The following is a 55,643-nucleotide window of genomic DNA, read 5'->3' as shown; positions in this document are numbered from 1 at the left end:
ACCGTCGAGCCTGACGAACGGTCACCTGGCTGGTCCTGTCCGGGCGAGCTTCCGTGCCAAGGGTCACCGGATTCATCGTGCCGTCGCCGGAGTCGCGGCGCCGCAACTCCACGGATTGGTTGCAACCCTCTGCAACATCGGCGACAGTCCCCCGACCGTACAAGAGTGGCGCAAACATGAGACGCCAGCCGCCGTGGTCCGACAGCGCCCACCCGCAGAGATAGGCGATGAGCTGTCTGGCGGCGGCCATGAGCCGTAACAGAACCATGAGCCGGCCCCGGATCCGGGCTGGTGCGACCTCGGCAATGTGGACCGGCACCATGTTGGACGCACCGCCCACCGCCAGCCCGAGCACGAATCTGGCCGTGATGAGGATGCCCACCCCCGGTGCCGCGGCCGCGGCTGCCGCACCCACCGCGAAGACCGCCGCAACCGCGATGACCACCTTGCGGCGGCCGTGGACCACGGCGAGGCGCCCTGACACCAGGGCTCCTGCCATCGCACCGAGCAGGATGACGCTGACGACGATCTCCTGCTCGTGAGCACTGAGACCCAAGTCGTCACGCAGATGCGGCAAGGCGCCGGAGATGACGCCCGTGTCGTACCCGAAGAGCAGACCGCCCAAGGCGGCCAAGGCCGAAACGGCGTAGACCGCGGCCGGAATCCTCGGCGGACCAGTCGTGCCTACTCTGTCTGCCGTACTCGGGTGGTCACTTTAGGCGTCGCCCATGACCAGGCCCTCGATGGTGTGCTTTTGCGTCACCGGCTCCAACACGTCGACGACCGCGCAGTCGAGGTGGCGCCGGACGCGCTCCGGAAGTGCTTCCCAGTAGGCGCGGGTCACGGCGGTGTCGTGTCGGTCGCCGTTGGCGGCTTCGGGGCCGTCGACTCCCAGGACGAGCACGGGGCGGGACTTCGAGGAGTTGTTCTTGGTGCCGCGGTGGATGGTGAGCGCGGTGCGGGCGGAAATGTCCCCCCGGCGAGGAAACTTGCGCACGGCCCGCTTCTCGTAGCGCGCGTAGTGGGAGCGGGGCGGGAACATGCCGTGCCCGAACTCCGGGCTGTCGTCCCACTGGGTGCCCGGCGCGATCTCGAAGGGCCCCATGTCCTCCTCCGTGTCCACTGCGGTCACGTTGAAGGCGAGCGAGGTCAGCCGTCCCTCGGCGCGGGTCTCCTCCGGCATGGGGAAGTCCCGGTGCCAGGGCTGGTTGACGGCGCCTTCGAGCGGCACGTCGAAGCCCAGCTCGACGATGCGGTAATCGGGGCCGAGGGCGGCGGTACAGACCGACCGCACCCACGGGTGGTCGACAAGGTCGACGAAGCCGCGGAGCTGCTCGGGGTGGATTTCCACGTAGTAGCGGTGCGGGCCCCGGCCGACTGCACCTCCAGGTCGGGCGAAGGCCTCCTGGAAGGCCGCCTCTATGTCCTCGCGGAGCCGGTCTGCCCACTCCGGGAGGAAGGCGCCCTTATGGGCTGTGATGCCGTCCGAGTAGAGAGCCGTGACGTCGGACGACACATCGACGTCGAGGTCGGTCAGCGTGACGCCGGGGTACGGGTGCGGGCTCATGCGTCCTCCTTGCAGTGGGGTCACCCGCTATGTTGCATCGTTGATTTCAACGTTGCAATAGTTTCTCGCGAGATTCATCCGAGCCTGGCGAGGCGTGTCACGATGGGCGGATGAGCAGCAGCTTGAAGGACGTGGCGGCGCGTGCCGGTGTCTCGGCGCGGACCGTGTCGAACGTGGTCAACGGATCTGCCCGGGTCGCGGCGCAGACGCGCCAGCGGGTGCAGGAGGCGATCGACGAGCTGGGGTATCGCCCCAACCTGGCGGCTCGCAGCCTGCGGGCCGGCCGCACCGGAATCATCGGGCTGGCCATCCCGGAGTTCCACTCGCCCTACTTCGGAGAGCTTGCCGGGCTGCTGGTCGACGAAGCACGTCTCCGTTCGTGGACGGTGATCATCGAGCAGACGCGGGGCAACGCCGAGTTCGAACGACGACTGCTGACCGGCGACAGCGGCCGGGTGATGGACGGACTGATCATCAGTCCGTGGGCTCTGAGCGCAGATGAATTGACTGCCACCGCAAACACCCTGCCCATCGTGATGCTCGGCGAACGCAATGCCCAGGGCAAGGCGGACCATGTGGCGGTGGACAATGTGGCTGCTGCTGACGAGGCGACCACTCATCTGCTGAGCTTGGGGCGTCGACGAGTTGCGGCGATCGGGCTGCAGCCGCACCTGCGAAACGGGACTGCACAACAGCGCGCTGAGGGCTATCGCAGGGCGCTGGAGCGGGCCGGCATCCCGCCCAGGCCGGAATGGGAGCGGAGCGTGACCTCACTGCACCGGGAGGACGGCGCCCGGGCCATGACAGAACTGCTCGACGGCGGCACCGTCCCCGACGCCGTGTTCGCGTTCAGCGACGAACTGGCGCTGGGCGCCATGCACGTGGCGCACCTCAAGGGCATACGCATGCCGGAACAGTTGGCCGTCGTCGGATTCGATGACGTCGAGGACGGTCGTTTCAGCCACCCGGCCCTGACTACCGTCTCACCCGACAAGCAGCAGATCGCCCAGCGCGCCCTGCAATGCCTCGCGGACCGCGTCTACAGCCCGCACAACGACGTCCCAGCGGCCACTCTGACGATTCCGCACCGGCTGCTCGTACGGGGAAGCACCGTGCCGGAAACAGAATCCTCCGGGTGACTCCCCGGTGGCCCTGCTCCGGTGCGCTCCCGCCGTCTCCTGCAGGAGGTGCTGACTGCTGGTCAGAATCTCGACCACGGCCCGGGCTTGGCCGCCTGGGCGGTCGGCCTGGTGCTGGGTGTACGCAACCTGTCCCAGCAGGGAATGTTCTGGCTCACGACGAGGTCGCCGCGCCGCGGCAGCCGATGCCCTGATCGCCGGTCTCGGTCCGCAGCGCAGTCGGCTGCTCCTGGCGAGCGCCGGCGGGGAGCTTGCGGGCTGGCTGAACATACGGCGTGACCCGCATCCACTGGTCGCCCACTGGGGCACCCTCCACCACGTCCAGACCGGCCTCGCCTTCCGGGGCACGGGCACCGGGGCCGCGCTGATGCGCCAGGCCCGGGACATGGCGCGCGAGGACATGGGCCTGGAACAACTACGGCTGGCCGTGCGGGCGGGCATGGGCCTGGAGGACTTCTACGGTCACCTTGGCTGGAAGGAGATCGGCCGGTGGACAGGCGCTCTGCGACTGGCACCGGGTGATGACCGTGACGAGATCCTGATGGCGCTCACGCTGTGAGCGGCCGGTGCAAGGTCGCCGAGCTCGTGATCGGCGACAGCGAGTGCTTCGTCGACCAGGCGCCTCAGATGTCCGTGGCGCAGCCCGTAGATGTAGTGCTAGCTCGGACGCCAGGGAGCTGTCGCGGTCGACGCCGTGGCGGAGGAGCGCGTCGATCTGATGATCAGGGTTCTGGTCGGCCGTCGAGGTGCGGCAGTAGCCAAGAAGCATTGTCGGAAACGACGCGAGTTGCCGACTGTGCCCACCTGCGGGTTCGCGATCACGGGACCGAGTGTCGGTAGACGGTTGGGCCTTGCAGGCGGTTCGCCGCCGCACGCGTGAAGGTCAGGTTGTGGCCCGGGTCCCGCGGTCTTCCGGCAGTAGGGCCAGGAGCTGCTGCGTGTGGCCGGGCAGCTCGACTTCTGCCAGGCCGGTGATGAGGTCCCTCAGGGGCACGGGCTGGTCGACCAGGACTTTGCCGTTGGACAGGAGCAGGGCGGGCACCAGGGTGTCGAGTTCGGTCTCGCTGAGCATCGGTCCGCCGAGTGCGCACAGGGCGTCTGCCTGGAGACGGATGCGGTCGCGGAGCCCTGCGTTGCCGCCGGAGAGCGCGATGACGCGGCCGAGTGTCCAGGTGTCCTGCGCTGTGCGGTTGTCGTACGTCGTGGTTGCTCCCGTGGCGGCGGAGGAGACGGCGGTGATGGTGGCGGCGTTGACGAGGGCGACGTGCGCCAGGATCTGGTCGGCGTTCCACTCGCCGGCCGGCGGGGCGGGGCTCGTATCACCGGATTCGGCCACGGTGGCGGCAGTGTTCAGCAGTGCTCGGTAGGCGTCCCGGAGCGGGGTGGTGTCCATCATGGTCTTCTTCTTTCTGCGGGGGTGTGCGGAGTGGATACGGAACGGGTATGGCGGATGGCGGTTCAGGCGGGCGCACGGTAGATCTTCCTTGGCGCCTGCGGGAGGCTCGTGTCACCTGCTGTGCCCGGTCGCATTGCGGACGGCCAGAGTGTCCTGCGGACGAGGCCGGAAGGGTTACTGCGCATCCCTCTCGGCCGCCTCCGCGATGCGCTTGATCTTCGCCAGTCGGCGATCCCAGTCGGATGAGAGCGCCGCCATCCAGCGGGCCGTGGCATCCAGCGCCTCGGAGCGCACCGCGTACCGCACCTCGCGTCCGGCCTTCACGCTGCCCACCAGTCCGGCCGCATCGAGTACGGCGAGGTGCTTTACCACCGCCTGACGCGAGATCGGAAGCCTGCCGGCGAGCGTGGTGGCGGTGGCCTGGCCGTGTGCGGAGAGCAGGTCCAACATCTGACGGCGGGTCGGGTCGGCCAGGGCGGCCAGGACGCTGTCGACGACCTCGCCGTCCGCGGGAGGTTGATCCACCACGGTGGGGTCACTCAGCCCGGGCGGTGAGAGCGGCGAGGCACTGTTCCCAGCCGGCGGTGTGGTCGTTGATCACGTTGAGACGGTTGTCCTCGGACGTCGGAAGAGCGGCGAACCCGCTCTCCATGACGTGCAGCCGGGTGCCGTCGCCCTCGGGCGTCAGGGTGAACTCCACGAGCGTGGAGTTGTCCTCGCGCAGCTCTTCGCCGGGGAACGCACTCACCCACCGATACGCCAGATACTTCGGCGGATCGGCCTTCTCCACGCGCATCGGGAAGTCGCCGTGTTCCGAGTGCCGGGCCACCAGGGACTGGCCTTCCGCGGCCTGCGTGCCACGAATGCTCTCGTCGTCGGTTGCCCAGAACCCGGGCTCGGCCACCAGCGGCCAGACCTTCTCCGGGGCTGCCGCGATCACGATCTCACGCTCGATGCGGTCACCAGTCATGGCGTACTCCTTCAGTTCTACAGCTCCAACAATGTGCAACTTCAGAGTTGCACAGCGGTTCGACGTTGCGCAACCCGAAAGTTGCACAGTCCCGTACGGGTTGATGTTCGACCAGAACAGCGCGGTCAGGCCGCGACGGTCCTCATCCGAGAGCTACTTGGCCCAGGTCGGTTCGGCGAGGACCTGCTGGAGCGGCAGGGTGCTGATGTGGACGAGGCTCGATTGGAGCAGGTGCAGGGCGAGCATCGACGTCTCGGCGCGCTCCTTGTCCGGGCCGGTCAGGGCGCCGTCTTTGCCGTAGTGCAGGACGGTGTTCGCGCTGTTCCAGTTCTCCACGACCCGGAGCCCGCCGTGGATCTCGCGGCGCAGGTCGGGGCTGGCCAGGTAGTCGTACGCGGGGCGCCGACGGCGACCGTGGTGTGTGCCTGAGAGGCCATCATCCTTGACCCGTTCCACGGTGCTGTCCGGGCGTGTGCCGGATTGCGTCGAACAGTTGAAGGGAGAGGTCAGCCCGTGACCATCCACGGAGTTGATCTCTGTTTGAGCGGCGGTGTGTGCCGCTGTGCGTTGCCCTGGTTCAGATGGATGGAGTCGAGATGCGTCGCGTGTTGGTGGGAGCAATGGTGGTGGGTGCGGATCCTCTGGAGTGACGGTCGGGATCAAGCAGTGAGGCAGTAGTTCTGCTGGTCAGGGCTGGGGTAGAGGCGCTGGTGTTCGCGGGCCGCGTGGAAGTTCCAGTAGTTCGTGAAGTCGCCGTTCGTGATCAGCGCGCGGAGTTGAAGGACTGCTTCGGCCCCGTCGAGTCCCCAGCGTGCGCCGGTGATGTCGAGACGGTCGGCGATCAGATGGCGGCAGGTTCCTTCGACTGCACCGGTGGCGATCGGCCAGCCGTTCTTCAAGGCGATGTCGTAGCGGAGCTGATCGAGGTGGCCGGTTAGGTAGCGGTGGCAGGTGGCGACCTGCTCACGGCGAAGAGACCACCATCTACAACTACCGGATCACTCTGCATAGATGTCGAGGAAAGCTCGGAAACATCAAGCTCCAAGAGCTGACCGAGGAAGACGTGGAAGCGTGGATGCTCTGGTCTCTGAAGGCCGGTCGCGCTCGTGGGTCAAAAGCCGGATCGGGTCTCGGAGTAACCAGTGTGGACATGAGTCTTGCTCGGCTCAAGGACGTTCTGAATCGCGCCGTGACTAAGCGGCTCGTGACAACGAACGTGGCATCGGAACTGAGCATCCCGCGTAAGGCCCGAAAGGTTGAGCGGAAGACCAAGGCTCAACCGGTCCCGTGGAACGTCACGGAAGTCCACACGTTCGTAGGTCACGTGAAGAGCGACAGGCTTTACGCTCCGCTCCTCCTGTCACTCATGGGTCTCCGTCCGGCGGAAGTCGTTGGACTCCGTTGGTCGGATATCGACCTGACCACTGACGCGCTCACCGTGGCCAACACCCGGACCATGATGGGGAACAAGAAAGTGGTGGAGAAGGACACCAAGTCCATGGCAGGGGAACGCGCACTCCCGCTGCCTCTCCCGGTAAAAGAAGCCTTGAAGAGGTTCAAGGCTCTCCAGGCGGCTGAGAAATTGACTCTGGGGGAGGACTGCTTGGACTCCGGCTACATCTGCGTGAATGAGGCCGGAGAGGTCCGCACAACCAAGCAACTCCGCACCCGTGCGTACAAGCTCATGGAAGAGGCGGAATTGCGTCGTGCGCGCCTTTACGACGCTCGTGCGTCGTGCGTCACCTACCTGGCCAACGATGGGGTGCCGGATCACTTGCTGGCACGATGGGCGGGGCACACCAACGTCAAGACCACCAAGCGTTGGTACGTGAAGCCGGACGTAGAGGATCTTCGTGGAGCCGCTACGACATGGGGCGGTCTTCACAGTGCTCAGGAGGGGGGTGTGTGAGACGGCTGTGAGACGTGGGAGCGTAGGACTGTGAGCCAGACAGACAACAAAACGTTGAAATACCAGGTAGATGGGCCAGAGGATGCACCCGTGCTGGTGCTCGGACCAAGCCTCGGTACCACATGGCACATGTGGGACCGGCAGATACCCGAGCTCACCCAGCACTGGAGAGTGTTCCGCTACGACCTCCCGGGGCACGGCGGTGCGCCCGCCCACCCCGCCACCGCGGTCGCCGAGCTCGCCGACCGGGTCGTGGCCACCCTCGACAGCCTCGGCGTCCAGCGCTTCGGGTACGCGGGCTGTTCCATCGGTGGTGCGATCGGCGCGGATCTCGCGCTGCGGCACCCGCACCGGGTCGCCACGCTGGCCCTGGTGGCCTCCTCGCCCCGGTTCGGGAGTGCCGACGAGTTCCGGCAGCGCGGGGTGATCGTCCGGACGAACGGGCTGGAGCCGATGGCCCGCACCGCGCCGGAGCGCTGGTTCACCCCGGGTTTCGCCGCCGCGCAGCCGGCCATCGTCGAGTGGGCCGTCCAGATGGTCCGCACCACCGACCCCGGCTGCTACATCGCGGCCTGCGAGGCCCTCGCCGCCTTCGACATCCGCGCCGAACTCGGGCGGATCGGCGTTCCCACGCTCGTCCTCGTCGGTGCCGAGGACCAGGTCACCGGCCCCGGTGACGCCCGGACCCTGGTGGCGGGCATACCCGACGCCCGGCTCGCCCTCGTGCCCGGCGCCTCCCACCTCGCCCCGGTCGAGCAGCCGGGTGCGGTCACGGACCTGCTGCTCACCCATTTCTCCACGGCCTGGCAGGACACCATGGCCGCCATCCCCGTGCTCCCGTCCGCTCCCCGGCTCTCCGCCCCGGTGCTGCCCGTCGCGGAGCTCACCGCCGCCACCGCACAGCCCGAGGCGGCCGCCGGCGGGCGGCCCGATCCGTACGGGCCGGGCATGAAGATCCGCCGCGAGGTCCTCGGTGACGCCCACGTCGACGGCGTCATGGCCGCCGCCGACGACTTCACCAGTGGCTTCGAGGAGTTCGTCACCCGCTACGCCTGGGGTGAGGTGTGGGGGCGGGAAGGGCTGGACCGGCGGATGCGCAGCAGCGTCACGCTCACCGCGCTGGTCGCCTCGGGACGTATGGAGGGACTGGCCGCGCACGTCACGGCCGCCCTGCGCAACGGGCTCACCCCGGCCGAGATCAGGGAGGTATTGCTGCAGACCGCCGTGTACTGCGGGATTCCGGCCGCGAGCGCCGCCTTCACGATCGCGCAGTCGGTGATTCAGGCGGAAACGACACCTCCCGCGTAGCAGGATGGTCCGCATGAACGCCCAGACTCCCGAGCCGCTCCCGCTCACACTGACCAAACAGTCCCACTCATGTGTCCGTCTGGAGAAGGGCGGGCGCACGCTCGTCATCGACCCGGGAGGGTTCTCGGAGCGGGACGCCGCGATCGGCGCCGAGGCGATCCTGGTGACGCACGAGCATCCCGACCACTTCGACGAGGAGCGGCTGCGGGCCGGTCTTGAGGCCGACCCGGCCGCCGAGATCTGGACGCTGCGCAGCGTGGCCGACAAGCTCGCGGCGGCGTTCCCGGGGCGCGTCCACACCGTCGGACACGGCGACACCTTCTCGGCCGCCGGGTTCGACGTCCAGGTGCACGGCGAACTCCACGCCGTGATCCACCCGGACCTTCCGCGCGTCACGAACGTGGGCTTCCTGGTCGACGGCTCCCTCTTCCACCCGGGGGACGCCCTCACCGTGCCCGACCACCCGGTCGACACGCTGATGCTTCCGGTGATGGCCCCCTGGAGCAAGATCTCCGAGGTCATCGACTACGTGCGCGAGGTCGGACCGCGCCGGGCCATCGACGTCCACGACGCGCTGCTCACCGATCTCGCCCGCCCCGTCTACGACGCCCACATCGGCAACCTGGGCCGCGCGGACCACGAGCGGCTGGCCCCGGGGGAATCGAGGAGCCTCTGACGGGCGCCGCCCCGGCCACTGTCAGTGGGAGCCGCTAGGTTTACGTACATGCGCATCGCGACCTGGAACGTCAATTCGATCACCGCCCGACTGCCGAGGCTGCTGGCCTGGCTGGAGAGCACCGGCACGGACGTGCTGTGCATCCAGGAGACCAAGTGCACGGCCGAGCAGTTCCCGGCCGAGGCGCTCCGTGAGCTGGGCTACGAGTCCGCGGTCAACGCCACGGGCCGGTGGAACGGGGTGGCGCTGGTCTCCCGCGTGGGGCTGGCCGACGTCGTGACGGGGCTGCCCGGCGGTCCGGAGTACGACGGAGTGCAGGAGCCCCGGGCGATCAGCGCGACCTGCGGGCCGGTCCGCCTCTGGTCGGTGTACGTGCCCAACGGCCGCGAGGTCGAGCACGAGCACTACGCGTACAAGCTGCGCTGGTTCGAGGCGCTGCAGAAGGCGGTGGCCGGGGACGCCGCGGGGGCGCAGCCGTTCGCCGTGCTCGGTGACTTCAACGTGGCCCCGACCGACGAGGACGTCTGGGACCCGGCGCTGTTCGAGGGCGCCACCCATGTCACGCCGGCCGAGCGGGCCGCCCTCGCCACCCTGCGCGAGGAGGGCCTCGCCGACGTCATGCCCCGCCCCCTGAAGTACGACCGGCCGTACACCTTCTGGGACTACCGCGAGCTGCGCTTCCCGAAGAACAAGGGCATGCGCATCGACCTCGTCTACGGCAACGCCCCCTTCACCGCCGCCGTCAAGGACAGTTACGTGGACCGCGAGGAGCGCAAGGGGAAGGGCGCGTCCGACCACGCCCCCGTCGTCGTCGACCTGGAGCTCTGAGCGGTTGCCGTGCTCAGGCGTCCGCCCGCCGCGGCGCCTGAGCCTCCACGGCGGACTCACGCGTGGCAGCGGCCGCTCCCGCCGTGCCGAGCGCCAGGACCATGAGCAGCGCGCTCACCCACAGCGGTGAGCGGAAGCCGAACCCGGCGCCGATCGCCAGTCCGCCGAGCCACGGTCCGAGCGCCCCGCCCACGTTGAACGCGGCGGTGGAGAACGAACCGGCCAGGGTCGGCGCACCGCCCGCCAGCCGGAACACCTGCGAGATCAGCGCGGTCCCGGTGCCGAACGCGAGCATGCCCTGGACGAGCACGAGAGCGACCACCGCCACCGCGCTGCCCGCCGCCGAGGCGAACAGCGCCCAGCCCAGGGTGAGCGCCACCAGGCCCGCCGCCGTCAGCGCGAGCGGCCGGGAATCGATGATCCGGCCGCAGACCGCGACGCCGACGAACGAACCGACACCGAACAGCGCGAGCAGGACGGGCACCCATGCGGCACCGAGCCCGGTGACGTGCCGGGCGACCGGCTCCAGGTAGGAGAACGCGCAGAAGGTCGCACCCTGCACGAGCGCGCTCGTCAGCAGGGCCAGCAGCAGACGGGGCGAGGCCAGGGTCCGCAGTTCGGTGTACGCGCTCGGCAGCGCGGCCGCGGGCCGCCCCGCCGGGATCGTCGCCGCGATCACGGCGAGCGCCGGCAGTGAGACGAGGGCCACCGCCCAGAACGCCGCGCGCCACCCCCACTCCCCGCCCAGCCACGCCCCGGCGGGCACCCCCGCCACACAGGCCACGGTGACACCCCCGACCACCACGGACGTGGCCCGCGCACGTGCCGCCGGACCGGCCAGGGCGACCGCGGTCACCAGGGCGACGGCCCAGAATCCGGCGTTGGCCACCGCGGCGACGACCCGCGTCGCGAGCAGCACCCCGTAACTGGAGGTGACCGCGCCGACGACGTGGACGGCGGCGAATACACCCAGGAAGAACAGCAGGGCGCGGCGGCGCGGCCAGTTGCGGCCCAGGAGCGCCATCAGCGGCGCCCCGACCACCATCCCGACGGCGAACGCCGAGGTCAGCAGACCCGCGGCGGGAAGGGAGACGTGCAGATCTCCCGAGATGCCCGACAGCAGGCCGGACAGCATGAACTCGGACGTGCCCTGGGCGAAGACGGCGAGCCCGAGGGCGTAGACGGAAAACGGCATGAAGAACCCCATGGACGGCTGATGGACGGAACCGGTCGGGGATGCGGGCCGCACCCGCCCGTCGGTGACGAGCGGCGACACGGCGGATCGGCCGCCGCGCTCGCGGCCGTGACACGGCACGGCGCGGCGCGGCAAGGCGCGGGGGCGTGGAGGGTGAGGAAGCAGTGCCCGTACGTACACGCCGGGGCGGGACCCGCATCACATGGGTCCGGAGGGCGGCGGAGCGACAGCCGTGACGACGGACAGGAGCCGGTCAGGCGTGGACGCGGGAAGCCACCGGAGGACCGGTGGCTAGCGTCTGTCGGACTCGGGGCTGCTCATGAAGGGGGAACCTACCAGCCGGCCGCCCGGCTCCTCCACCTGTATTCCGGGCCGGGAGCGTGTACGGGTGAACGCGGGGCGTACACGTGGTGTTCAGCACTCGAACGACAGGCCGCGCGCCCTGTGGTGCGGATCCGGGCCGGGATGGGACCCTGAGCGGTATGAACATCCCTTTCTTGGACAACTGGCGTAAGCGTCACGACGGAACGCGGGAGGCGGGGCTCGCGGCCGCCGTCGAAGCCGATCCGGGAGGCGTGGCAGAACTGCTCGCCGAATGTGAGCTGCTGCGCGTCCGGGTGGGGGAGCGGGGACTCGAACTCGACGACAGCCCGGCCTCGTTGGCCGCGCTCGACCAGCTGCCGCCGCGCTGGCGCGACGACCCGGAGGAACTGCCCTGGCTGGGCAACGACGCGGGCCTCTATCTGGGGACCGTCCTGGTGCGCAACGTCGCCGGTGCGCACTGGCACATCTGGCCGAGCGGCCAGCCCGTGGTGCGGCTCGCCTCGGGGCGCGAGATCGATGTCGTCGAGGCCGGTCTGGACTGGGCGATGACGGGCAGTCCGGAGCTGTCGCAGGTGTACTCGGAGTCGGCCGAGGGGTGAGGGAGCGCCGCCCCCCACCGCGCGGCGCGATAAAACGCCTTATGCCCCATTGACGCGTGTCGGGTGTGAAGTCCCTTTCCGGGGTGGATAGTTTGCGCTGACCTCGACATAGCGATAAGTGGGTAGGGCAGCGTATGGCCGTCGATCCGTTGATCGAGCTGCGTGACGTCAATAAGTTCTACGGAAAGTTGCACGTACTGCAGGACATCAATCTCACCGTCGGCCGCGGGGAGGTGGTGGTGGTCATCGGCCCCTCCGGCTCCGGCAAGTCAACGCTCTGCCGCACCATCAACCGGCTGGAGACGATCGAGTCCGGCCACATCACCCTCGACGGCAGACCCCTCCCCGAGGAGGGCAAGGGACTGGCGCAGCTGAGGGCCGAAGTCGGCATGGTCTTCCAGTCGTTCAACCTGTTCGCGCACAAGACCGTGCTGGCCAACGTCTCGCTGGCCCAGCTCAAGGTCCGCAGGCGGAAGAAGGACGAGGCCGACCGGCGGTCCCGGGAGCTCCTGGAGCGGGTGGGGCTCGCCTCGCAGGCCGACAAGTTCCCCGCCCAGCTCTCCGGCGGGCAGCAGCAGCGCGTGGCCATCGCCCGCGCCCTCGCCATGGACCCCAAGGCGCTCCTCTTCGACGAGCCCACCTCGGCCCTCGACCCGGAGATGATCAACGAGGTGCTGGAAGTGATGCAGCAGCTCGCCCGCGAGGGCATGACCATGGTCGTCGTCACGCACGAGATGGGCTTCGCCCGCTCCGCCGCCAACCGGGTCGTCTTCATGGCCGACGGCCGCATCGTCGAGGACCGCACCCCGGAGGACTTCTTCACCGCGCCGGAGAGCGACCGCGCCAAGGACTTCCTGTCCAAGATCCTCAAGCACTGACGGGGGGCCCTGTGTTGCGTACGAGAAAAGTACTGGCGGCCTGTGCCGGCCTCCTGCTGGCCGTCCTCGCCGCGGGCTGCGGCAAGGAGGGCAGCCCGCCGGTGAAGGGGCCGCAGCCCGGTGCGCTGCCGGTCTACAAGGTCGATACCGGCTTCCGGCTCCCGGACTCCAGGACGTGGACGAAGGCGAAGAAGCGCGGCTATCTGCGGGTGGGCGCCAAGGAGGACCAGCCCTATCTGGGCGAGAAGGACCCGGCCACCGGGGTCTACTCCGGTTTCGACATCGAGATCGCCCGGATGATGGCGGCCTCACTGGGCTTCGACCCCAAGACGATCCGGTTCAAGACGATCGCCTCCGCCAACCGCGAGACCGCCCTGCAGAACGGGCAGATCGACTACTACGTCGGCACCTACACCATCAACGACATGCGCAAGAAGCTCGTCGGGTTCGCCGGCCCCTACTACATGGCCGGCCAGGGGCTGCTGGTCCGCACCGACGAGAACGACATCCACGGCCCGCAGGACCTGGCCGGCAAGACGGTCTGTTCGGCGGCCGGCTCGACCCCGTACCAGCGGATCGCCGCCGACTACCCGAAGGCCGACCTGGTCGCCTACGACACGTACTCCATCTGCGTCGACAACCTGCTGACGTACCAGGTCGACGTCGTCACCACCGACGACGCGATCCTGCTGGGCTTCGCCGCCAAGGCGCCCGACGAGATGAAGGTCGTCGGCAAGCCCTTCTCCGAGGAGCCGTACGGCATCGGGGTGCCGCGCAGCGACAACGCGCTGCGGTTCGCGCTCGACGACGCGCTGGAGGCCAACGAGAAGAACGGCAACTGGAAGAAGGCCTTCGAGGCGACGCTCGGTCTCTCCGGGGTGCCCGCGCCGAAGCCGCCGCCCATCGACCGCTACCCGGCGAACTGAGAGGACGGCCACGACACATGGACGTACTCACCGACAACTTCTCGCTCTACGGCAAGGGCTTCCTCGGGACCGTCGAACTGACCTTCTACGCCTCGATCCTGGCGCTGGTCCTCGGTTTCGTCATGGCCTCCTGCCGGGTGGCGCCCGTCGGCTCGTTCCGGGTGATCGGCACGGTCTGGGTGGCCGTGCTGCGCAACACCCCGCTGACCCTGCTCTTCTTCGCCGTGCTGCTCGGCCTGCCGCGCTTCGGCCTGGTGCTGCCGTTCAACGTCTTCGCGATCCTCGCGCTCGGCTGCTACACCTCGGCGTTCATCTGCGAGGTGCTGCGCTCCGGCATCAACACCGTGCCCACCGGGCAGGGCGAGGCGGCCCGCAGTCTGGGCATGACCTTCGGCCAGACGCTCGGCAACGTGGTGCTGCCCCAGGCGTTCCGCTCGGTGATCCCGCCGATCGGCTCGACGCTCATCGCGCTCGCCAAGAACTCCGCGATCGCCGGGGCGTTCAGCGTCACCGAACTCCTCGGCACCTACAAGACGCTCAACGAGCTGGGATACAGCATCATCTGGACCTTCGTCTGGATCGCCGTCGGGTACCTGATCATCACCCTGACCATCAGCGCGATCTTCAACCTGATGGAAAAGCGCTGGGGAGTCGCCCGATGACCGCCCACTCCGCCCCCAGCGCCACCGCGCTGTACGACATCCCCGGCCCGCTGACCCGCAAGCGGCACCTCGTCTACGGGATCGTCTCGACGATCCTGATCGTCGCCCTGGTCGGCTGGGTCATCTACCTGCTCTTCGACACCGACCAGTTCACCAGCGCCAAATGGTCGCCCTTCGAGTACAAGGGCATCCAGGAACTGCTGCTGCGCGGACTCGGCAACACCCTCAAGGCGTTCGCGTACGCCGCGGTGCTCTCGCTGGCGCTCGGGGCCGTCCTCGCGGTGGGGCGGCTCTCCGACCACCGGCCGGTGCGCTGGGTGGCGACCGTCCTGGTCGAGTTCTTCCGCGCCATGCCCGTCCTGGTGATGATCTTCTTCATCTTCGTCGCCCTGAAGGTCCAGCCGCTGCCCGCCCTGGTCGCCGGACTCACCCTGTACAACGGCTCCGTGCTCGCCGAGGTGTTCCGTACCGGCATCCTCTCGGTGGAACGCGGCCAGGGCGAGGCGGCGTTCGCCCTGGGCATGCGCAAGACGCAGGTCACGACCTTCGTCCTGGCCCCGCAGGCGGTGCGCGCGATGCTGCCCACCATCATCAGCCAGCTGGTCGTGGCACTGAAGGACACCTCGCTGGGCTATCTGATCACCTACGAGGAATTCCTCCACGCGGGGAAGCTCATCGCCTCCAACCTCGACTACGATCTGCCCTTCATCCCCGTGGTGATGGTGATCTCGCCGATCTACATCGGGATGTGCATGCTGCTCTCCTGGTTCGCCACCTGGGTGGCGAAGCGGCAGCGGCGCAATCCGAAGACGGAGGCGGCGGGCGTCGCTCCGGCCGGGCCGGGGACGTTGATGCCGGGAGCGCAGTAGCCGGGGCCGCCGCGACGCGGCCCCGGGGAGCGGTGTCCGTCCGGCAGCAGCCGGTGATCACTTCTCGCAGCACGGCACGGACGGGTACCACGGTCCGTGCCGGGCGGGGAGAAGGTCAGCTGCGTGCCGGCCGGGCCGTCAGCCCAGAGCGCTCCTGGTCCGCCAGCCGGCCCAGGAGACGTTCCAGGCCCCGTAGCCGTTGCCCTCCGCGACCGTGCCCTTCGCGTCCGCGCCGGTGATCTCGAACGGGTCACCGACGCGGGCCTGCCGGTAGAGGGAAGCGGCGTCGGCGTCGCTCATCCCCACACAGCCCGAACTGTGGTTGGCCACCCCGAAGTACGCGGCGTTCCACGGCGCCGCGTGGGCGTACATCCCCGACCAGGTCAGCCGCATCGAGAAGTCGACCATCTTGTCGTAGGCGTCGCCGAGGCCCACCGTCTCGGAGCGCATGTTGATCGTGCCCTCCTTCGCCATCAGCACGGCCGTGCCCCGCCAGGACGCCTTGTCGCCGCCCGGAGTGCCCGCCGACATGGGCACGTCCAGCACGGTCCGGCCGTCCCGCTTCAGCGCCAGCCGGTGACGGTCCAGGTCGACCTTGACCACCTGACTGCTGCCGACGGTGAACGTCGTCGCGTAGTCGCGTACGAACCAGCCGCCCGACGGCCCCGAATCGATGCCGTTGAGATCCGCGTCGAGCGTGATGCGCGTGCCGGACTTCCAGTACTCCCTGGGCCGCCAGTCGACGCGGTCGCGGCCCGAGTAGTCGCGCAGCCAGCCCCAGGAGCCCTCGGTGTGGTTGGAGGTGGAGACCTTGAGCGCCCTCTCGACCGCCGCCCTGTTCCTCACCGGGTGGTCGAACACGATGGACAGCGGCTGGGCGATGCCGACCGTGGTGTTCTTGCCGGGGGCGAGGGTCAGCTTGTTCACCTTGTCCGCCGCGGCGGTGGTGAACCCGGCCGAGTCGCTGCCGCCGCCGGTGTCCTCGGCCTCGACGCGGTACGTGGTGCCGGGCGCGGCGGGCCGGTCGGACGTCCACGTCCTGGCGTCGGGGGACAGCTGGCCGGCCAGGGCGTCGCCGCCCCGAGCCGAGACCGTGACCTCGCGCAGCTTCCCGGCGGCCAGCGTCACCGTGACCGGCTTGCCCGCGGCGGCCGCGGTGCCGCGCAGGCTGACCGAGATCCTGGTCTCCGGAGCCGGGGACGAACCGGCGCCGTGCCCCGCGCCGGCGTCCTTGCCCGAGGCCGCCGCGCCGCCGGAGCAGGCCGTGAGCGCGGTTCCGAGCACCGCGGTGGAGGCGATCAGGGCGAGCCGGACGGGCGGCGCGGAACGGGCCGTGCGCCGCAGGGCGGATATCGCGGATATCAAAGGGGCGGGGACCACACGGGCGGGAACCAACGGAAAAACCTCCAGGGCCTTGCTCTGTCGTCGGTGAAGAGGCATTCACCGGAGCCTAAGTTCCGTAATTCCCCGGGAAAGAGGGAAAGGGGCGTGTGACAAGAAACGCAGCGCAACGGTCATCGACCGGTCACATCCGGCGCGCGGCGCGGTCACGGTCCGCTGTGAGCATCCTGTGCAGCCCCGCGGAACCGACGGCGGGGCCCACGAGGGAGGGCCACGGAGATGTCAGCGCTGCTCGCGACCGGAGACCGCAGCCGTGACCAGGGACTACGGATACGCGGTCTGACCGCGGCCGAGCACCGGACGCAGCTGGCCACGCACGCGGACGCGAGCTTTCTGCAGTACCCGTCCTGGGCCGGTGTGAAGGACGGCTGGGCCTCGGAGACGGTCGGCTGGCACGGCGACGGCGGTGAATTGGCCGGCAGTGCGCTGATCCTCTACCGGCAATTCCCGGGCACCCGGAAATACTTCGCCTATATTCCGGAAGGGCCGGTGGCCGACTGGGCCGACCCCGGAATCGACCGGTGGCTCCGGCCGCTCGTGACCCATCTGCGGGCCGCCGGGGCGTTCGCCGTACGCATCGGCCCTTCCCCCGCCTACCGCCGCTGGGACACCGCCCGCCTCAAGGCCGCCACCGGCCCCGGCCGCACCGTCGGCGACGTCCTGGCGAGCGAGGTCGACCCGCTCGGTGCCGCCGTGGCCGACCGGCTGCGGGCCCGCGGCTGGCGGCGCTGCGGCGGTGACGGCGAGGACGGTGACACAGACGCCCAGCCCCGGTACGTCTTCCGGGTCCCCCTCGCCGGACGCACCCCCGACGACCTGTGGGCGGGGCTCAACCAGGAGTGGCGCCGCAACATCCGCCGGGCCGGGAAGGCGGGCGTACGCGTGGTCACGGGCAGCGCCGCCGAACTGCCCGAGTTCCACCGCCTGCTGCGGATAACCGAGGAGCGCGACGGCTTCCGCCTCGGCCGCTCCCTCGCCTACTACGAGCGCCAGTACGCCGCGCTCAACGCCGAACAGCCCGGCCGGATGAAGCTCCTCCTCGCCGTGCACGAGGGCGAGATCCTGGCCGCGCACACGATGATCAGCACCGGCCGCCGGGTCTGGTACCAGACCGGTGCCTCCGCCGACCACCGCCGCGAGGTCCGCCCCAGCAACGCCCTGCAGTGGCACATGATGTGCGAGGCCCAGGCACAGGGGGCCGAGGTGTACGACATGCGCGGGGTATCCTCCACCCTCGATCCCGACGACCGCCCCTTCGGGCTGCTGCGCTGGAAGTTCGGCACCGGCGGGCAGGTCGTGGAAACCCTCGGAGAGTGGGAGACGTCCATGGGCGGAGCCGCCAACACCGCGCTGTACCGGGCGTTCCAGGCGTACCTGGCGCACCGGTGACGGCCGCGGACGCGACCACCGGCACGGTCGCCCCCGAAGAGAGCGAGCGGAAGGCCTCCGCCTCGGTGCTGCGCAGCGGCGCCGTCATGGCCGCCGGTTCCGTCGTCTCGCGGGCGACGGGGTTCATACGCTCGGCGGTCGTCGTCGCCGCGCTCGGCACCGGACTGCGGGCCGACGGCTACACGGTCGCCAACACCGTCCCCAACATCCTGTACATGCTGCTGATCGGCGGCGCGCTCAACGCCGTCTTCGTCCCGGAACTGGTCCGGGCCGCGCGCGAGCATGCCGACGGCGGCGCCGCCTACACCGACCGGCTGCTGACCCTCTGCACCGCGGGACTGCTCGCCCTCACCGCACTCGCCGTCGCCGGCGCCCCGCTGATCATCTCGGTGTACGCCCCGACGTACCACGGCGAACAGGCCGAACTCACCATCGCCCTGGCCCGCTACTGCCTGCCGCAGATCCTGCTCTACGGCCTGTTCACCCTGCTCGGGCAGGTGCTCAACGCCCGCAACCGGTTCGGGGCGATGATGTGGACCCCCGTCCTCAACAACCTCGTGATCATCGCGGTGTTCGGGCTCTTCCTGTGGACCGCGGCCGGCTCGGACGGCGACCTGACCGCAGCCCAGGCCCAGTGGCTCGGCTGGGGGACCACCGCCGGGATCGCCGTACAGACCCTCGCCCTGGTGCCCGCGCTGCGTGCCGCGAGGTTCCGCTGGCGGCCGCGGTTCGACTGGCGCGGCAGCGGGCTCACCCGGCCGCTGCGGGCGGCCGGCTGGCTCGTCATGCTGGTGCTCACCAACCAGGCCGCCTACTGGGTGGTGACCCGGCTCTCCACCGCGACCGGCCAGCACGCGGCGGAGCAGCACCTGGCGGGCGGCGCGGGCTACACCGCGTACAGCTACGCCTATCAGCTGTGGGTGGTGCCGCAGGGCATCGTGACCGTCAGCCTCGTCACCGCGCTGATGCCGCGGATGAGCCGGTCCGCCGCCGACGGCGACCTGGCGGGCGTGCGACGGGACGTCTCGTACGCGCTGCGGACCTCCGCCGCCGTCGTGATCCCGGCCGCCGCCGCCCTGCTCGCCCTCGCCCCCTGGATCATGGGCTCCGTCTTCGGCTACGGACAGACCGGCCCGGCGGACGTCACCGTGATGGCGGGCATGATGGCCGCCTTCGCGCCGGGACTCATCGCCTTCTCCGGGCAGTACGTGCTCTCCCGCGCCTTCTACGCGATGAGTGACACCCGCACGCCGTTCCTCCTCAACCTGGTCATCGCCGCGCTCAACGCCGGCCTCTCGGTCGCCGCCTATCTGCTGCTGCCCGCGCGCTGGGCGGTGACGGGGATGGCCGGGGCGTACTCCGTGGCCCTGTTCGCCGGATTCGCCGTCACCGCGTACGTACTGCACCGCAGGGTCTCCGCGGCCGGGACGGAACGGCCCTCGCTGCTGCGCTCGCCGGGGGTGTGGGCGCATGCGCGGCTGGTGGCCGCGTGCGTGCCCGCCGGGCTGCTGGCGTACGCGGCGGCCCGCACCGTCGACACGGACGGTTCCGGACTCGGGGACTTCGCCGCCGCCGGGGCCGGAGTCGTCGTCCTCGCCCTGGTGGTGGCCGTGCTGGCCCGCCCGCTGCGGCTGACCGAGGTCAGCTCCGCGCTGACCGCCGTCCGGAGCCGGCTGCGCCGCACCTGAGCCCCGGCGCCCGGCCCGCTCACCCTTTCGAATCCACTCCCTCACCGCTGGGATACTGACGCCATGCCTCGCGTGCTGCTGATCGAAGACGACCCCTCCGTACGCGAAGGGGTCGAGCTGGGGCTGCGCCGGCGCGGGCACGAGATGCGGACCGTCGGGACGGGCGAGGCGGGACTGGCCGCACTGGCGGAATTCCGGCCCGATCTGGTCCTGCTCGATCTGATGCTGCCCGGAATGAACGGCGTCCAGGTCTGCCGCCGCATCCGCGAGACCAGCCAGCTGCCGATCATCATGCTCACCGCACGCGGCGACGACTTCGACGTGGTCGTGGGGCTGGAGGCCGGTGCGGACGACTACATCATCAAGCCCGCCCGTACCGAGGTCATCGAGGCGAGGATCCGTGCGGTGCTGCGGCGGCTCGCCGAACCCGCCGGACGCGGCGGGATCGAGAACCACGGCGCGCTGACCGTCGACCGCGTCGGCCTCGCCGTCGCCAAGGCGGGGGAGCGGCTGCTGCTCGCCCCGTCCGAACTGAAGCTGCTCCTGCACCTGTCGGCCTCGCCCGAACAGGTCTTCAGCCGGCAGCAGCTGCTCGAATACGTGTGGGAGCACAGCTACCACGGCGACGCCCGGCTGGTCGACGCCTGTGTGCGCAGGCTGCGGCAGAAGGTCGAGGACGTGGCGGGAAGCCCCCGCTACATCCAGACCGTCCGCGGCTTCGGCTACCGCTTCGGACCGCTCGGATGAAACTGTTCGCCGCCCGGTTCGGCCTGCGCACCCGCCTCGTCGCCGCGTTCCTCTTCGTCGCCGCCGTCAGCGCCGCCACCACCGCGACGCTCACCTACCGCGAGGCCCGCTCAGCGATCCTCCAGCAGGCGCAGGACACCGCCGTCTCCCAGTTCCGTGACCGAGTGAGCGCGCAGGGCGTCAACCTCCCGCTGGACCGGGTCTGGCTGCGGGACATGTGCCTCTCGCTGGCCCGCGCCGGCAAATCGCACACCTGGACCGTCTTCGCCGAGTACGGGGACCTGCGGGTCTCCTCATCGGACCGGCCGTCCTCCACCGTGATCACCCCCGGCCTCCGGGCCGCGGCGCGGAGCAACACCCACGGCTCGTTCCAGCGGGTCGTCAAGGACGGCAAGCCCTGGCTGACCGTCGGCATGCCGACCCTCTTCGACCGCGGCGACGGCCGGCAGCCCACCGGGCTCGTCCTCTACGCCGTGATGCCGCTCGCCACCGAGGAGGCGAACGTCGACGCCATGGTCACCGCGGCCCGCGACGGGGCCCTGCCCGCCCTGCTCATCGCCTTGGTGCCCGCCCTGCTCGCCGCCCGCAGCGTGCTGCGCCCGGTACGTGACCTGCGCCGGGCCGCGGCCGGCATCGGCCGGGGCGAGCTGCACACCAGGATCTCGGTCCGCGGGTCCGACGAACTCGCCGAACTGGCCTGGACGTTCAACGAGTCCTCGACCAAGCTCCAGGAGTCCGTCGCGGAACTCCGCCGGGCCGAGGAGCGGGCCCGGCGCTTCGCCTCGGACGTCTCGCACGAACTGCGCACCCCGCTCGCCGGAATGCTCGCCGTCACCGAGGTGCTCGACGAGGACGCCGACGGCCTTCGCCCCGACACGGCTGCCGCCGTCCGGCTGATCAGTGCGGAGACCGGGAAACTCGCCACGCTCGTCGAGGACCTGATGGAGATCTCCCGCTTCGACGCCCGGGCCGCCGACCTCAACGGCGACGAGGTCGACGTGGCCGAGACCATCCGCAAGACGCTCCAGGCCCGGCACTGGGAGGACCGCGTCCGCACCGAACTCCCGGACGGCATACGGGCGGTGCTCGATCCGCGCCGCTTCGACGTGATCGTCGCCAACCTGGTCGGCAACGCCCTGCGGCACGGGGCGGAGCCCGTCACCGTACGGATACGGACCGGGCGGCGGGACGGGGCGGCGCGACTGGTGACGGAGGTCGAGGACGGCGGGTCCGGGATCGACGCCGCCGTGCTCCCGCACATCTTCGACCGCTTCTACAAGGCCGAAGCGGCGCGCACTCGGTCGGCGGGGAGCGGTCTCGGCCTCGCGATCACCCTGGAGAACGTCCGGCTGCACGGCGGCACGGTCCTGGCCGCCAACCGGCCTTCCGGCGGTGTGGTGTTCACCGTCGAACTGCCCCTGGAGGGACGATGAGGGCCGCACGCACACGCGGCGCGCTGCCGTCCGTGACGCTGCTCGTGCTGCTGGCCGCCGGCTGCGGCATCCGGGGCACGGATGTCGTCGAGGCCGGTGAACCGGCGCTCGTGGAGGTGGTCCCGGCCGGACAGCTGGGCGCGGTCCTGTACTTCGTGTCCTCGTCGTCGGCGTCCCGGCTGATGCCCGTCGTGCGGTACGCCGACTCGTCCGGCGGGAGCAGCGGCTCGGGAACCGGCTCGGGGAGCCCCTCCCTCGCGGCCGCCAGAGCCCTCGACCTGCTCTTCGACGGCCCGACCGGAGCGGAGAGCGAGGCGGGCCTCCGGTCCGAACTGCCCGGTGAACACGTGAAGACGGTCGTCGAGCTGAGCGCGGAGGGTGTCCAGGTCACCCTGAACACCCGGGTCACCGGACTCTCCGCGTCCGCCCGCCAGCAGCTCCTGTGCACCGCCGCCCAGGCCCGGACCGCCGACCGGGGCGAGCCGGTGACCGTGACCGGCACCGACGGCGTCATCGGCCCGGCCCGGTGCGGCATCTGACCAGGCGGCCTCCGCACGGGGGTCAGCGGCCGAGGGCCTTGCTCAGCTCGGCCTTGGTCATGGTGGAGCGGCCGTCGATGTCCTGCTTCTTGGCCTCTTCGTAGAGCTCTGCCTTGGTGGGGCCCTGCGAGCGGCTGCGGGATGCTTCGTCGCCCGGTGCGGACTTCCGGTCCTGCGCCGCTGTCCCTCCGGCTCGCGCGGCGTCGCCGGAGCGGGCGCTCTGCCTGTTGACGGCCCGCGCCGCGACCTCCCGGGCGCGCTGCTCGGAGACACCGTGTTCCTCGGCGTTCTCCTTGATCTGCTCGTACTGACGCTCACGCTTCTCGCTCGAACCGGCAGACACGATGCCTCCTACCCTTTGCGATCCGGGCCGGCGGGGAGCCGCCCGGCTTCGTCCGACACCTGCCCGCCGGGGCCGGGACCATGTTCCGGTTCCCGCCCGGACGGCCGGGGCCGCTCCTGAGGGGCGCAACCGGCGGCCGGGACCGGCACGGACTGCGGGGCCGGACGGCATGCGGGACAATAAGAGGGGTAAGCGCTCCAGTCCGGCGCCGTTTCGGGACCGAAGGCCGCTTCACGGTCCACTCACTCCGGAGCGTCGCCGGAACGAATTGTGCGGACGAGCACGAGCCCCCTGACCCCGGGTCCTGTTTTCGCACCGTGGATTGCCGACATCCGGCAGACACCCATCGGTCGTACCCGAGGAGGAGGACCCATGTCCTTGCTTGTCCGAGAACACTTCCGCCGCTACTTCCACCGCGATGCGCTCAACGACCTCCACGCCGTCCGAACCGTTGCGGCGCCGCCGCGGGCGGGGGCGTGATGACCACCTCGGCGACGAGCGTGCCCGGGACCCTGGACCAAGCCTTGTGGCCGGGCAGGATCGTGCGCCTGCCAGGCGTGTACGGACCGCAGGAGGACAGCTTCATGCTGGCCGCAGCGATGAGCCGGGAGGACATCGGCCCCGGCACCGAGCTCCTCGACCTCTGCACCGGCAGCGGAGCCCTCGCCCTTCACGCGGCCCGGCTCGGTGCGCGGGTGACCGCGGTGGACATCAGCCGGCGCGCGGTGGCGTCGGCACGGCTCAACGCCGCCATGGCCCGGCTGCCCCTGGCGGTGCACCGGGGGGATCTGATGTCGGGGATGGCCGGCCGGTCGTTCGACGTCATCGTGAGCAACCCTCCGTACGTGCCCGCCCCCGCCGTGCCGTGGCCACGGAGGCGCTCGGGCCTCGCCTGGGACGCCGGGTCCGACGGCCGCAGTCTGCTGGACGTGATCTGCGAGGCCGCTCCCGCGGCGTTGCGCCCCGGCGGCCTGCTCCTGCTGGTCCACTCGGAGCTCAGCCGCCCCGAAGAGACCGTGCGCCGCCTCGGCCGGGCCGGCCTCCAGGCGTCGGTCAGCGACCGCATGACCATTCCGTTCGGGCCGGTGACGCGTGAACGCCTGCCCTGGCTGCGCGACCGCGGCCTCCTGCCGTCGGGCAGGGACAGGGAGGAACTGGTGATCATCCGTGCCCGCAGGATGTGAACGGCCGCGCCGGATCACGCTGGACCGTGACGGGCCGCTGCTCGTCGAGGGGCCGGTGGAGGTGACCACCGCCGACGGGGAGGTACACGTCTCCGAGCGGTTCGTCGTCGCTCTCTGCGTCTGCCGCCGCAGTGGCACCTATCCCTGGTGCGACACGAGCCACCGCGTCCGGGAAGGCACTCCCGCCGCGGCCGCTGCCCGCAGAAGGGCGCGCACCGGCCACGAAACGGCGGCCCCGCCGCACCGGGCGAACGACGACGCGGACAACAGCGTCCAGGACAACAGCGCTCCGGACAACAGCTCCCCGGACACAGCGGAAGGCGAGGACACCCCATCGTGACCACCCACTCGGCCGACGCCCGCCCCTCCCGTCCCGCCCCGGGGCCGAGGCTCCCGAAGGCACGCGGGCCCCTGTCGGCGAGCGTCATCGCCACCCTGGAGGGACACCGCCCCGAACTGCCGGGCGGAGAGGAGATCGGCCGGGCCGATCCGTACGGCGAGGACCTCCAGCTTCTTCTGTACGTGCTGTACGAGCTCCACTACCGCGGCTTCGAAGGCGTGGACGAGAGCTTGGAATGGGATCCCGCGCTGCTCCGGGTGCGGGCCGACGCGGAGGCGGCCTTCCTGCGCGTACTGCGCGACGCCACGTCCGGTGGGCAGGACGTGCCCGAAGCCATCGGCGCGCTGCTCGTGGAGCCGGCCGGCGACGACGGGCACAGCGTGAGCCACTTCCTTCGTGCCGAGGGCGATCTGCGGCAACTCGCCGAGTACGCGGCGCTGCGCTCCCTCTACCACCTGAAGGAGGCGGACCCCCACATCTGGGTGGTGCCGAGGCTCCGGGGCCGGGCGAAGGCCGCCATGGTGGCCATCGAGTACGACGAGTTCGGAGCCGGCAGGGCGGAGAACATCCACGCCCGGCTGTTCGCCGACCTGATGGCCGATCTCGGTCTCGACCCCGCGTACGGCGGCTATCTGGAGATGGCTCCGGCCCAGGTGCTGGCCACGGTGAACCTGATGTCCCTGTTCGGGCTCCACCGTTCCCTGCGCGGCGCGCTGGTCGGTCACTTCGCCGCCGTGGAGGTCACCTCGTCCCCGGGCTCGCGGCGGATGTCCCAGGCCTTGGGCCGCGCGGGAGCGGGTGCCGCGGCGCAGCGGTTCTACGACGAGCACGTCGAGGCCGACGCGGTCCACGAACAGGTGGTCCGCCGCGACGTGATAGGCGGGCTGCTGGAGGACGAGCCGCACCTCGCGGCCGATGTGGTGCTGGGCGTGGAAGCGACCGGGCACCTGGAGGAACGCCTGTCCTCGTACCTGCTGTCGGCCTGGCGCGCCGGACGTACGGCACTTCGGGCGGCCGCACGGTCCTGAGGGGCGCGGAGCCCGGGGCCACGAAGCGGCACCGCTGCCGCTCCGTCCGACTGTGCCCCGCAGCGCGCCGCGCCCCGCGGGTCAGCCGGAGGCGCGGTGGGAGGTCCGGGGCGCGGGGGTGGGCGCGGGGGCCTGCGCGGCGCGGGTCACGTCCGAGACCAGTTCGACCACATCGGGGCCGTAGGCCTGGGAGTTGACCACCTTCAGCAGCAGGCAGAAGGTGTTGTTGCCGTGCTTGCGGGCCAGCCGTTCGTGGTTGCGGGCCAGATAACGGGAGGCCGCCTGGTTGGTGATGGCCTGCTGCCCGCAGAACAGGAAGACCGGGCGCGCCTCCTGACCGGCCGTCAGGCGCGCCAGCAGTACGTACTCGGCGACACCCTTCTCCACCCGGTAGCGCTCGGAGCCGATCTGGAAGGCGTTGCGGTCCGGGCCCGGTTCGGCATCAGTGTTGACTCTCACCCCGGGCAGCAGGGAATGCAGGTGAGCGGCCATCCGGCGGTTCGAGACCGGACCTCCGACGCAGAACTCGGTCCGTTCGCCGAAACCCTGCTGGGCGACGTCGTGCGACAGGATCTGCGCATGCGCCGAGCAGTCCTTGATCAGCGCCGAGAGTTCCAGCAGTGCGAAGACGTCGTGCCGGTGGACGGCGCCGTCCCCGCCCGCGTCGCGGTTGACGACGAGCAGGCACTCCGAGTTCCCCGGCAGGCCGAAGAACGCCTGCTTGCGGCGGAGCTTCCGGCGCCAGAAATAGGTGCGCGCGAGCCAGCCGAGGGCGGCGGTGATGCCGGCGGCTATCACGCCCAGCACGATGTTGCGTACGTCGTCAGTCATGGGCGGGCATGTTAGCGGGCATTCGGCCTCAAGTTCGAGGCGGTCCTGACGGGGCGGCCGGGGCGGCGTTACCCTGCGCGGACAGTCCTTCACTGGAGGTGCGCATGAGGCGTTCCGTTGCGCGGAATGTGTCGTTGTTAGGAGTTCTCGCCGCCGTGGTGACCGTCGGGGCAGCCGCCCCGTCCTCCTCCGCACCACCGGCCCCGCCGACTCCCAAGTCGCCGGTGGCGGTGGGCTACGGGGGAGCGGTCTCCAGCGTCGACGCCGACGCGACCGCCGCGGGCATCGAGGTGCTGCGCAAGGGCGGCAACGCGGTGGACGCCGCCGTCGCGACCGCGGCGGCCCTCGGGGTCACCGAGCCGTACTCGGCGGGTCTGGGCGGTGGCGGCTACTTCGTCCACTACGACGCCCGCACCCGGACCGTGCAGACGATCGACGGGCGCGAGACCGCGCCGCGCAGCGCGGACTCCTCGCTCTTCCTGGAGAACGGGGCGCCGATCGCCTTCGACGCCGCCGTCACCAGCGGTCTGGGAGTCGGCACCCCCGGCACCCCCGCCACCTGGGACGCCGCGCTCGACGCCTGGGGCAGCAAGTCCCTGCGGCAGGTCCTGAAGCCGGCCGAGCGCCTGGCCCGGGACGGATTCGTCGTCGACGACACGTTCCGCTCGCAGACGGAGGGCAACCGGGCCAGGTTCGCCGACTTCCCCGCGACCCGGAAGCTCTTCCTCCCGGGAGGCCAACTCCCCGTGGTCGGCTCGGTCTTCAAGAACCCCGACCTGGCGCGTACGTACGACGAGGTCGGCCGCAAGGGGGTCGACGAGCTCTACCGCGGCAAGCTGGCCCAGGACATCGTGCGGACCGTACGCAATCCGCCCGTCGATCCCGCGGCCACCCGCGAGGTGCGCCCGGGCGACCTCACGGCCAAGGACCTGCGTTCCTACCGGGCGTTGCGGCAGGCACCCACGAAGACCGGCTACCGCGGTCTCGACGTGTACGGCATGGCGCCGTCCTCCTCGGGCGGTACGACGGTCGCCGAGGCCCTCAACATCCTTGAGTCCACCGACCTTTCGAAGGCGAGCGAGGCGCAGTACCTGCACCGCTACATCGAGGCGAGCCGCATCGCCTTCGCGGACCGCGGGCGCTGGGTCGGCGATCCGGCGTTCGAGGACGTGCCGACCAAGGAGCTGCTCGGGCAGCGGTTCGCCGACTCGCGGGAGTGCCTGATCAAGGACGACGCGGTGCTGACCAGCCCGCTCGCCCCGGGGGATCCCCGCCACCCCGGTGACTGCACCACGGGCGGGACGGCCGCCCCGACGACGTACGAGGGTGAGAACACCACCCATCTGACGGCCGCCGACAAGTGGGGCAACGTCGTCGCGTACACCCTCACGATCGAGCAGACCGGCGGCAGCGGCATCACGGTGCCGGGGCGCGGCTTCCTGCTCAACAACGAGCTGACGGACTTCTCGTTCGCGCCGGCCAGCCCCGCCGTGCACGACCCGAACCTGCCGGGTCCGGGCAAGCGCCCGCGGTCGTCGATCTCGCCGACCATCGTGCTGAAGCACGGACAGCCGGTGCTGGCCCTGGGATCACCGGGCGGCGCCACGATCATCACGACCGTGCTCCAGACCCTGACCGGCAAGCTCGACCGTGGTCTGCCACTGGTGGATGCCATCGCGGCGCCCCGCGCCAGCCAGCGCAACGCCGCGACGACGGAGCTCGAACCGGGACTGTGGAACAGCCCGGTCCGGGCACGACTCGAGGCGCTGGGACACGCCTTCAAGCTCAACCCGGAGATCGGGGCGGCGACGGGCGTGCAACGGCTGCCGGACGGGCGTTGGCTCGCGGCCGCCGAGACGGAGCGCCGGGGCGGCGGCTCGGCCATGGTGGTGAGGCCGGCCGGGCAGAGGTGATGGTGCGTCAGTAGTCCGCAGGGCGGGGTCGGTCGGTCGCGTGCAGCGCGGCGGACCGGCCCCGCGGCCTCGACGGGGGCACGCCGGGGGGCGTCTTGGCTGATGTCAGCAAGGGAAGACTCCTCACAGAAGGGCACCCCCACGGTGCGCATGCGAACGCTTGCCCTCGCCACGGTCTCCGGAGCCGCTCTCCTCGCGGCCGGATCCCTGACGCCCGCCGCACGTGACGGCTCCGCCTTCCGGCCCGACGCGTACGCGCCGGTGCGGAAGGCGGAACTGGGCGCCGTGCATCTCACACCCGCCGCCTACGCCCGCCCGGCGCCCGACGACGCCCCGGCCGACAGCGACAGCGACAGCGGCACCGACACCGGCACCGGGACGGCGTCAGACGGCGGCCCCGGCCGGGGTGCCGGCGACGATTCGCCCTCCGCCGCCGATCTGCTGGCCGCCGTCTCCTCCTGCGACCGGATCTCGAACGGCACCTACCGCACGGACGCGAGCGCTCCGCCCTCCGTGCCGGTGTGCGGCAAGAAGGACGCCGTGTTCTGGACGGCCGACCTGGACATCGACTGTGACGGCCAGGTGACCACGGCCTGCAATACGGAGACCGACCCGGGGTTCCAGGGCGACACCGCGTTCCACACCTCCGGCGACCGGCCGCTGAACGCGCGGGACCTCCCGTACGTCGTGGTGCCGAGCCGCAGCTCCCTGTGGGATTTCGGCAAGTCCGGGATCGCGGGCGGGAGTGTCGTCGCCGTCATCCACGCCGGCCGGGTGGAGTACGCCGTCGTCGGTGACACCGGGCCCGCCGGGATCATCGGCGAGGCCTCGTACGCCACGGCGAAGGCGCTCGGGATCGACCCGGACCCGAAGGGCGGGGGAGCCGCCTCCGGCGTCACCTACATCCTGTTCAAGGACTCCGTCGTGTCGCCGATCGAGGACCACCGGGCGGCCGTGGCCGCGGGGGAGACCCTCGCCAGGGAGTTCCTGCGGAACAACTGACCCGCGTGGCCCGCCCGTTCAGAGGGCGGTCAGGATGCGGGGACCGGCGTCCGTGATGGCCACCGTGTGCTCGGCGTGCGCGGCCCGGCTGCCGTCGTCCGTCCGCAGCGTCCAGCCGTCCCGGTCCGGGTGGTACCCGTCCCCGCCGCCGCCGATCAGCATCGGTTCGATGGCCAGCACCATGCCGTGCCGCAACGGCATCCCGCGGCCCGGCCGTCCCTCGTTGGGGACGCCCGGGTCCTCGTGCATGGACCGGCCGATGCCGTGGCCGCCGAATCCCTCCGGGATCCCGTAGCCGGCCGTGCGGCAGACCGTGCCGATCGCATGCGCGATGTCGCCGATCCGGTTGCCGACGACGGCCGCCGCGATGCCCGCGTCCAGGGCCGCGAACGCGGTCTCGACGAGCCGGGTGTCCGCGGGCCTCGCGGTTCCGACGGTGAAGCTGATCGCCGAGTCCCCGGCCCAGCCGTCGAGCGTCGCGCCCGCGTCGATGCTCACCAGGTCGCCGTCGCGCAGCCGCAGGCCGTTCGGGATGCCGTGCACGATGGCGTCGTTCACGGACGCGCAGATGACGCCGGGGAACGGGGTCGGCGCGAAGTGCGGCCGGTAGTTCAGGAACGGCGATCCGGCGCCGGCCTCGCGCAGGACCCCGCGGGCCACCTCGTCGAGTTCGAGCAGTGAGACGCCGACCGCGGCCGCGTCCCGCACGGCCGCCAGCAGCTGCGCCACGACCCGGCCGGACGCGCGCATGGCTTCGATATGTGTGTCTGTCTTGAGTTGCACCATGCCAATTACTATACCGGTCCGAGCGGTATTAGAATGACGGCATGGTACGAACCCCTCTCACCCCCGAAGAGCGCCTGCGCGGCGAACGGCTCGGCCGGCTGCTCCGCGAGGCGCGCGGCCCCCGCAGCATGACCGACATCGCGGGGTGCGCCGGCATCTCGGCCGAGACGCTGCGCAAGATCGAGACCGGCCGCGCGCCCACGCCCGCGTTCTTCACCGTCGCGGCACTCGCCGGGGCGCTCGGCATCTCCATGGACGAACTGCTCCTGAGGTGCGCCCCGGAGCCCGACACCGTCCCGCTCGCAGGCTGACGGGAGGGGTGCGGCCGGGCGCCGCCCGGGTGGTGCGCGCCCCTGCGTAGGGTTGTGCCATGAGCCTCCAGGACTTCGCCCGCAGCGAGTACGTCAGCCTCACCACGTACCGGAAGGACGGCACCCCCGTCGCCACCCCGGTGTGGGCGGCCGTCGACGGCGGCGAGCTGTTCGTCTGGACCAAGACCGACTCGTGGAAGGTCAAGCGGCTGCGCAACGACAGCCGCGTCCGCGTCACGGTCTGTGACGTGCGCGGACGGATCGCCGAGGGCGCCCCGTCCGCCGACGGGACCGGCAGGCTGCTCGACGAGCGGGGCACGGCCCGGGTGCGCCGGGTCATCGGCCGCAAGTACACCTGGAAGTACTGGCTGCTCGACTACCCGGCGATGATCGCCCGGCTCGGCAAGCGGCCGCACACCGGGATCGCCATCACCTTCTGAGCCCCGGCCGGCTGCCGGGGGCGCTCGCGCTCCCGGCCGTGCGCCTCTTTGACCCGTGCCGAAAAGTGCGCGTAGCCGTCCCGTAACACGGCTGCGGTCGAATGCCTGCGGACTGGAAGGTTCCAGCCGACGGCGGCCGAGGGCGACGATGACGGTGCATCAGCATGCGGTGTCCATAGGGGAGTTCGCGCGCTATCTGCGGGAGATGACGGCGCTGCTCGATCCCGTGCGGGGGTGGTACGGGGTCTTCTGCCGACGCGATCCGGAAGGGATGCGGGCCTGTCTGGCGGGCGCCGAGATACCGCCCTGGGACGTCGTGGAGTCGCTCTTCACGGACCTGGCGTCGGTGCGGGGTGCCGCGTTCGCGGAGTACGAGTCGGTGCGCGCGGCGGAGCTGTACGCGGCCTCCGCCGTCGCCCACGACCGGCGCCCCGGCGGGCGGCAGCAGCTCGCGGAGCGGCTGGAGCTGATGCTGCGGGAACAGGCGAACGCGGCCCAGCGGCTGCGCGCGGCCCGGGCGGGCGGTGACGCGGACCCGGAGGCGGTCGCCTGGGCCCGCGACGACCACGAGCGGGCGTCGGCGCGCTGCACGGAGCTGCGCAGGAGGCTGGCGGCGGTGGCGGTGCCGGCGGGCTGGTTCCGCACGGAGCCGGAGCCCGCTGCCGGGCCCGTGGCGGAGCCCGCGGCCGTGTCGGAGTCCGTGCCCGCGCCCCGGTCGCCGGAGCCGTCGCCCGCCCCGGCGCGCAAGAAGCCCAGGGGTGCGCGGTTCGCCGGGCTGGAGATCGAGGACGAGAGCCCGGTGGCTGTCGCGCCCGTGCTGCCCGTCCCGCCCGCGGCGGCCGCCGTGCCGCGCGGAGCCCGCTTCGGCGGCGGCCCGGGCCGGGACGACGGCCCCGCCGGACGTGTCGCGGCGCCCCCGGACCCTGCCGCCCTGCAGTCCGCGCGGGGCACCGTCGCGACGCTGGTCAGGCTCCGTACCGAGGGCCGGAGCGGCGAGGCGCACGGCGTGCTCTGCGAGGCGGCGGGCCGCCCGCCCGAACTCTTGCCGGTGCTCGCCGACGAGCTCCACCGGGCCGGTCTGGACGCCGACTGGTCGACCCTGCTGTGGGAGGTGTCCTCGCTGCCGCCTGCCGACCTCGCCGCCGCGGCGGACGCGCTCGCCGCCGCCGGACGCCCGGAGGACTGCGGGCAGCTGCTGCGCCAGGGCGTGGCGCGGCCGGCCGCCGAGATCGCCGACGCGGTGGTCGCCCTGGACCGGGCCGGCCGGAGCCCCCAGGCGCAGGCGCTGCTGGGCGCCTTCGTCCGGGTACGGACCCCGCAGGACGCGGCCAGCATCGCGGAGCGCGACCCCCGCCACCTGGTCCCACAGCTGCTGGCGGCGGCCCGTACGGTCTCCGAGGCCCGGGAGCGGGACGTGGAGCACGCGCTGCGGGTGTCCGGGATCGGATAGCGCCATCCGGCCGAGCCCCGGCACTGGACCGCACGGGTGTGAAACATGATCGACTCCGCTGGTTCACGGCGATGGTCTTGCCCCGCCGTGTGACGGGGCTTACGTTCTCCCCTACGCACGTGTCTACGGGCGTAGAAACGCGAAGAGGCTCTCTGACGCCGCGTCGAAGGAGCAGCTCATGTCCCACGTCGTACGCGCCGCACTCGTCCAGGCGACCTGGACCGGCGACACCGAATCCATGATCGCCAAGCACGAGGAACACGCTCGTGAGGCCGCCCGCCAGGGGGCGAAGATCATCGGCTTCCAGGAGGTGTTCAACGCCCCCTACTTCTGCCAGGTGCAGGAGCCCGAGCACTACCGCTGGGCCGAGGCCGTGCCCGAGGGCCCGACCGTGCAGCGGATGCGGGAACTGGCCCGCGAGACCGGCATGGTGATCGTCGTGCCGGTCTTCGAGGTCGAACAGTCCGGCTTCTACTACAACACCGCAGCGGTCATCGACGCCGACGGCTCGTACCTCGGCAAGTACCGCAAGCACCACATCCCGCAGGTCAAGGGCTTCTGGGAGAAGTACTACTTCAAGCCCGGCAACGCCGGCTGGCCCGTCTTCGACACCGCTGTCGGCAAGGTCGGCGTCTACATCTGCTACGACCGGCACTTCCCCGAGGGGTGGCGGCAACTGGGACTCAACGGAGCCCAGTTGGTGTACAACCCGTCCGCGACCTCGCGCGGCCTGTCCGGCCACCTCTGGCAGCTGGAGCAGCCGGCGTCCGCGGTCGCCAACGAGTACTTCATCGCCGCGATCAACCGCGTCGGCCAGGAGGAGTACGGCGACAACGACTTCTACGGCACCAGCTACTTCGTCGACCCGCGCGGCCAGTTCGTCGGTGACGTGGCCAGCGACAAGGAGGAGGAACTCCTCGTCCGGGACCTGGACTTCGGCCTGATCGAGGAGGTCAGGCAGCAGTGGGCCTTCTACCGGGACCGCCGCCCCGACGCGTACGAGGGACTGGTGGAGCCGTGAGCAGCCTGCACCACCGCCACCTCGCCGTCAGCCCCGAATGGCTGGCGCTCTACTACCGGCACCCACTGGAGATCACCCACGGCGAGGGCCGTCACGTCTGGGACGCGGACGGAAACCGCTACCTCGACTTCTTCGGCGGCATCCTCACCACGATGACCGCCCACGCGCTGCCCGAGGTCACCAAGGCGGTCAGCGAGCAGGCCGGGCGGATCATCCACTCGTCCACGCTCTATCTGAACCGGCCGATGGTCGAACTCGCCGAGCGCGTCGCCACCCTCTCCGGCATCCCGGATGCCCGGGTCTTCTTCACGACGTCCGGCACGGAGGCCAACGACACGGCCCTGCTGCTCGCCACCACGTACCGCGGGTCGAACCAGATCCTCGCGATGCGCAACAGCTACCACGGCAGGTCCTTCTCCACGGTCTCCATCACCGGCAACAACGCCTGGTCTCCCACCGGGCTCTCGCCGCTCCAGACGCTGTACGTGCACGGCGGCGTCCGTACCCGGGGGCCCTACGCGCACCTGGGCGACGGGGAGTTCATCGCCGCCTGCGTCGCGGACCTGGAGGACCTGCTCGGCCACACCCGGTCGACCGCCGCGCTGATCGCCGAACCCATCCAGGGCGTGGGCGGCTTCACCTCACCGCCCGACGGCCTGTACGCGGCGTTCCGCGAAGTGCTGGACCGGCACGGAATCCTGTGGATCTCCGACGAGGTGCAGACCGGCTGGGGGCGCTCCGGCGAACACTTCTGGGGCTGGCAGGCGCACGGACAGAACGGGCCGCCGGACATCGTCACCTTCGCCAAGGGCATCGGCAACGGCATGTCCATCGGCGGCGTCGTCGCCAAGGCCGAGGTCATGAACTGCCTGGACGCCAACTCCATTTCCACGTTCGGCGGCTCCCCGGTCACGATGGCCGCGGGCCTCGCCAACCTCTCGTACCTCCTCGAACACGACCTCCAGGGCAATGCCCGGCGCGTCGGCGGCCTGCTCATCGAGCGGCTGCGGGCGGTCGGTGCGGCGTCGGAGTGCGTACGGGAGGTGCGCGGGCGCGGACTGATGATCGGGATCGAACTGGTCAAGCCCGGTACGGACGAGGCGAATCCGGAGGCGGCGGCCGCCGTACTCGAAGCGGCCCGCGAGGGCGGGCTGCTCCTGGGCAAGGGCGGTGGCCACGACACCAGCGTGCTGCGCATCGCCCCACCCCTCTCGCTGTCCATTCCGGAGGCGGAGGAGGGTGCGGCGATCCTCGCGGACGCGCTGCGCACGGTGGGCTGAGGACTGAGGACTGAGGGCTGAGGGCTGAGGGCGGGGGTGCGGCGGCCGGCCGTCGCACCCCCGCCGCCCGGTCAGCCGCGGTGGCCGGACGGACGGGTGAGGTCCAGGGCGCGGACCGGGTCGAGCTCGCCGTAGTACGCGAGTCCCCGGAAGCCGACGGAGGTGACCTTCAGCGTCGCCCGGTCGGCGCCCCGGCCGACGGTGGCCCTGAAGCGGACCGAGCCGTCCTTCTTCGTGGTGCCGGTGAGCCTGTGCACCGTGCCGCCCGCGGTCAGCTCGGCGGTGACCTTCGCGCCCTTCACCGGCTTGCCCTGAGCGGTCCGGACCACGCCGTTCGCCGTGACCTTCCACGCGGCGTCGGAGCCGGGCCGGCCGAGCAGCTTCGTGTCGGCCGTCAGAGAGGCGACGGTCAGCTGCGACGGCGGCGCGGGCTGGCCGAACGCCACCTGGTCGACGGTCCAGAACGCGCTGTTCGTGCCCGTGTAACGGAAGCTCAGCCGGGCCGACTCCGCCCCTGCCGGGACGGCCAGCTCAAGGTGCTCGACGGTGTTGGCGTTCGCGCGGTAGGACTTCACGAGCTGCGAGGCGCCGCCGTCGTACGAGACGTACACGTCGCCGGTCTGCGGACCGTCGATCCGGTAGTCGGTCGCGTAGGAGAGCCTCGCCCGCGCCGCTCCGTTCAGCTGGTACGCCGGGCTGACCAGGGTGGAGTCGAACTGGCCCGCGTCGTGCGCCTTGTCGTCCCACTCGTCGGAGTCGGCGACCGCGAAGACGTCGCGCGCCCGGACGTTCGTCTCGCGGCCCTGGCCGCGCTCGGCGTTGGTCCAGAACTCGTCGGTGGCGAAGGCCCAGCCGCGCCACTCCGTGACACCGCCGGCCGGCATCCGCGAGTTGTCGACGGACCAGCCGGCGGGCGCGGTGTCCGTCCATCCCTTGGTGCCGGCCGGGAGACCGGTCTCGTCGACGGGGGCGCGGAGCGCGGGGCGCAGCGCGTCGAAGGCGTCCGGCTTCAGCTCGGCGAGCGCGGTGCCGTCGAGGTTCCAGGCCGGGTCGGTGGCGACGCCCTCGTGGCCCAGGACCGTGGGCGCGATATCGGTGATCTTGACGTCGTCGCGTACCGAGCCGGGCGCGATGCCGCCGCCGCGGGCGATCACGAACGTGCCGCGCTCCAGCGGGGTGTTGCCGCCGTGGCCGCCGGTCGGCGTGTGGCCGTGGTCGGCGGTGACGACGACGAGCCAGTCCTCGGCGGCGTACGTCGGCCGTGCGGCGACGGCGTCCAGGAGCCGGCCGACCTGGGCGTCGGCGGTGTTGAGGGCCTTGAGGTAGGCGTCGCTCGACGAGCCGGAGCTGTGGCCGGCGCCGTCGACCTCGTCGAGGTGGACGAACGTCGAGTCGGGGTTGCCGTGCGCGAGGTAGTCCTCGGCCTTGGCGGTGGTGCCCGCGTCGTTGCCGCCGGCTGTGCGCAGATCCGTCGTCGCACCGAAGATGATCTCGGGGACGGGGCTCCAGGTGCCGACGACGAGCGTGGACGTGGCCGGGTCGGCCGTCTCCAGCCGGGTCGCGTAGTCGGGGTACTGGCCGTAGTTCGGCGCGGTGAAGTCGTTGTCCCTCACGTTGTGCTTGTCGGGCCAGACACCCGTCGCGATGGACGACCAGCCGGCGCCGGAGACGGTCGGCGCCATGGGCTCGGCGTACAGGTTGCTCCGGGCGGTGAGCCCCTGTGCCATCAGCTGTTCCAGGTGCGGTACTTCGGCGCGCGAGAAGGCGTCGAAGGTGGCGCCGTCGATGCCGATGACCAGGGTCTTGGCTTGCTTGGTGCCGGACGGCAGGCCCTCGTACGGGGCGGCGGCCCGGCTGCCCCCGCCGTCGGCGTGGGCGGTGGACGCCAGGAACGGGAGGGCGACGACGGTGGCGGTGGCCAGCACGGTGCGCGCTGAGCGCGGAAGGGACACGTGATCCTCCGGGATCGGTCGGGGGCACCGGGCGAACGGGGGCGCCCGGTGGCGTGTCCGAGACTCCCGGCCGGTGGTGAGCGGACCACACCGCACACGGGACGGGCGCATGAACCGCACTCGACATGTGGACCAGACCCGTGATCTGTTCGTGACACATGACGGGTTGTCGGGGGCGTGAGGGGCATCGTCCGGACGCCCCCGACTCGGCGGCCGCTACCGCCCGATGCGCTCGAACGCCACGGACCCGCCGGAGTTCTCGTCGTCCGTCCCCCAGAGGCCCAGCCCCCCGGGCAGGACCGCGATGGCCTCGATCTTCCGGTTGTCCTGCCGGGTGAAGCGGCTGAGCGGGCGCAGAGCGTGCTCGGGCCTGAGCCGCAGGACCGCGTCGTGCGCCCGGTTCACGGTGAGCCGGCCGGCGTCGTAAACCGCGGAGGCGAACGGGCCGTCGTCCACATTCGGGTCCGAGGCGGACGACACCAGCACCGTGCCGTCGCCGAGCACCTTCAGATCGCTGATGTGGCGCACCTCGTCCCGGTCGGGGTAGGGCACGGAGAACTCCTGCCGCGCCGTGACCGTCCCGAACTCCGGTCCGTGCGCGCCGATGCGGACCGAGGCCGCCCGCACGACGGCCTTCTCGGCGCCCCTGCCCCGCGTCGCCCACACCGCGTAGAGCCTGCCCGACCGGTCGCGGTGCAGCGCGAAGCTCTCGTAGTTGTCGCCCTCGTGCCGCCCCGGCAGGGTCACGGGGTCGTGCCCGGCTGTCGCCCTGCCGTCCGCGACGACCACGTCGTACGCGCCGCCCCCGCTGGCCAGAGCGATGTAGTGGCCGGGGCGGCCGGGCACCGCGTCGAGCGCCTCCAGGTCGACGGGGACCACGCCCAGCCACGGGAGCTCGCTGACGGCGGGGGCCTGGCCGGGCCGCAGGCGTACGGTCGCCACCCGGCTCTCGCCGTCCCCCTTGTTGTCCCGCACGACGACGGCGTCGGCGAGACCGCGGCCCGCGGGCGCCCCCTCGACGAGCGCCAGGCCGCTCACCCCGCCCAGGATGCCCGAGCCGACCCGCTGCCAGCCGTCGGGCACGGCGGCCGCGCCGGCGTTCAGCGGGGCGGCGGCGAGGGCGGCGCAGAGGACGGCCGTGACGATGATTCCGTTTCTGATCATGGAACGAAGCTAGGCGGCCGCCCCCGGCCGCCGGGGCCGGCCGCCGCCTCCCGTCCGGCGGGTTCCCCCGCAAGGGCTCGCCGCGCTGGGCCGGTTGAGTGCCGGACGGGTGAAACACAAACGTCTTCAGCGGTTAGCGGCAGCGGTATTGCCACAGTGGGTATCCCACTTCTACGTTCTTCATCACGCACCTTGTCTACGTGCGTAGACCCATTCCGCCACAGTGAGGAGGGGTACATGAACCGCACCGTCATCCACGGCGGCCTCGTCATCACCGCGTCCGACGAGATCCACGCAGACGTGCTCGTCGAGGGCGGGCGCATCGCCGCACTCGCCGCACACGGTACCGACGCCGCGGCGGGCTGGACCGCCGAGCGGACCATCGACGCCACCGGGAAGTACGTCATCCCGGGCGGTGTCGACGCGCACACCCACATGGAGATGCCGTTCGGCGGCACGTTCGCAGCGGACACCTTCGAGACGGGCACCCGGGCCGCGGCCTGGGGCGGCACCACCACCATCGTGGACTTCGCCGTCCAGTCCGTCGGCCGCTCGCTGCGCGAGGGACTGGACGCCTGGTACGCCAAGGCGGACGGCAACTGCGCCATCGACTACGCGTTCCACATGATCCTCGCGGACGTGAACGAGTCGTCGCTCAAGGAGATGGACCTGCTGGTCGCGGAGGGCGTCACGTCCTTCAAGCTGTTCATGGCCTACCCGGGCGTCTTCTACAGCGACGACGGGCAGATCCTGCGCGCCATGCAGCGGGCCGAGTCCAACGGTGGCCTGATGATGATGCACGCGGAGAACGGCATCGCCATCGACGTCCTCGTCGAGCAGGCGCTCGCCCAGGGCCGCACCGATCCGCGCTACCACGGGGACGTGCGCAAGGTGGCGCTGGAGGCCGAGGCCACGCACCGCGCGATCCAGCTCGCCCGCGTCGCCGGTGCCCCGCTGTACATCGTGCACGTCTCCGCCGACGAGGCCGTCGCCGAGATCGCCGCGGCCCGGCACAAGGGGCTGCCCGTCTTCGGCGAGACCTGCCCGCAGTACCTCTTCCTCTCCACCGACAACCTCGCCGAGCCGGACTTCGAGGGCGCCAAGTACGTGTGCTCCACACCCCTGAGGCCCAAGGAGCATCAGGAAGCGCTCTGGCGGGGCCTGCGGAACAACGAGCTCCAGGTCGTCTCCACCGACCACTGCCCGTTCTGCTTCTCCGGCCAGAAGGAGATGGGCCGCGGCGACTTCTCGAAGATCCCCAACGGCATGCCGGGCGTCGAGAACCGGATGGACCTGCTGCACCAGGCGGTCGTCGACGGCCACATCTCGCGCCGCCGCTGGATCGAGATCGCGTGTGCCTCCCCGGCCCGGATGTTCGGCCTCTACCCGAAGAAGGGCACCATCGCCCCCGGGGCCGACGCCGACATCGTCATCTACGATCCTGCGGCCGAACAGACCATCTCCGCCGAGACCCACCACATGAACGTCGACTACTCGGCGTACGAGGGCAAGCGCGTCACCGGGCGGGTCGAGACCGTGCTGTCGCGCGGGGTGCCGGTGATCGACAACCGGGCGTACGTGGGGAAGGCGGGGCACGGGGCGTATCTGGCACGGGGCATGTGCCAGTACGCGAACTGAACCGCAGTCGCCGGCCGGCAGTTCGCCTTGGTTCCTGAGGGGACGAGGCCGGGTCCCTCTCCTCTCCGGAAATGACCGGAGAGGAGAGGGACCCGGCGGGTCACCCGGTCAGCGCCAGCGGAAGGACGCGTTGTTGTTGTAGGTGTTGACGAGGTTGCCCTTGTCGCGGGGCGGGGCCACGTCGGAGGCGCCGGCGTAGTTGGAGTTGAAGTACGAGACGCCGGTCCTGCTGGTGTCGCTGTTGGCGTAGGACGCGGCGTTGTTCTTCACGTGTGTGCCGACGCCGTTGGTGCCCTGGCCGCCGTCCGAGAAGTTCATCGGGTAGCCGGTGCCACCGTAGTTGTCCCAGTTGGCGACGTTCGAGACCGTGGCGGTCCAGCCGCCCTTCTGGTTGGAGTTGTACCAGAGGCAGTAGTGGCTGTCGATGACGCCGCCGCAGAGGCTGTCGGGGATGCTGTCGGCCTGTGCGGGCGCGGCGGTGACGAGCATGGCGAGGGTGCCGGCGGCGGCCAGGGCGGCGGCCACGGCGGAGTTACGGGTACGCATGAGGTTCTTCTCCTTGGGTGGTCGGGCGAACAAGGGACCCTGAGTGGTCAGCGCCAGCGGAAGGACGCGTTGTTGTTGTAGGTGTTGACGAGGTTGCCCTTGTCGCGGGGCGGGGCCACGTCGGAGGCGCCGGCGTAGTTGGAGTTGAAGTACGAGACGCCGGTCTTGCTGTCGTGGCTGTTCGCGTAGGACGCGGCGTTGTTCTTCACGGGGGTGTTCACGCCGTTCGTGCCCTGGCCGCCGTTCGAGAAGTTCCACGGATAACCGCCGTCGTTACCCCAGTTGGCGATGTTCTCGTAGGTGGCGGTCCAGCCGCCCTTCTGGTTGGAGTTGTACCAGAGGCAGTAGTCGACATCGATGACGCCGCCGCAGAGGCTGTCGGGGATGCTGTCGGCCTGTGCGGGCGCGGCGGTGACGAGCATGGCGAGGGTGCCGGCGGCGGCCAGGGCGGCGGCCACGGCGGAGTTACGGGTACGCATGATGTTCTCCTTGAACGGTGATGCCGATGGGTGTTGTCAGCCGGACTGGCCGAGTTCGACCGCGGCGCGCTTGAGCTGCTCGGTCTTCTGCCGCTCGATCCGGGCGAAGGTCTCGGGATCCTTCTCGATCTCCGTGCGCTGCAACTCGGACTCCACGTCGAACCACGCGCGGACCAGCCCGGTCTTCTTCTTGCATTCGACGTCCGCTCGGGCCGTCGAAATCTCCTTCTGGTCCGCCTTCTTGCCGGCGAAGGCCTGGTCGTCGATGGCGTCCATCGGCGAGTCGTAGCGGTAGCCCTTGGCCGTCATGCACGACGACCAGGTACGGAAGGCGGCGAGGACCCGGGGGTCCTTCTCGCTGCGGGCGTAGCTGCTCATGTTGAGCGTGCGGGCCACCTCGTCGGGACCGAACGCGTCGGCCCCGCCCGCCAGCCGCTTCTTGGCCTTGCCGATGCAGCCGCCCTCGGGATCGAGCGTGCCGTCCGCGAGGGACTCGCCGGACAAGGTGACGCGGGCCGCCTCGCTCAGCGCCTTGACGGCGCTGTTCCGCCCCACGGGCGGGGCCGGGAAGTGGTAGCCGTAGGCCTGCGCGGTGTGGCTGTTGGCGATGCCGTAGCGGCGGTCCATGACACCGATGTCCGGGGACTGGCTGTCGTCGGGCCGGTAGACGAAGCCGGCCTCCTTCATGCAGGTCACGGCGAGGCTGCTCATGGCCCGGGTCAGCTGGGCGATCTCGGACTCCGAGAAGATGTACGCCTCCACGGGCAGGGCCAGATCCGTGGTGAGGCTGGACGACGCGGGCGCGATCGAGTTGTCCGGCCGCGGGGGCCCGGCCTTGTCGTCGGAGTCGCCGCCGCACCCCGTGAGGAGCAGGGCACCGGTGAGCAGGGCGGCCACTGCCGCCGTCGTCGTCTTTTTTCGCACAGCTCTTCCTTGCAGGCATGGAGGGGTGGGGCGGATCAGCGGCGCAGGGCCTCTGCGGGCTGGATGCGGCTGGCCCGCCAGGCGGGGTAGAGCCCCGCGAGTACCCCGGTGACCAGGCCGATCGCGGGGGCGGCCACGACGGTCGCCGGGTGGATGACGGGGGTCCAGTCGCGGACGACCGCCATGGCGACGACGGTGACCGTGCCGATGCTGGTGCCGACGAGACCGCCGAGCGCGCCCAGAGCGCCCGACTCGGCCAGGAACTGGAGGGTGATGTGGCGGCCCCGGGCGCCCAGGGCGCGGCGCAGTCCGATCTCGCCGGTGCGCTCCAGGACCGCGACCAGAGTGGTGTTGGCGATACCGACCGCGCCGATCACCAGGCAGATGCCGGCCAGCAGCATGAACAGTTCGTCCAGGTCGGAGGTGACGCTGCCGCGCAGGCCCCGCGGATCCGGCGGTGGTACCGCCTTGAAGTACTCGAGGTGTGCCGGGTCGAGAGCCAGGGGCGCCTCGGAGGCGATCTGCCGGGCCGCCCCCAGGTCGGTCGCGATGAGCATCTGCGCCCGCGCACCGCTGTCCGGGCCGCCCCAGATCCGCTCGGCGGTGGTCCGCGGCACCACGACCGACAGCAGCAGGTCGGCCTTCCGTTCGACGTCGGCGACGATGCCGATGACGGTGAAGGCATGGTCGCCCACGAAGACCGCCGGCGCGGTCTCCAGGGTGGTGATGCCCAGCCGCGCGGCCAGCCCCGAGCCGATCACCGCCACGTTCTCGCCCCGCCGGTCGTGGTAGGCGTCGAAGACCCGCCCCTGCTCCAGGTCGGGCCCGGCCGCTTCGAGGACCCCGGGGGAGGCTGCGACCACCTCGGTCCGCTCTCCCTCGTCACCGGTCCCGGGCGGCGCGGCCGACACGAGTTCCTCCGCTGTCAGCCGCACCGGCCAGTACACGCCCGCGTTCCGCACGCCGTTGAGCGCCTCGATGCGACGGTCCGCGTCGGCCGGGAAGGCGTTCGCCAGGTACTCGGGCTGCTCGCCGCCGGTGTCCTCGACGGTCACCTGGGTGGCGGTCAGCTCATTGAAACGGGAGTCGATCTGCGAGGACGTGGTGGCCGTGAGGCCGAGGACCACGACGAAGGTGCCGACGCCGAGGACGGTGCCGAGCGCGGTGAGCGCGGAGCGCGCGGGGCGTTGCAGGATGCCGGCGGCGCACTCGGACAGCAGGTCGCGCCGGCTCAGGTGGGACCGCTCGCCTCGTGGCGCCCTGGGTGGACGCAGCCTCACGCGGCCACCACCTGTTCTCTGAGCACGCCGTCCCGGATCGTGACGGTGCGCTGGCCGCGCGCCGCGACATCCGGGTCGTGCGTGATCACGAGGAGGGTCATGCCGTCGCGGTGCAGCTCGTCCAGGAGACGCAGAATCGACTCCGCGGTCGCGGTGTCGAGGTTGCCGGTCGGTTCGTCGCACAGCAGCAGCGAGGGCCGGGCGACCAGCGCGCGGGCGACGGCGACACGCTGCTGTTCACCTCCGGACAGCCTGCTGGGCAGTGCGTCGGCGCGGTGGCCGAGGCCGACACGCTCCAGCGCCTCGCGGGCCCGGCCGGCGCGGCCGCGGCGCTCGGCGGAGTTGTAGACCATGGCCAGCATCACGTTCTCCACCGCGGAGCGGTGCGGCAGCAGGTGGAAGCTCTGGAAGACGAACCCGATCCGTCGCCCGCGCAGCCAGGTGCGGTCGGCGTCGCCGAGGGCTGCGGTGTCGGTCCCGTCCAGGAGGTAGCGGCCCTCGGTGGGCGCGTCGAGCAGCCCCGCGATGTTGAGGAAGGTCGACTTGCCGGAGCCGGAAGGGCCGACGACCGTGACGTACTCGCCCCGGTGGACGGCGAGTTCGCACTCCCGCAGCGCCCGCACCTGCGGTGGCCCGGGGTAGGTGAGGCCGACGCCCCGGAACTCGACGACGGGGGGTGCGACCTGGGTGTCGCTCACCGTGCGACGCCCACGACGACCTTGTCGCCCGCAGAGAGCCGAGCGCCCCCGGCGGGAACGACCTCGGTGTAGCCGTCCCCGGAGGTGCCGGCCCGGACTTCGACGCGGTGCCGTTCTCCGGAAGCGCCCAGGACGGTGACGCTGGTGCGGGAGTCGGCCCCGGCGGAGAGGGCGGACACCGGGACGACGAGCACCTTCTTGCCCGAGGTGGCGGCCTCGATCGTCAGACGGACGTCCTGCCCGGCGAGCCGGGCGGGGAGCGGGGTGTCGGGCTTGACGACGACGGCGTAACCCTGGCTGTCCGCGGCCTCGCCCTGGTCGCCGCCCTCGGCGGCGGTGGGGGCGTCGGCCACCGAGGTGACCGTGGCGGTCACCTTTTCGCTGTAGACCTCGGACAGCAACTCGACCTTCTGGCCGGGACGGATCAGGTCCTTCTCCTGGGCGCCCAGCGACCCCTTGACCACCAGCCGCCCGGCGGAGACGGTCGCGAGCTTCTCGCCGGCCTCGCCGCCGACCTTGGCGGTCAAGGAGTCGACACGGGCCGGGAAGCCGGAGAGGAAGACCACCTCGGACGCGGGGACCATCGGGCCCGACTTCGCCTCGGCCTGGGCGAGGTGCGTCCGCGCCTCGGCCAGATCCTCGCGGGCGTAGCGGACCGCCGTGGCGTCCTGCTTCTTCCCGGGCTCGGTCCGCAGCAGCCCGTCGAGCTGACGCTGGGCCTGCTTCACACCGTCCCGGGCAGCGGCGACCGGGTCGCCTTCCGAGCCCTCGGCCATGCCCGAGGCCGGAACGGGCTCGTAGCCGATGGCGGCGTAGAGCGCGGCGACGGCCTGCTTGGTGCCGGTGCCGTAGGTGCCGGACGGGTCGGATCCGGTGGAGTGGCCCACGGACTTGAGGGCCTGCTGGAGCTGGCGTACGTCGTCGCCGTGGCTGCCGGGCTTGAGGTCGCGGTAGACGGGGAGGGCGCCGGGCAGCGCGAAGACCGGCCGGCCGGAGACCTCCAGGAGGACCCGGCCCGCCGCGAACGTCTGACCGGAGCGGACCATCACCTTGGTGACGACGGGTGCGGCCGACCCGTCCACGGTGGCGCCGGCCGGGGCGAGTTCGACCGTCTGCGAGGCGGAGACGGTACCGCGGGTGACGACGGTGTCGGCCAGGACACGCCGCTCGACCGGCGCCGTGAGCACATCGGGGGCCGGCGGTCCGGCGTCGGCGGCCGCCTGGGCGGGCGACTTGACGAAGGCCGAAGTCCACACGGCGGCACCCGAGAGCACCACAGCGCCCGCCGCCACCGCGGCCACGGCACGTTTGCGCCGGGACAGCCCGGTCCGTTCCCCGGTACTGGACATCATTCCCCCCAATGCCACTGCTGTGGAACGGAGTTGGTCACGTCCCCAGTCATGTCCGGGACGGAGTCGATCACTCGGCTCGAGAGGTTGTCAAGGAGAATTCCTGGGCACGCCTTCACCGGAGCGTGACGGGGTGTCGATATGGTCACCATTAATCCGAGGTTCCACCACTCGCTGTGCGGGTGTGGATGACCGATGGCATAAGACGGGTTGACGAGGTGTCAAGGATGGGGGACCGGCCTCGCTGCCCGCCCGGCCGGCGCCCGGCGGGTCGTCCGGGACCAGGCTGATCACCACCTCGATGTCGGAGAGCGCGGCCTCCTCCGTCAGGTCATCGCGGCGCGCCGTGGGGGACCGGGGCGGACGGGCCGGCCGGGTCCGCGGCCACGCGGCCGTGCCGTGCCGGCCTGCTGACACGCGATCAGTGGACGCGCGTAGAGGACCTCTTCCCAAAGCCCGTGAACAGGTCCAGAATCATCCCTCCGCGACGCGCGTTCCCGGCGGCGTCGGTGCACGGTCCGGTGCCGCCTCCTGTGGAAGGATCTGCCGGAGCCCATCGTTCGAGGCAACGCCCAGAGCCTCTGCCCGCGTGTCTCACCCGAGCGCGCCCGAGGCTCTTAAGACCGCCACCTGTCAGCACGTGGACTAGGAGCACCCGGCATGGACTTCGGACTCGTCCTCCAGACGGACCCGCCGGCCTCGGCCGTCGTCGGCCTGATGCGCCGTGCCGAGCGCAACGGCTTCCGCTACGGCTGGACCTTCGACTCGGCTGTGCTCTGGCAGGAGCCGTTCGTCATCTACAGCCGCATCCTCGAACACACCGATCGCCTCGTCGTGGGGCCGATGGTGACGAATCCGGGGACCCGCACCTGGGAGGTGACCGCCTCCACCTTCGCCACCCTCAACGACATGTACGGCAACCGGACGGTATGCGGCATCGGCCGCGGCGACTCCGCGATGCGCGTCGCCGGACGCAGCCCCAACACCCTGGCGAGGCTGGGCGAGGCCATCGACGTCATCCGCGACCTCGCCGAGGGGCGCGAGGCCGACGTCGGTGGGCAGCCGGTGCAGATCCCCTGGGTCAAGGACGGCCGGCTGCCCGTCTGGATGGCCGCGTACGGCCCCAAGGCACTGGCGCTCGCCGGGCAGAAGGCCGACGGATTCATCCTCCAGCTCGCCGACCCGTTCCTCACCGAATGGATGATCAAGGCGGTACGGGACGCGGCGGCCGAGGCCGGACGGGACCCGGACTCCGTGACCATCTGCGTCGCCGCACCCGCCTACGTCGGCGACGACCTCGACCACGCCCGCGAGCAGTGCCGCTGGTTCGGCGGCATGGTCGGCAACCACGTCGCCGACCTGGTCGCCCGGTACGGCGAGCACTCGGGTCTCGTCCCCGAGGCCCTCACCGCGTACATCGCCGGACGCTCGGGGTACGACTACAGCCACCACGGCCGCGCCGGGAACCCCGACACCACCTTCGTGCCCGACGAGATCGTCGACCGGTTCTGCCTGCTGGGCCCGCCCTCGGCACACATCGAGAAGCTCAAGGCCCTGCGGGACCTGGGCGTCGACCAGTTCGCCGTGTACAACATGCACGACGCCCGCGAGGCGACCATCGACGCCTACGGGACCGAGATCATCCCGGCCCTGTCCGACTGACCGCCGCGTCACTCCGGTCGTACGCAATACCCCGCGCCCCGCCCCGCACGGCACCGTCCCCGAGCGAAGGGTCCAGCCGCCATGACATCGACCGCACCGCCACCACCACCCAGGGACCGGATACCCGCGGCCCCCGACCGCGTCGAACTCGCCGCCGGTGCAGCGCCCGACGACAACCGGTTCGTCAACGAGGACCTGCTGCCCGTCCCCCTGGAACGGCGCGACTGGACCACGTACAACTTCGCCGCCCTCTGGGTCGGCATGGCCCACAACATCCCGTCCTGGCTCCTCGCCTCCGGCCTCGTCGCCCTCGGCATGGACTGGAAGCAGGCGGTCTTCACCATCGCGCTCGCCAACCTGATCGTGCTCGGCCCCATGCTGCTGACGGGGCACGCCGGGCCCAAGTACGGCATCCCCTTCCCGGTGCTTGCCCGCGCCTCGTTCGGGCTGCGCGGCGCCAACCTGCCGGCCCTGATCCGTGCCGCGGTGGCGTGCGCCTGGTTCGGCATCCAGACCTGGATCGGCGGCGTCGGCATCTTCACCCTGCTCGGGAAGATCTTCGGCGGCTGGGCGAACGCCGACGAGATCGGCGGGCAGCCGTGGACGCTCTGGGTCTGCTTCATCCTGTTCTGGGCCCTCGAACTCGCCATCATCTACCGGGGGATGGACACCCTGCGCCGGTTCGAGAACTGGGCGGCCCCGTTCGTCATCGTCGGCGCGCTGGTGCTGCTGGTCTGGGTCGCCGTCAAGGCGGGCGGCTTCGGCCCGCTGCTGGACCAGCCATCGAAGCTCGGCTGGGGCAAGGAGTTCTGGCCGGTCTTCTTCCCCTCCCTGATGGGCATGATCGCCTTCTGGGCCACGCTCTCCCTGAACATCCCCGACTTCACCCGCTTCGGAGCCGGCCAACGTGCCCAGATCCGCGGCCAGTCGCTCGGACTCCCCACCACGATGACGCTCTTCGCGCTGCTCTCGGTCCTGGTCACCTCCGGCTCGCAGGCCGTGTACGGCGAGGCGATCTGGGACCCGGTCCAGCTCGTCGCCAGGACCGACAACGTGTTCGGGCTGCTGTACGCCCTGGTGACCGTGCTGGTCGCGACCATCTCCGTGAACATCGCGGCCAACGTCGTCTCTCCCGCGTACGACCTGGCGAACCTCGCGCCGAAGCTCGTCAACTTCCGTACGGGCGCGCTGGTCACGGGCGTCGTCGGAGTCGTCATCATGCCGTGGAAGCTCACCGAGACGCCCGAGCTGTACATCTTCACCTGGCTCGGCCTCGTCGGCGGTCTGCTCGGCACGGTCGCGGGCATCCTGATCGCCGACTACTGGATCGTTCGGCGCACCGTCCTGGACCTCGCCGACCTGTACCGGCCCGGCGGCCGCTACTGGTACACCAACGGCTGGAACTGGCGGGCCGTCACCGCCTTCGCCGTCGGCGGCGTCCTGGCGGTCGGCGGCTCGCACTCGGAGCCCGGAAAGGGGCCGTTCCCGGCGGACGGCCTGATCCCGTTCCTGAAGCCACTCGCCGACTACGGCTGGGCGGTCGGGCTGGCCTCCTCGCTGGTGCTGTACGTACTGCTCACCGGGAGGGAGAACGTCACACCGGGCTCGTCGAGCGGCCCAGCAGCGCGCTGACGTCGAACGAGTCGGCCGGCGACGGCGTGGTCCTGGGCACCGGCCGGTCGAAGGCGGAGAAGCCCACGACCGCGTCCGCGCCGTTGCCCTCGATGGTGAGCCGCAGCGGATAGGGCTTGCCGGTGGCCGCCACGTCCAGCACCAGCGTCGTGTTGTCCCGCATCCTGGTCAGCGGGACGACGGACGTCTTGCCGAGCGTGGTCGTCTCGCCCTTGTTGAGTGTCCCGGTGTCGTTGTTCGCGTTGTCGCTGACGAGTTTCTGGAAGGTGTTGAGGTCGCAGGTCTTCGTCAGGGCGCTCAGCCGGGGATCGTCGGCCGAGCCCTTCAGGTAGCGGTCGCCCACGATCGCGGCGAAGGCCGACCCGCCGTTGGGCACCTGGTTCTTCCAGAAGGCCGCGTCCGGCTTGATCCAGATGTCGTCCCCGCGCTTCACGATCAGCGCCGACCCCTGGCTGTCGCCCAGGTCCACCGACCCGTTGCAGTTGCCGTCCCGGTCGAGGGTGAGTTCCAGGGACATGGGGGTGCTGCCCCGGCCCAGGTCCCCGCTCGTGCTCAGGTGCATCGAGTGGGCGCTGAGCAGGGCGTCGCGGGAGCGGTCGGCGATCTGCTGGGCGGTGAGGGTGTCGATGTCCTCCGCGTGGGCCACGCCGCTGCCGATGATGCCGCTGCCGGTGACGGAGAGCACGAGCGCCGCGGCCCATGCGGCCGGGCGTGTGCCTAGGTGTGGACCGGTCACGTCGCCTCCTCGAAGGGTCGTGGCGGGACTGTTCGGGTCCGCGATCCGGTCGTTCGAGCGTACGCCGGGCGAGGGACGGCCGCCCGGCGGCGCCCTCCGCCGCCCTCCCGGTGTGTGCACAGCGTGACGTCTTGAGGCGTTTTCGGTTAAGAGGGCCGGGGGGCGGTTGCCAGGCACCGAGTTCGTCACGACCGAGAGGGAAACATGAAGAAGTCCATGCGGAGTCTGTCCCGGGCCGTTCTGCGCGGCACCGCCGTCGCGGGGCTGACCGCGGCACTCGCGGTGTCCACCGGACTGGCCACGGCCGCCTCGGCGGCCGCACCGGCGGCGACCCCGCCGGGCCTGTCCTGCGAGACGGGCAAGCACGCCATCGACGACTACACGGGCTACGCGCTCTGCCGGAACAACGGCTCCGCGACGCAGACCTTCTGGGTGCACCTGGTCTGCGGCTGGTCCCCGGACGTGGACGGCGAGCACGTCACGCTGAACCCGGGCCAGTCCGGCCAGTCGACCGCGCACTGCGCCGGGCTCGGTACCGGAATCGGTGAGATCACGGTCCAGCCGTAGCCGGCGGTACGCCTGTAGCGGTGCCGCCCGCGCGTGAGCGGCACCGCACAGGCGGGGGACGGGCTCCAGGCACGCCGGTGCCGGTCAGGCGACCGGCCGGGAGCGTTCCTCGATCCAGCCCGCGTCCACCGCCGGACGGTCGTCGTACACCACGAACTCCTCCTCGCACTCCAGCACATCGAGCCCGGCAGCCCCCAACGCGGCCAGCAGTGCGTCCAGTCTGGCGCGCGCACCGGGGCGCCCGACCCCGCGGCAGCGCTGGGTGACGAACCGTTCGTGGCGGCCGCGGCCCGTGGTGCGGCGGGCGTTGCGGGACAGGTGCGCGTCGTGGCGTACGGCGATGTCCCGGGCGAGGGCGACCTCAGGCTCACCGTGGAGCAGGAGCTTGACGTGGTGCTCGAAGTGGCAGACGGAGGGAAGCACCGCGGCCTCGGCGGGTGTCCGCGGCACTCCGGCGTTCCACGGGGCGGCCTCGATCTTCACCCGGACGACGGAGAAGCCCGCCGCCCGCAGCGCAGCCGACCGCAGACCCGCCGCGGCACGCAGGTCGGTGAGCGAACCCCGGCCCCGCTCGGTCAGCATCGGCTGGTCCGGGGTGGCGCCGCGGTCCAGCAGGATGCGGGTGAGCTTCAGACCGTGCTCCAGGGCCCAGCTTTCCAGCCGGGCGAACTCCTCCGAGTCGCCCGAGTCGCCCGAGTCACTCGCCTCACCCGCGGCGCGCCCGGCGCCCGCGGTCGTCCCGGGGGCGGTCCGTACCGTCAGATGTGTCTCGAACTCGCCCTCGAACTCCGCTCGCGCACGTCCCACCAGTGTTTTCGTCATTCCGCCGCCGTCCGCTCCGGTCCACATCCGCCCGCGAACGTAGCAAGCGGCACTGACACCGCCCCGGAAACGGTTGAGTGGGGACCCCCGACTCGTTACCCTCCAGTAAGTTCGTCGGGCGGACAGGTGCACGCACCTGACGGTACGAGGGAGGCGGCAGCCTGTGTTCTCAACGGACTCGACGGACTCAACGGATTCGGCGGATTCGGCGGATTCCGTGGGCAGCGGCATCGATGCCCCGGCCGGGCTGGCCGACAGCGCGCGGGCCCTCGCGGACTGCCGCACCACCGCCACCCGGCTCGTCACCGAGGCCCTCGCCCGGATCGAGGCGAGCCAGGGCACCCTCAACGCCTTCCGGCACCTGCGCGCCGACGCCGCGCTGGCCGAAGCCGCCGAGGCCGACCGGCGGCTCGAAGCGGGGGAGCGGCTGCCCTTGCTCGGCGTGCCCGTCGCGGTCAAGGACGACACCGACGTCGCCGGGATGCCCACCTACTTCGGCTGCGCGGGGGAGCTGCCCCCGGCGACCGCCGACAGCGAGGCCGTCCGACGGCTGCGCGCTGCCGGAGCGGTCATCGTCGGGAAGACCAACTCCTGCGAACTGGGACAGTGGCCGTTCACCGAGGGCACCGCCTTCGGCGCCACCCGCAACCCCTGGCACACCGGCCACACCCCGGGCGGCTCGTCCGGCGGTTCGGCCGCCGCCGTCGCGGCCGGGCTGGTCCCCGCCGCGCTCGGCTCCGACGGCGCCGGGTCCGTCCGCATCCCCGCAGCCTGGACCCACCTCGTCGGCATCAAGCCGCAGCGCGGCCGCATCTCCGTCCACCCGCACCGCGACGCCTTCCAGGGGCTCACCGTCAACGGCCCGCTGGCCAGGACCGTCGCGGACGCGGCCCTGCTGCTGGACGCCGTGGCCGGAGCGCACCCCGACGACCCGCACCGCCCGCCGCCCGTCGAGGCCTCGGCGGCCGCCCGCCGCGACCCCGGCAGGCTGCGCATCGCGCTGGCCTGGCGTCCCCCGCTCACCCTCACCGGCACGGCACCCCACCCCGAGGTCCGCCGCGCCGTCACCGAGATCGCCGAGGCGCTGGCCCGGCTCGGCCACCACGTCGAGGAGGCCCGGCCCCGCTACGGGCTGATCGGCCTCGGCTTCGTGCCCCGTGCCACCGCCGGCATCGCCGAACTCGCCGCCCGGCACCCCGAACCGGCGCTGCTGGACCCCCGCACCCGCAGCGCCCTGCGCACCGGCACCCGGCTCGGCGGCCGGGTGGTGCGGGCGGCCCGCGAGCGGGAGGTGCGCCAGCACCGGCGGATCGGCGCCCTGTTCCACCCCTCCCGAGGCCGGTCAGGCCAGGGATTCGACGTGCTGCTCACCCCGACGACCGCCCTGCCGCCGCCCCGGATCGGCCGGTTCGACGGGCTGAGCGCCTGGCGCACCGATGTGGCGATCACCGAGGCCTGCCCGTACGCCTGGCCGTGGAACGTCCTGGGCTGGCCCGGCATCAACGTCCCCGCGGGCTTCACCCGCGACGGCCTCCCCGTCGGGGCCCAGCTGCTCGGCCCCTCCCGCAGCGAGGAGCGGCTCATCTCACTGGCCGCCCAGCTGGAGGCCGACCGGCGGTGGTACGAGCACCGCCCGCCGGCCGCACCTTAGGGGTGGCTACGGGGTGTGCGCGGTCACCACCCACACCCCCGCCCGCAGCAGCACCCCGCGCGGCGACTCGTGGGGCAGCAGGGCGTCGGTCATCGCGGCCCGCGTGGCGTCGGAGACGGCGAGGCCGGGCGTGCGGGAGACGAAGAACCCGACCGCGTCCGCCGCGTCCTTCCCCCAGCAGGTGGCGGCGCTCACGCCCGTCACCCCGATGCCCGTGAAACCCGCCGCGCCCAGGACCTCGTGGATGCGCTCGGGCTCCGAGAGCGAGGCCATCGCCGTGGCCACCGCGTGCTCGGTGGTGTGATCCCGGCCCAGCAGCGAGGCCAGCAGTCCCAGCGCCTTGCGCTCCTCCCCGTCCGGCCGCGCGGGCTGCGGACAGATGAACGCCAGCCGGCCGCCCGGCCGCAGCGCTCCCGCGAGGTTCGTGAACGCGGCGACGGGGTCGGCGAAGAACATCACCCCGCCCCGGCTGATCACCAGGTCGTACCCGCCGGGCTCGAACGCGCAGGTCTGCGCGTCGGCCAGCCGGTAGGTGACGTGCGGGAAGCGTTCGCCCGGGGTGAGTTCGCGGGCCCTGGCGAGGAGCGGCTCCGAGATGTCGACCCCGGTGACCCGGCCGGCCGCCGCACGCAGCGCGGCACCCCGGGTCGTGAGCCCGCTCCCGCAGCCGATGTCGGCCACCTGCTCCCCGGCGCTGACCGACGCCGCGTCGAACAGCGCCTCGTCGAACCCGTCCAGCATGGCGTTGTAGCGGTCCGGATGAGCGGCCCAGTGCTGCCCGAGCGGTCCGTTCCAGGCTTCGGCGACCGTCATGCGTGCTCCTTCGTCTCCAGGGTGAGCGTGGCCTCGACGCGCCCCATGGCGCAGATCGCGCCGAACGCGACCAGATGGACCAGGCAGTGGTCGGTGAACGGCGGTGCGAGCCAGGCGGCCACGTCCTCGTCCGTGATCCGGTACGGGGCGCGCGCCGCGAGCAGGGCGAGCCGGGCGCCCGGCCGCTCGGTCCGGTCCGGCAGACCGGCTCCGTGCAGGGGGAGCGGGGTGACGCCGTCCCAGGCCGCCACCGATTCCCGTACGAGCGCCGCGTCCTCGTCGCTCAGCAGCCCGGCTCCGAGTTCCGCCGCGGTGCGCAGCGCGCCGTAGGCCGTGCCGACGGCGGTGGCCCTCGCCCAGGCGGGCGGCTCGCCCTCCGTTTCGAGCAGCGGCAGGCTCGGCCCCGTCACCAGCTCGCGGCGCACGGTCCGGGCCAGGGAGCGGCCCGCCGCACTCCGTACGCAGCGAAGGCGCTGGAGACCACCGGGCAGCATGCTCTCGGTCAGCAGCGAGGACACGACGCGGTTGATGAAGTGGAAGGCCAGCGCGGTTCCGATGTGCTCGGGCGCGGCGGCCGGCGGGAACGGCTGCGGCGTGCTCATGTCCTTTCCCCAGGCCAGCAGGGCGCGATGGCCGGGGTCCGCCGGCTGTTCGCCGCGGGCGATCGTCTCCGCCAGCCGGTGGTCGCCGGTGGCGTGCAGCAGCACGGTGTGCGCGTCCACGCAGAACGGGCAGCGGTTGGCGAGCGACACCCCGGCCGCCACCACCTCCTTGTCCGTACGGGACACCTGCCCGGCCAGCAGTGCCTCGCGCAGCAGGGACCAGGCCGCGGTGAGGAGCGGCGGTGATGCGGACAGGACGACGAAGGTCGGGGCGCGTTCGATCCCGAAGTCGGTGGCCATCTGGGCGTACACGTCGGCGACCACCCCGGTCGCCGACTTGGGAGGTACGGGTGAGGTGTAGCGGAAAGGTCCGGTCATGGTGACGATGCTGGGCCGCGGACCGGGCCCGGGTCGTCGTACCGGCGAAGGCATTCGCCGCCGGTCCCGGCCGACCCGCGGCGGCCCGGAACTACTGCCCGGGGAGTAGTGCCCGGCCGGTCCCCAGGGCTGATGCCCCGGGTGTCGTACGGGAGTTAGGGTGCGGCACATGACGGGGGACGCGGGGGACACCGGCCGCCGCACCTGGTCGCTGGACGCGGTACTCGCGGTCGCGATCGGTGCGGCGGTCACCGTCGCGGCCTGCGCGGCCTCGGCTCCCGGGGCACTGGACCTGGTGCTCGTCGCGACCGGGTCGCTGGCCCTTGCCGGGCATCGCCGGGCACCCCGTACGGTGCTCGTCGTCACGACGCTCGCCATGTCCGGCTACGTGCTGCACGCGCACCCGGGCAGCTGGGCGGCGTTCCCCGTGCTGGCCGCCGTGCACGCGGCCGCCCGCAACGGGCACCGAGGCTGGGGCGTCGCGGCGGGCGCCCTCTTCCTCACCGGCTACTTCGCCGTCCTCGTCACCGCCTCGCCGGCCGTCGAGGGCGTCGTGGAGCGGACCCTGCTGCTGCTCGGCTGGTTCCTGTGCGCGGGGGTCACCGGGCTCATCGACAAGAACTGGCAGGCCTATCTGCGCCAGACCGAGCAGCGGGCCGTCGACGCCGAACGCACCCGGGACGAGGCCGCGTTGCGCCGGGCGGGGGAGGAGCGGCTGCGGATCGCCCGCGAACTGCACGACTCGCTCACCCACTCCATCTCGATCGTCAAACTCCAGGCGGGAGTCGCCGTCCACCTCGCCCGCAAACGCGGCACCGAGGTGGAGCCGGCCCTGCTTGCCATCCAGGAGGCGAGCGGCGAGGCGATGCGTGAACTGCGGGCCACACTGGAGGTGTTGCGCACCGACGTCGTCGAACCCGGCACCGGGCTCGACCGGATCGGTGAACTCGCCGAACGGGCCCGCAGCGCCGGCATCGCGCTCGCGCTCACCGTCAGCGGCGAGGAAAGGCCCCTCCCTGTGTCCGTGGACCATGCCGCTTACCGCATCGTGCAGGAGGCACTCACCAATGTGGCCAGGCACGCCGACCGGGCCCCGACCACCGTCCGGCTCGCCTACGGGCCGGACGCCCTGACCGTGCACGTCGACGACCACGGCCCCTGCGCCCCGGGCGACTCCGTCACCGCGGGCACCGGCCTCACCGGTATGCGGGAGCGCGTCACCGCGCTCGGCGGCACCCTGGCCGCCGCCCCGCGTCCGGCCGGCGGCTTCTCCGTCCACGCCGAACTGCCGCTGCACAGCGCCGGATCCGCCGCGTGAACGAGGAGGACGGCGCCCCGGTCCGGGTGCTCATCGTCGACGACCAGGCCCTCATGCGGGCCGGCTTCCGGGCGCTGCTCGACGCGGAGGACGGCATCGAGGTGGTCGGCGAGGCCGCGGACGGCCGCGAGGGCGTGGAGCTGGCCCGGCTGCACACCCCGGACGTCGCCCTCGTCGACGTACAGATGCCGGTGATGACGGGCATCGAGGCCACCCGGGCGATCGCCGCCGACCCGCTGCTGTGCGGGGTCCATGTGGTGATCCTGACCAACTACGGTCTGGACGAGTACGTGTTCGACGCGCTGCGCGCCGGGGCCGCGGGCTTTCTGCTCAAGGACACCGAGCCCGCCGAACTGCTGCGGGCCGTCCACGTCGCGGCCCGCGGCGACGCCCTGCTCTCGCCCGCCGTCACCCGCCGTCTGATCGGCGAGTTCGTCGCCCGGCCGCCCGACCGGGCGACCGCGCCGGGCTTCGAGACCCTGACCCGCCGGGAGCGGGAGGTCAGCGCGCTGGCGGCCCGCGGGCTGACGAACGAGGAGATCGCCGCGCACATGGTCATCAGCCCGTTCACCGCCAAGACGCACATCAGCCGCGCCATGACCAAGCTCGGTGCCCGGGACCGGGCCCAACTGGTCGTCTTCGCCTATGAGTCGGGGCTCGTCACGCCGCGCGAGCGGTGAGCCGATCCGGAGACGAGCGTGCCGGCGAGCCGGGTGAGCACCTCGCGCTCGCCGGGGGGCAGGTGCGCGGTGAGCGCGGTGACGCGGCGGCCGATCTCGTCGGCGGCCCCGGCGGTCAGCTCGGCACCGAGAGGGGTGAGCGAGACCAGCACGGCGCGGCCGTCGTGCGGGGAGGGGGAGCGCCTGACCAGGCCGCGCTTCTCGGCGCGGGCGACGAGCCCGGTCATGGAGGACTTGTCCAGGCCGAGGTGACCGCCGAGTTCGAGCATTCCGGCCTGCCGGTCGCGCAGGATGCCCAGCAGCCGGATCTGGATGACCGACAGGTCGTGCTCGCCGCCCACGGCGGTCAGGACGCGCTGGACCAGGAAGGACAGCTGCAC

The 55,643-nt window shown here is 71.5% G+C and carries 58 protein-coding genes and 1 pseudogene (3 of these 59 cut by a window edge); 34 read left to right on the top strand and 25 right to left on the bottom strand.

Annotated elements, in window-relative coordinates:
- Nucleotides 1-14 carry the 3' end of a VOC family protein gene (locus tag OG521_07250; protein WUW20600.1) on the top strand. It extends 652 nt beyond the left edge of the window, so only the last 14 of its 666 coding nucleotides appear in the window; its start codon lies off the left edge, out of view; it ends in the stop codon at nt 12-14.
- Here OG521_07250 and OG521_07245 read toward each other — a convergent pair.
- Nucleotides 1-634, bottom strand: partial view of an MFS transporter gene (locus OG521_07245; protein WUW20599.1) — the 5' portion only. 2 nt of this gene lie to the left of the window's left edge; only the first 634 of its 636 coding nucleotides appear in the window; its start codon is at nt 632-634; the stop codon is cut by the window's left edge — 1 of its three bases falls inside, at nt 1. The genes OG521_07250 and OG521_07245 overlap by 16 nt on opposite strands.
- Before the next feature lie 81 nt (nt 635-715).
- Complete coding sequence (locus OG521_07240; protein ID WUW20598.1) at nt 716-1,567, bottom strand: phytanoyl-CoA dioxygenase family protein; 852 nt, start codon at nt 1,565-1,567, stop codon at nt 716-718.
- A 110-nt stretch (nt 1,568-1,677) separates the two neighbouring features.
- Between OG521_07240 and OG521_07235 the strand changes: the two genes are divergently transcribed.
- Both OG521_07235 and OG521_07230 read left to right on the top strand, forming a co-directional pair.
- On the top strand, nt 1,678-2,706 hold the full coding sequence (locus OG521_07235; GenBank protein WUW20597.1) for a LacI family transcriptional regulator: 1,029 nt from the start codon (nt 1,678-1,680) through the stop codon (nt 2,704-2,706).
- Between the two features lie 118 nt (nt 2,707-2,824).
- Complete coding sequence (locus OG521_07230) at nt 2,825-3,265, top strand: GNAT family N-acetyltransferase (protein ID WUW20596.1); 441 nt, start codon at nt 2,825-2,827, stop codon at nt 3,263-3,265.
- Between the two features lie 324 nt (nt 3,266-3,589).
- Here the strand turns inward: OG521_07230 and OG521_07225 are convergent, their stop codons facing one another.
- The 5 genes and pseudogenes from OG521_07225 to OG521_07205 form a co-directional block, all read right to left on the bottom strand.
- A complete protein-coding gene (locus OG521_07225; protein WUW20595.1) occupies nt 3,590-4,102 on the bottom strand; it encodes a hypothetical protein in 513 nt (170 codons plus the stop codon).
- A gap of 174 nt (nt 4,103-4,276) precedes the next feature.
- A complete protein-coding gene (locus tag OG521_07220; protein WUW20594.1) occupies nt 4,277-4,630 on the bottom strand; it encodes a metalloregulator ArsR/SmtB family transcription factor in 354 nt (117 codons plus the stop codon).
- 7 nt (nt 4,631-4,637) lie between these two features.
- Nucleotides 4,638-5,072 carry an SRPBCC domain-containing protein gene (locus OG521_07215; GenBank protein ID WUW20593.1) on the bottom strand — a complete coding sequence of 145 codons (435 nt, stop codon included), beginning with the start codon at nt 5,070-5,072 and terminating at the stop codon, nt 4,638-4,640.
- A gap of 153 nt (nt 5,073-5,225) precedes the next feature.
- Entirely contained in the window at nt 5,226-5,528 is a 303-nt protein-coding gene (locus OG521_07210) for a Tn3 family transposase (GenBank protein WUW20592.1), read from the bottom strand.
- Between the two features lie 203 nt (nt 5,529-5,731).
- Nucleotides 5,732-5,983 (bottom strand): annotated as a pseudogene (locus OG521_07205) (ISKra4 family transposase).
- Nucleotides 5,984-6,147: 164 nt separating this feature from the next.
- On the opposite strand from OG521_07205, the gene OG521_07200 reads away from it, so the two are divergent.
- Genes OG521_07200 through OG521_07185 form a run of 4 tightly spaced genes read left to right on the top strand, consistent with a single transcriptional unit; the run spans nt 6,148 to nt 9,793 of the window.
- Nucleotides 6,148-6,981: a site-specific integrase gene (locus tag OG521_07200; GenBank protein WUW20591.1), complete on the top strand. Its 834-nt coding sequence runs from the start codon at nt 6,148-6,150 to the stop codon at nt 6,979-6,981.
- Between the two features lie 30 nt (nt 6,982-7,011).
- Nucleotides 7,012-8,289 (top strand): alpha/beta fold hydrolase, encoded by a 1,278-nt coding sequence (locus OG521_07195; GenBank protein ID WUW20590.1) that lies wholly within the window; start codon nt 7,012-7,014, stop codon nt 8,287-8,289.
- Between the two features lie 13 nt (nt 8,290-8,302).
- On the top strand, nt 8,303-8,965 hold the full coding sequence (locus OG521_07190) for an MBL fold metallo-hydrolase (GenBank protein WUW20589.1): 663 nt from the start codon (nt 8,303-8,305) through the stop codon (nt 8,963-8,965).
- A gap of 48 nt (nt 8,966-9,013) precedes the next feature.
- Nucleotides 9,014-9,793 carry an exodeoxyribonuclease III gene (locus OG521_07185; protein WUW20588.1) on the top strand — a complete coding sequence of 260 codons (780 nt, stop codon included), beginning with the start codon at nt 9,014-9,016 and terminating at the stop codon, nt 9,791-9,793.
- A 13-nt stretch (nt 9,794-9,806) separates the two neighbouring features.
- On the opposite strand, the gene OG521_07180 is transcribed toward OG521_07185, so the two are convergent.
- Nucleotides 9,807-10,988 (bottom strand): MFS transporter, encoded by a 1,182-nt coding sequence (locus OG521_07180; GenBank protein WUW20587.1) that lies wholly within the window; start codon nt 10,986-10,988, stop codon nt 9,807-9,809.
- A gap of 482 nt (nt 10,989-11,470) precedes the next feature.
- On the opposite strand from OG521_07180, the gene OG521_07175 reads away from it, so the two are divergent.
- From OG521_07175 to OG521_07155, 5 genes are all read left to right on the top strand, one after another.
- Nucleotides 11,471-11,911, top strand: a complete 441-nt coding sequence (locus OG521_07175; protein ID WUW20586.1) for a DUF6278 family protein — start codon at nt 11,471-11,473, stop codon at nt 11,909-11,911.
- Nucleotides 11,912-12,045: 134 nt separating this feature from the next.
- Nucleotides 12,046-12,789 carry an amino acid ABC transporter ATP-binding protein gene (locus tag OG521_07170; protein ID WUW20585.1) on the top strand — a complete coding sequence of 248 codons (744 nt, stop codon included), beginning with the start codon at nt 12,046-12,048 and terminating at the stop codon, nt 12,787-12,789.
- 14 nt (nt 12,790-12,803) lie between these two features.
- Nucleotides 12,804-13,715 (top strand): glutamate ABC transporter substrate-binding protein, encoded by a 912-nt coding sequence (locus OG521_07165; GenBank protein WUW20584.1) that lies wholly within the window; start codon nt 12,804-12,806, stop codon nt 13,713-13,715.
- 17 nt (nt 13,716-13,732) lie between these two features.
- On the top strand, nt 13,733-14,377 hold the full coding sequence (locus OG521_07160) for an amino acid ABC transporter permease (protein ID WUW20583.1): 645 nt from the start codon (nt 13,733-13,735) through the stop codon (nt 14,375-14,377).
- Nucleotides 14,374-15,246, top strand: a complete 873-nt coding sequence (locus OG521_07155) for an amino acid ABC transporter permease (GenBank protein ID WUW20582.1) — start codon at nt 14,374-14,376, stop codon at nt 15,244-15,246. Before OG521_07160 ends, OG521_07155 begins: the two co-directional genes overlap by 4 nt.
- Nucleotides 15,247-15,384: 138 nt before the next feature.
- On the opposite strand, the gene OG521_07150 is transcribed toward OG521_07155, so the two are convergent.
- Nucleotides 15,385-16,686, bottom strand: a complete 1,302-nt coding sequence (locus OG521_07150) for an Ig-like domain-containing protein (GenBank protein ID WUW20581.1) — start codon at nt 16,684-16,686, stop codon at nt 15,385-15,387.
- Nucleotides 16,687-16,866: 180 nt separating this feature from the next.
- Between OG521_07150 and OG521_07145 the strand changes: the two genes are divergently transcribed.
- The 5 genes from OG521_07145 to OG521_07125 all read left to right on the top strand — a co-directional run bounded on the left by OG521_07145 (nt 16,867) and on the right by OG521_07125 (nt 22,443).
- Nucleotides 16,867-18,036, top strand: a complete 1,170-nt coding sequence (locus OG521_07145) for an aminoacyltransferase (GenBank protein ID WUW20580.1) — start codon at nt 16,867-16,869, stop codon at nt 18,034-18,036.
- Complete coding sequence (gene murJ, locus OG521_07140) at nt 18,033-19,724, top strand: murein biosynthesis integral membrane protein MurJ (protein WUW20579.1); 1,692 nt, start codon at nt 18,033-18,035, stop codon at nt 19,722-19,724. The genes OG521_07145 and murJ overlap by 4 nt, the downstream gene beginning before the upstream one ends.
- A gap of 63 nt (nt 19,725-19,787) precedes the next feature.
- On the top strand, nt 19,788-20,471 hold the full coding sequence (locus tag OG521_07135; protein WUW20578.1) for a response regulator transcription factor: 684 nt from the start codon (nt 19,788-19,790) through the stop codon (nt 20,469-20,471).
- The gene (locus OG521_07130) at nt 20,468-21,904 is read left to right on the top strand and encodes an ATP-binding protein (GenBank protein WUW20577.1); all 1,437 of its coding nucleotides are present in this window, start codon (nt 20,468-20,470) and stop codon (nt 21,902-21,904) included. Before OG521_07135 ends, OG521_07130 begins: the two co-directional genes overlap by 4 nt.
- Nucleotides 21,901-22,443, top strand: coding sequence for a hypothetical protein (locus tag OG521_07125; protein ID WUW20576.1), 543 nt, complete (start codon nt 21,901-21,903; stop codon nt 22,441-22,443). The genes OG521_07130 and OG521_07125 overlap by 4 nt, the downstream gene beginning before the upstream one ends.
- Before the next feature lie 22 nt (nt 22,444-22,465).
- Here the strand turns inward: OG521_07125 and OG521_07120 are convergent, their stop codons facing one another.
- The gene (locus OG521_07120; protein ID WUW20575.1) at nt 22,466-22,786 is read right to left on the bottom strand and encodes a plasmid stabilization protein; all 321 of its coding nucleotides are present in this window, start codon (nt 22,784-22,786) and stop codon (nt 22,466-22,468) included.
- 542 nt (nt 22,787-23,328) lie between these two features.
- Between OG521_07120 and OG521_07115 the strand changes: the two genes are divergently transcribed.
- The 3 genes from OG521_07115 to OG521_07105 are packed head-to-tail and all read left to right on the top strand — an operon-like array spanning nt 23,329 to nt 25,338.
- Entirely contained in the window at nt 23,329-23,970 is a 642-nt protein-coding gene (locus tag OG521_07115; GenBank protein WUW26598.1) for a methyltransferase, read from the top strand.
- Nucleotides 23,954-24,310, top strand: coding sequence for a CDGSH iron-sulfur domain-containing protein (locus tag OG521_07110; protein WUW20574.1), 357 nt, complete (start codon nt 23,954-23,956; stop codon nt 24,308-24,310). Before OG521_07115 ends, OG521_07110 begins: the two co-directional genes overlap by 17 nt.
- Nucleotides 24,307-25,338: an iron-containing redox enzyme family protein gene (locus OG521_07105; protein ID WUW20573.1), complete on the top strand. Its 1,032-nt coding sequence runs from the start codon at nt 24,307-24,309 to the stop codon at nt 25,336-25,338. The genes OG521_07110 and OG521_07105 overlap by 4 nt, the downstream gene beginning before the upstream one ends.
- 81 nt (nt 25,339-25,419) lie before the next feature.
- On the opposite strand, the gene OG521_07100 is transcribed toward OG521_07105, so the two are convergent.
- Nucleotides 25,420-26,169 (bottom strand): hypothetical protein, encoded by a 750-nt coding sequence (locus tag OG521_07100; GenBank protein WUW20572.1) that lies wholly within the window; start codon nt 26,167-26,169, stop codon nt 25,420-25,422.
- Between the two features lie 104 nt (nt 26,170-26,273).
- Between OG521_07100 and ggt the strand changes: the two genes are divergently transcribed.
- Together ggt and OG521_07090 are read left to right on the top strand one after the other, a co-directional pair.
- Nucleotides 26,274-28,082 carry a gamma-glutamyltransferase gene (ggt, locus tag OG521_07095; GenBank protein ID WUW20571.1) on the top strand — a complete coding sequence of 603 codons (1,809 nt, stop codon included), beginning with the start codon at nt 26,274-26,276 and terminating at the stop codon, nt 28,080-28,082.
- A 150-nt stretch (nt 28,083-28,232) separates the two neighbouring features.
- Nucleotides 28,233-29,084: a glycoside hydrolase family 75 protein gene (locus OG521_07090; GenBank protein ID WUW20570.1), complete on the top strand. Its 852-nt coding sequence runs from the start codon at nt 28,233-28,235 to the stop codon at nt 29,082-29,084.
- Between the two features lie 18 nt (nt 29,085-29,102).
- Here OG521_07090 and map read toward each other — a convergent pair whose 3' ends face one another.
- Nucleotides 29,103-29,870, bottom strand: a complete 768-nt coding sequence (gene map / locus OG521_07085; protein WUW20569.1) for a type I methionyl aminopeptidase — start codon at nt 29,868-29,870, stop codon at nt 29,103-29,105.
- Nucleotides 29,871-29,911: 41 nt separating this feature from the next.
- Between map and OG521_07080 the strand changes: the two genes are divergently transcribed.
- From OG521_07080 to OG521_07060, 5 genes are all read left to right on the top strand, one after another.
- On the top strand, nt 29,912-30,181 hold the full coding sequence (locus OG521_07080) for a helix-turn-helix domain-containing protein (protein ID WUW20568.1): 270 nt from the start codon (nt 29,912-29,914) through the stop codon (nt 30,179-30,181).
- Nucleotides 30,182-30,240: 59 nt separating this feature from the next.
- Nucleotides 30,241-30,621 (top strand): PPOX class F420-dependent oxidoreductase, encoded by a 381-nt coding sequence (locus OG521_07075; protein WUW20567.1) that lies wholly within the window; start codon nt 30,241-30,243, stop codon nt 30,619-30,621.
- Between the two features lie 148 nt (nt 30,622-30,769).
- On the top strand, nt 30,770-32,071 hold the full coding sequence (locus OG521_07070; protein WUW20566.1) for a hypothetical protein: 1,302 nt from the start codon (nt 30,770-30,772) through the stop codon (nt 32,069-32,071).
- A 178-nt stretch (nt 32,072-32,249) separates the two neighbouring features.
- Nucleotides 32,250-33,092 carry an acyltransferase gene (locus OG521_07065; protein ID WUW20565.1) on the top strand — a complete coding sequence of 281 codons (843 nt, stop codon included), beginning with the start codon at nt 32,250-32,252 and terminating at the stop codon, nt 33,090-33,092.
- Complete coding sequence (locus tag OG521_07060; GenBank protein WUW20564.1) at nt 33,089-34,372, top strand: aspartate aminotransferase family protein; 1,284 nt, start codon at nt 33,089-33,091, stop codon at nt 34,370-34,372. The genes OG521_07065 and OG521_07060 overlap by 4 nt, the downstream gene beginning before the upstream one ends.
- A 71-nt stretch (nt 34,373-34,443) precedes the next feature.
- Here OG521_07060 and OG521_07055 read toward each other — a convergent pair whose 3' ends face one another.
- Nucleotides 34,444-36,324, bottom strand: coding sequence for an alkaline phosphatase family protein (locus OG521_07055; protein ID WUW20563.1), 1,881 nt, complete (start codon nt 36,322-36,324; stop codon nt 34,444-34,446).
- Between the two features lie 216 nt (nt 36,325-36,540).
- Nucleotides 36,541-37,488, bottom strand: a complete 948-nt coding sequence (locus tag OG521_07050; GenBank protein WUW20562.1) for a hypothetical protein — start codon at nt 37,486-37,488, stop codon at nt 36,541-36,543.
- A gap of 237 nt (nt 37,489-37,725) precedes the next feature.
- Here OG521_07050 and hydA point away from each other — a divergent pair, with 237 nt between their 5' ends.
- A complete protein-coding gene (hydA, locus tag OG521_07045) occupies nt 37,726-39,126 on the top strand; it encodes a dihydropyrimidinase (protein ID WUW20561.1) in 1,401 nt (466 codons plus the stop codon).
- A 108-nt stretch (nt 39,127-39,234) separates the two neighbouring features.
- On the opposite strand, the gene OG521_07040 is transcribed toward hydA, so the two are convergent.
- From OG521_07040 to OG521_07015, 6 genes are read right to left on the bottom strand one after another with little or no spacing between them, the layout of a single operon-like run.
- Nucleotides 39,235-39,672 carry a hypothetical protein gene (locus OG521_07040; protein WUW20560.1) on the bottom strand — a complete coding sequence of 146 codons (438 nt, stop codon included), beginning with the start codon at nt 39,670-39,672 and terminating at the stop codon, nt 39,235-39,237.
- Between the two features lie 47 nt (nt 39,673-39,719).
- Complete coding sequence (locus OG521_07035; GenBank protein WUW20559.1) at nt 39,720-40,151, bottom strand: peptidase M23; 432 nt, start codon at nt 40,149-40,151, stop codon at nt 39,720-39,722.
- Between the two features lie 36 nt (nt 40,152-40,187).
- The gene (locus OG521_07030; protein ID WUW20558.1) at nt 40,188-41,075 is read right to left on the bottom strand and encodes a hypothetical protein; all 888 of its coding nucleotides are present in this window, start codon (nt 41,073-41,075) and stop codon (nt 40,188-40,190) included.
- A 35-nt stretch (nt 41,076-41,110) separates the two neighbouring features.
- Nucleotides 41,111-42,355: an ABC transporter permease gene (locus OG521_07025; protein WUW20557.1), complete on the bottom strand. Its 1,245-nt coding sequence runs from the start codon at nt 42,353-42,355 to the stop codon at nt 41,111-41,113.
- Nucleotides 42,352-43,053 carry an ABC transporter ATP-binding protein gene (locus OG521_07020; protein WUW20556.1) on the bottom strand — a complete coding sequence of 234 codons (702 nt, stop codon included), beginning with the start codon at nt 43,051-43,053 and terminating at the stop codon, nt 42,352-42,354. Before OG521_07020 ends, OG521_07025 begins: the two co-directional genes overlap by 4 nt.
- A complete protein-coding gene (locus OG521_07015) occupies nt 43,050-44,405 on the bottom strand; it encodes a peptidoglycan-binding protein (GenBank protein WUW20555.1) in 1,356 nt (451 codons plus the stop codon). Before OG521_07015 ends, OG521_07020 begins: the two co-directional genes overlap by 4 nt.
- Before the next feature lie 657 nt (nt 44,406-45,062).
- On the opposite strand from OG521_07015, the gene OG521_07010 reads away from it, so the two are divergent.
- Nucleotides 45,063-46,064 carry a TIGR03842 family LLM class F420-dependent oxidoreductase gene (locus OG521_07010; GenBank protein ID WUW20554.1) on the top strand — a complete coding sequence of 334 codons (1,002 nt, stop codon included), beginning with the start codon at nt 45,063-45,065 and terminating at the stop codon, nt 46,062-46,064.
- Between the two features lie 81 nt (nt 46,065-46,145).
- Nucleotides 46,146-47,696 carry an NCS1 family nucleobase:cation symporter-1 gene (locus tag OG521_07005; protein ID WUW20553.1) on the top strand — a complete coding sequence of 517 codons (1,551 nt, stop codon included), beginning with the start codon at nt 46,146-46,148 and terminating at the stop codon, nt 47,694-47,696.
- Here OG521_07005 and OG521_07000 read toward each other — a convergent pair.
- Complete coding sequence (locus OG521_07000) at nt 47,659-48,432, bottom strand: hypothetical protein (GenBank protein WUW20552.1); 774 nt, start codon at nt 48,430-48,432, stop codon at nt 47,659-47,661. The two genes, OG521_07005 and OG521_07000, sit on opposite strands and share 38 nt — an antisense overlap.
- A 204-nt stretch (nt 48,433-48,636) precedes the next feature.
- Between OG521_07000 and OG521_06995 the strand changes: the two genes are divergently transcribed.
- Nucleotides 48,637-48,999, top strand: coding sequence for a hypothetical protein (locus OG521_06995; protein WUW20551.1), 363 nt, complete (start codon nt 48,637-48,639; stop codon nt 48,997-48,999).
- An 84-nt stretch (nt 49,000-49,083) separates the two neighbouring features.
- On the opposite strand, the gene OG521_06990 is transcribed toward OG521_06995, so the two are convergent.
- On the bottom strand, nt 49,084-49,806 hold the full coding sequence (locus OG521_06990) for a hypothetical protein (protein WUW20550.1): 723 nt from the start codon (nt 49,804-49,806) through the stop codon (nt 49,084-49,086).
- A gap of 232 nt (nt 49,807-50,038) precedes the next feature.
- On the opposite strand from OG521_06990, the gene OG521_06985 reads away from it, so the two are divergent.
- On the top strand, nt 50,039-51,472 hold the full coding sequence (locus OG521_06985; GenBank protein WUW20549.1) for an amidase: 1,434 nt from the start codon (nt 50,039-50,041) through the stop codon (nt 51,470-51,472).
- Between the two features lie 6 nt (nt 51,473-51,478).
- On the opposite strand, the gene OG521_06980 is transcribed toward OG521_06985, so the two are convergent.
- On the bottom strand, nt 51,479-52,285 hold the full coding sequence (locus tag OG521_06980; GenBank protein WUW20548.1) for a class I SAM-dependent methyltransferase: 807 nt from the start codon (nt 52,283-52,285) through the stop codon (nt 51,479-51,481).
- Entirely contained in the window at nt 52,282-53,265 is a 984-nt protein-coding gene (locus OG521_06975; GenBank protein WUW20547.1) for a carboxymuconolactone decarboxylase family protein, read from the bottom strand. The genes OG521_06980 and OG521_06975 overlap by 4 nt, the downstream gene beginning before the upstream one ends.
- A 169-nt stretch (nt 53,266-53,434) precedes the next feature.
- Here OG521_06975 and OG521_06970 point away from each other — a divergent pair, with 169 nt between their 5' ends.
- Both OG521_06970 and OG521_06965 read left to right on the top strand, forming a co-directional pair.
- Nucleotides 53,435-54,583: a sensor histidine kinase gene (locus OG521_06970; GenBank protein ID WUW20546.1), complete on the top strand. Its 1,149-nt coding sequence runs from the start codon at nt 53,435-53,437 to the stop codon at nt 54,581-54,583.
- Nucleotides 54,580-55,263 carry a response regulator transcription factor gene (locus OG521_06965; protein ID WUW20545.1) on the top strand — a complete coding sequence of 228 codons (684 nt, stop codon included), beginning with the start codon at nt 54,580-54,582 and terminating at the stop codon, nt 55,261-55,263. The genes OG521_06970 and OG521_06965 overlap by 4 nt, the downstream gene beginning before the upstream one ends.
- Here the strand turns inward: OG521_06965 and OG521_06960 are convergent.
- Nucleotides 55,227-55,643 carry the 3' portion of a MarR family winged helix-turn-helix transcriptional regulator gene (locus tag OG521_06960; GenBank protein WUW20544.1) on the bottom strand. Its footprint extends 66 nt past the window's final position, so 417 of the gene's 483 nt are visible here — the last part of the coding sequence; its start codon lies off the right edge, out of view; its stop codon occupies nt 55,227-55,229. The genes OG521_06965 and OG521_06960 overlap by 37 nt on opposite strands.

Source organism: Streptomyces sp. NBC_01463 (genome assembly GCA_036227345.1).
GTDB lineage: Bacteria > Actinomycetota > Actinomycetes > Streptomycetales > Streptomycetaceae > Streptomyces.
Note: the sequence above shows the minus strand (reverse complement) of the source record. Positions and strands in the feature narration are given on the sequence as shown.

Excerpts from the sequence above, each read along its gene's own strand:
- OG521_07240 (WUW20598.1), bottom strand. The coding sequence starts at position 1,567 with ATGAGCCCGCACCCGTACCCCGGCGTCACGCTGACCGACCTCGACGTC.
- OG521_07235 (WUW20597.1), top strand. The coding sequence starts at position 1,678 with ATGAGCAGCAGCTTGAAGGACGTGGCGGCGCGTGCCGGTGTCTCGGCG.
- OG521_07225 (WUW20595.1), bottom strand. The coding sequence starts at position 4,102 with ATGATGGACACCACCCCGCTCCGGGACGCCTACCGAGCACTGCTGAAC.
- OG521_07215 (WUW20593.1), bottom strand. The coding sequence starts at position 5,072 with ATGACTGGTGACCGCATCGAGCGTGAGATCGTGATCGCGGCAGCCCCG.
- OG521_07200 (WUW20591.1), top strand. The coding sequence starts at position 6,148 with ATGCTCTGGTCTCTGAAGGCCGGTCGCGCTCGTGGGTCAAAAGCCGGA.
- OG521_07190 (WUW20589.1), top strand. The coding sequence starts at position 8,303 with ATGAACGCCCAGACTCCCGAGCCGCTCCCGCTCACACTGACCAAACAG.
- OG521_07185 (WUW20588.1), top strand. The coding sequence starts at position 9,014 with ATGCGCATCGCGACCTGGAACGTCAATTCGATCACCGCCCGACTGCCG.
- OG521_07180 (WUW20587.1), bottom strand. The coding sequence starts at position 10,988 with ATGCCGTTTTCCGTCTACGCCCTCGGGCTCGCCGTCTTCGCCCAGGGC.
- OG521_07175 (WUW20586.1), top strand. The coding sequence starts at position 11,471 with ATGAACATCCCTTTCTTGGACAACTGGCGTAAGCGTCACGACGGAACG.
- OG521_07170 (WUW20585.1), top strand. The coding sequence starts at position 12,046 with ATGGCCGTCGATCCGTTGATCGAGCTGCGTGACGTCAATAAGTTCTAC.
- OG521_07160 (WUW20583.1), top strand. The coding sequence starts at position 13,733 with ATGGACGTACTCACCGACAACTTCTCGCTCTACGGCAAGGGCTTCCTC.
- OG521_07155 (WUW20582.1), top strand. The coding sequence starts at position 14,374 with ATGACCGCCCACTCCGCCCCCAGCGCCACCGCGCTGTACGACATCCCC.
- OG521_07150 (WUW20581.1), bottom strand. The coding sequence starts at position 16,686 with ATGCCTCTTCACCGACGACAGAGCAAGGCCCTGGAGGTTTTTCCGTTG.
- OG521_07145 (WUW20580.1), top strand. The coding sequence starts at position 16,867 with ATGTCAGCGCTGCTCGCGACCGGAGACCGCAGCCGTGACCAGGGACTA.
- OG521_07135 (WUW20578.1), top strand. The coding sequence starts at position 19,788 with ATGCCTCGCGTGCTGCTGATCGAAGACGACCCCTCCGTACGCGAAGGG.
- OG521_07130 (WUW20577.1), top strand. The coding sequence starts at position 20,468 with ATGAAACTGTTCGCCGCCCGGTTCGGCCTGCGCACCCGCCTCGTCGCC.
- OG521_07125 (WUW20576.1), top strand. The coding sequence starts at position 21,901 with ATGAGGGCCGCACGCACACGCGGCGCGCTGCCGTCCGTGACGCTGCTC.
- OG521_07100 (WUW20572.1), bottom strand. The coding sequence starts at position 26,169 with ATGACTGACGACGTACGCAACATCGTGCTGGGCGTGATAGCCGCCGGC.
- ggt (WUW20571.1), top strand. The coding sequence starts at position 26,274 with ATGAGGCGTTCCGTTGCGCGGAATGTGTCGTTGTTAGGAGTTCTCGCC.
- OG521_07090 (WUW20570.1), top strand. The coding sequence starts at position 28,233 with ATGCGAACGCTTGCCCTCGCCACGGTCTCCGGAGCCGCTCTCCTCGCG.
- map (WUW20569.1), bottom strand. The coding sequence starts at position 29,870 with ATGGTGCAACTCAAGACAGACACACATATCGAAGCCATGCGCGCGTCC.
- OG521_07080 (WUW20568.1), top strand. The coding sequence starts at position 29,912 with ATGGTACGAACCCCTCTCACCCCCGAAGAGCGCCTGCGCGGCGAACGG.
- OG521_07075 (WUW20567.1), top strand. The coding sequence starts at position 30,241 with ATGAGCCTCCAGGACTTCGCCCGCAGCGAGTACGTCAGCCTCACCACG.
- OG521_07070 (WUW20566.1), top strand. The coding sequence starts at position 30,770 with ATGACGGTGCATCAGCATGCGGTGTCCATAGGGGAGTTCGCGCGCTAT.
- OG521_07065 (WUW20565.1), top strand. The coding sequence starts at position 32,250 with ATGTCCCACGTCGTACGCGCCGCACTCGTCCAGGCGACCTGGACCGGC.
- OG521_07050 (WUW20562.1), bottom strand. The coding sequence starts at position 37,488 with ATGATCAGAAACGGAATCATCGTCACGGCCGTCCTCTGCGCCGCCCTC.
- hydA (WUW20561.1), top strand. The coding sequence starts at position 37,726 with ATGAACCGCACCGTCATCCACGGCGGCCTCGTCATCACCGCGTCCGAC.
- OG521_07040 (WUW20560.1), bottom strand. The coding sequence starts at position 39,672 with ATGCGTACCCGTAACTCCGCCGTGGCCGCCGCCCTGGCCGCCGCCGGC.
- OG521_07035 (WUW20559.1), bottom strand. The coding sequence starts at position 40,151 with ATGCGTACCCGTAACTCCGCCGTGGCCGCCGCCCTGGCCGCCGCCGGC.
- OG521_07015 (WUW20555.1), bottom strand. The coding sequence starts at position 44,405 with ATGATGTCCAGTACCGGGGAACGGACCGGGCTGTCCCGGCGCAAACGT.
- OG521_07010 (WUW20554.1), top strand. The coding sequence starts at position 45,063 with ATGGACTTCGGACTCGTCCTCCAGACGGACCCGCCGGCCTCGGCCGTC.
- OG521_07005 (WUW20553.1), top strand. The coding sequence starts at position 46,146 with ATGACATCGACCGCACCGCCACCACCACCCAGGGACCGGATACCCGCG.
- OG521_06995 (WUW20551.1), top strand. The coding sequence starts at position 48,637 with ATGAAGAAGTCCATGCGGAGTCTGTCCCGGGCCGTTCTGCGCGGCACC.
- OG521_06980 (WUW20548.1), bottom strand. The coding sequence starts at position 52,285 with ATGACGGTCGCCGAAGCCTGGAACGGACCGCTCGGGCAGCACTGGGCC.
- OG521_06975 (WUW20547.1), bottom strand. The coding sequence starts at position 53,265 with ATGACCGGACCTTTCCGCTACACCTCACCCGTACCTCCCAAGTCGGCG.
- OG521_06970 (WUW20546.1), top strand. The coding sequence starts at position 53,435 with ATGACGGGGGACGCGGGGGACACCGGCCGCCGCACCTGGTCGCTGGAC.